General features: G+C 65.8%; 50 protein-coding genes, 1 tRNA gene and 2 pseudogenes (1 of these 53 only partly in view). 35 read left to right on the top strand and 18 right to left on the bottom strand.

Going from position 1 to position 56,349, the window contains the following annotated elements; translation table 11 throughout:
• From AC099J_RS20625 to AC099J_RS20585, 9 genes are all read left to right on the top strand, one after another.
• Positions 1 to 479: the 3' portion of a methyltransferase family protein gene (locus AC099J_RS20625; protein ID WP_479617157.1), read on the top strand. 178 nt of this gene lie to the left of the window's left edge; 479 of the gene's 657 nt are visible here — the last part of the coding sequence; its start codon lies beyond the left edge, outside the window; its stop codon occupies positions 477 to 479.
• Positions 480 to 499: 20 nt separating this feature from the next.
• Positions 500 to 2,893 carry a heavy metal translocating P-type ATPase gene (locus tag AC099J_RS20620; protein ID WP_479617156.1) on the top strand — a complete coding sequence of 798 codons (2,394 nt, stop codon included), beginning with the start codon at positions 500 to 502 and terminating at the stop codon, positions 2,891 to 2,893.
• A gap of 170 nt (positions 2,894 to 3,063) precedes the next feature.
• Positions 3,064 to 3,756: a DUF6629 family protein gene (locus AC099J_RS20615; protein WP_479617155.1), complete on the top strand. Its 693-nt coding sequence runs from the start codon at positions 3,064 to 3,066 to the stop codon at positions 3,754 to 3,756.
• Between the two features lie 21 nt (positions 3,757 to 3,777).
• The gene (locus tag AC099J_RS20610) at positions 3,778 to 4,410 is read left to right on the top strand and encodes a LemA family protein (RefSeq protein WP_479617154.1); all 633 of its coding nucleotides are present in this window, start codon (positions 3,778 to 3,780) and stop codon (positions 4,408 to 4,410) included.
• Positions 4,407 to 5,300 carry a TPM domain-containing protein gene (locus AC099J_RS20605; RefSeq protein WP_479617153.1) on the top strand — a complete coding sequence of 298 codons (894 nt, stop codon included), beginning with the start codon at positions 4,407 to 4,409 and terminating at the stop codon, positions 5,298 to 5,300. The genes AC099J_RS20610 and AC099J_RS20605 overlap by 4 nt, the downstream gene beginning before the upstream one ends.
• Positions 5,301 to 5,302: 2 nt before the next feature.
• Positions 5,303 to 5,800 carry a TPM domain-containing protein gene (locus tag AC099J_RS20600; protein ID WP_479617152.1) on the top strand — a complete coding sequence of 166 codons (498 nt, stop codon included), beginning with the start codon at positions 5,303 to 5,305 and terminating at the stop codon, positions 5,798 to 5,800.
• A gap of 86 nt (positions 5,801 to 5,886) precedes the next feature.
• Positions 5,887 to 6,933, top strand: a complete 1,047-nt coding sequence (locus AC099J_RS20595; RefSeq protein WP_479617151.1) for a YVTN family beta-propeller repeat protein — start codon at positions 5,887 to 5,889, stop codon at positions 6,931 to 6,933.
• Positions 6,930 to 8,228, top strand: coding sequence for an MFS transporter (locus AC099J_RS20590; protein ID WP_479617150.1), 1,299 nt, complete (start codon positions 6,930 to 6,932; stop codon positions 8,226 to 8,228). Before AC099J_RS20595 ends, AC099J_RS20590 begins: the two co-directional genes overlap by 4 nt.
• Before the next feature lie 61 nt (positions 8,229 to 8,289).
• On the top strand, positions 8,290 to 8,739 hold the full coding sequence (locus AC099J_RS20585; protein ID WP_479617149.1) for a hypothetical protein: 450 nt from the start codon (positions 8,290 to 8,292) through the stop codon (positions 8,737 to 8,739).
• Here AC099J_RS20585 and cueR (AC099J_RS20580) read toward each other — a convergent pair.
• Both cueR (AC099J_RS20580) and AC099J_RS20575 read right to left on the bottom strand, forming a co-directional pair.
• A complete protein-coding gene (gene cueR / locus AC099J_RS20580; RefSeq protein ID WP_479617148.1) occupies positions 8,718 to 9,140 on the bottom strand; it encodes a Cu(I)-responsive transcriptional regulator in 423 nt (140 codons plus the stop codon). The genes AC099J_RS20585 and cueR (AC099J_RS20580) overlap by 22 nt on opposite strands.
• A complete protein-coding gene (locus AC099J_RS20575; protein WP_479617147.1) occupies positions 9,137 to 11,626 on the bottom strand; it encodes a heavy metal translocating P-type ATPase in 2,490 nt (829 codons plus the stop codon). The genes cueR (AC099J_RS20580) and AC099J_RS20575 overlap by 4 nt, the downstream gene beginning before the upstream one ends.
• A gap of 174 nt (positions 11,627 to 11,800) precedes the next feature.
• Between AC099J_RS20575 and AC099J_RS20570 the strand changes: the two genes are divergently transcribed.
• The 11 genes from AC099J_RS20570 (at position 11,801) to AC099J_RS20520 (ending at position 24,091) form a co-directional block, all read left to right on the top strand.
• Complete coding sequence (locus AC099J_RS20570; protein WP_479617146.1) at positions 11,801 to 11,992, top strand: heavy-metal-associated domain-containing protein; 192 nt, start codon at positions 11,801 to 11,803, stop codon at positions 11,990 to 11,992.
• 196 nt (positions 11,993 to 12,188) lie between these two features.
• Complete coding sequence (locus AC099J_RS20565; RefSeq protein WP_479617145.1) at positions 12,189 to 12,587, top strand: DUF305 domain-containing protein; 399 nt, start codon at positions 12,189 to 12,191, stop codon at positions 12,585 to 12,587.
• 1,058 nt (positions 12,588 to 13,645) lie between these two features.
• The gene (locus AC099J_RS20560) at positions 13,646 to 15,043 is read left to right on the top strand and encodes a TolC family protein (RefSeq protein WP_479617144.1); all 1,398 of its coding nucleotides are present in this window, start codon (positions 13,646 to 13,648) and stop codon (positions 15,041 to 15,043) included.
• 11 nt (positions 15,044 to 15,054) lie between these two features.
• Positions 15,055 to 16,425, top strand: a complete 1,371-nt coding sequence (locus tag AC099J_RS20555) for a multicopper oxidase family protein (RefSeq protein WP_479617143.1) — start codon at positions 15,055 to 15,057, stop codon at positions 16,423 to 16,425.
• Between the two features lie 28 nt (positions 16,426 to 16,453).
• Complete coding sequence (locus AC099J_RS20550; protein ID WP_479617142.1) at positions 16,454 to 16,957, top strand: cupredoxin domain-containing protein; 504 nt, start codon at positions 16,454 to 16,456, stop codon at positions 16,955 to 16,957.
• Positions 16,954 to 17,412, top strand: a complete 459-nt coding sequence (locus AC099J_RS20545) for a DUF411 domain-containing protein (protein ID WP_479617141.1) — start codon at positions 16,954 to 16,956, stop codon at positions 17,410 to 17,412. The genes AC099J_RS20550 and AC099J_RS20545 overlap by 4 nt, the downstream gene beginning before the upstream one ends.
• 11 nt (positions 17,413 to 17,423) lie before the next feature.
• On the top strand, positions 17,424 to 17,738 hold the full coding sequence (locus AC099J_RS20540) for a copper-binding protein (RefSeq protein WP_479617140.1): 315 nt from the start codon (positions 17,424 to 17,426) through the stop codon (positions 17,736 to 17,738).
• 39 nt (positions 17,739 to 17,777) lie between these two features.
• Positions 17,778 to 18,161, top strand: coding sequence for a hypothetical protein (locus AC099J_RS20535; protein ID WP_479617139.1), 384 nt, complete (start codon positions 17,778 to 17,780; stop codon positions 18,159 to 18,161).
• 76 nt (positions 18,162 to 18,237) lie between these two features.
• Positions 18,238 to 19,470 (top strand): TolC family protein, encoded by a 1,233-nt coding sequence (locus AC099J_RS20530; RefSeq protein WP_479617138.1) that lies wholly within the window; start codon positions 18,238 to 18,240, stop codon positions 19,468 to 19,470.
• Positions 19,467 to 20,963, top strand: a complete 1,497-nt coding sequence (locus AC099J_RS20525) for an efflux RND transporter periplasmic adaptor subunit (protein WP_479617137.1) — start codon at positions 19,467 to 19,469, stop codon at positions 20,961 to 20,963. Before AC099J_RS20530 ends, AC099J_RS20525 begins: the two co-directional genes overlap by 4 nt.
• Positions 20,960 to 24,091 carry an efflux RND transporter permease subunit gene (locus AC099J_RS20520; RefSeq protein WP_479617136.1) on the top strand — a complete coding sequence of 1,044 codons (3,132 nt, stop codon included), beginning with the start codon at positions 20,960 to 20,962 and terminating at the stop codon, positions 24,089 to 24,091. Before AC099J_RS20525 ends, AC099J_RS20520 begins: the two co-directional genes overlap by 4 nt.
• Before the next feature lie 87 nt (positions 24,092 to 24,178).
• Here AC099J_RS20520 and AC099J_RS20515 read toward each other — a convergent pair whose 3' ends face one another.
• From AC099J_RS20515 to AC099J_RS20505, 3 genes and pseudogenes are all read right to left on the bottom strand, one after another.
• Positions 24,179 to 24,310, bottom strand: a complete 132-nt coding sequence (locus AC099J_RS20515; RefSeq protein ID WP_479617372.1) for a hypothetical protein — start codon at positions 24,308 to 24,310, stop codon at positions 24,179 to 24,181.
• Positions 24,311 to 24,483: 173 nt separating this feature from the next.
• Positions 24,484 to 24,705, bottom strand: a pseudogene (locus tag AC099J_RS20510) (DsbA family protein); the annotation flags it as partial.
• A 455-nt stretch (positions 24,706 to 25,160) separates the two neighbouring features.
• Positions 25,161 to 26,348, bottom strand: coding sequence for an integrase domain-containing protein (locus AC099J_RS20505; RefSeq protein WP_479617135.1), 1,188 nt, complete (start codon positions 26,346 to 26,348; stop codon positions 25,161 to 25,163).
• A gap of 1,159 nt (positions 26,349 to 27,507) precedes the next feature.
• On the opposite strand from AC099J_RS20505, the gene AC099J_RS20500 reads away from it, so the two are divergent.
• The 4 genes from AC099J_RS20500 to AC099J_RS20485 are packed head-to-tail and all read left to right on the top strand — an operon-like array spanning position 27,508 to position 29,792.
• Entirely contained in the window at positions 27,508 to 28,539 is a 1,032-nt protein-coding gene (locus AC099J_RS20500) for a PRTRC system protein D (protein ID WP_479617134.1), read from the top strand.
• Positions 28,536 to 28,814 carry a hypothetical protein gene (locus AC099J_RS20495; protein ID WP_479617133.1) on the top strand — a complete coding sequence of 93 codons (279 nt, stop codon included), beginning with the start codon at positions 28,536 to 28,538 and terminating at the stop codon, positions 28,812 to 28,814. The genes AC099J_RS20500 and AC099J_RS20495 overlap by 4 nt, the downstream gene beginning before the upstream one ends.
• 7 nt (positions 28,815 to 28,821) lie before the next feature.
• Entirely contained in the window at positions 28,822 to 29,268 is a 447-nt protein-coding gene (locus AC099J_RS20490; RefSeq protein WP_479617132.1) for a CFI-box-CTERM domain-containing protein, read from the top strand.
• Positions 29,265 to 29,792, top strand: coding sequence for a PD-(D/E)XK nuclease family protein (locus AC099J_RS20485; RefSeq protein ID WP_479617131.1), 528 nt, complete (start codon positions 29,265 to 29,267; stop codon positions 29,790 to 29,792). The genes AC099J_RS20490 and AC099J_RS20485 overlap by 4 nt, the downstream gene beginning before the upstream one ends.
• A gap of 44 nt (positions 29,793 to 29,836) precedes the next feature.
• Here AC099J_RS20485 and AC099J_RS20480 read toward each other — a convergent pair whose 3' ends face one another.
• Together AC099J_RS20480 and AC099J_RS20475 are read right to left on the bottom strand one after the other, a co-directional pair.
• The gene (locus tag AC099J_RS20480; protein ID WP_479617130.1) at positions 29,837 to 31,201 is read right to left on the bottom strand and encodes a tyrosine-type recombinase/integrase; all 1,365 of its coding nucleotides are present in this window, start codon (positions 31,199 to 31,201) and stop codon (positions 29,837 to 29,839) included.
• Positions 31,202 to 31,376: 175 nt separating this feature from the next.
• Positions 31,377 to 31,461: transfer RNA gene (locus AC099J_RS20475), tRNA-Leu, on the bottom strand.
• Positions 31,462 to 31,502: 41 nt separating this feature from the next.
• On the opposite strand from AC099J_RS20475, the gene cysM reads away from it, so the two are divergent.
• From cysM to AC099J_RS20460, 3 genes are read left to right on the top strand one after another with little or no spacing between them, the layout of a single operon-like run.
• Complete coding sequence (gene cysM / locus AC099J_RS20470; protein ID WP_479617129.1) at positions 31,503 to 32,405, top strand: cysteine synthase CysM; 903 nt, start codon at positions 31,503 to 31,505, stop codon at positions 32,403 to 32,405.
• Positions 32,402 to 32,917, top strand: coding sequence for an NUDIX domain-containing protein (locus AC099J_RS20465; protein ID WP_479617128.1), 516 nt, complete (start codon positions 32,402 to 32,404; stop codon positions 32,915 to 32,917). Before cysM ends, AC099J_RS20465 begins: the two co-directional genes overlap by 4 nt.
• A gap of 39 nt (positions 32,918 to 32,956) precedes the next feature.
• Positions 32,957 to 33,184 (top strand): sulfurtransferase TusA family protein, encoded by a 228-nt coding sequence (locus AC099J_RS20460; protein WP_479617127.1) that lies wholly within the window; start codon positions 32,957 to 32,959, stop codon positions 33,182 to 33,184.
• Positions 33,185 to 33,257: 73 nt separating this feature from the next.
• Here AC099J_RS20460 and galU read toward each other — a convergent pair whose 3' ends face one another.
• The 7 genes from galU to cueR (AC099J_RS20425) all read right to left on the bottom strand — a co-directional run bounded on the left by galU (position 33,258) and on the right by cueR (AC099J_RS20425) (position 41,715).
• Complete coding sequence (gene galU / locus AC099J_RS20455) at positions 33,258 to 34,160, bottom strand: UTP--glucose-1-phosphate uridylyltransferase GalU (RefSeq protein ID WP_479617126.1); 903 nt, start codon at positions 34,158 to 34,160, stop codon at positions 33,258 to 33,260.
• Between the two features lie 99 nt (positions 34,161 to 34,259).
• Complete coding sequence (locus AC099J_RS20450) at positions 34,260 to 37,163, bottom strand: valine--tRNA ligase (protein WP_479617125.1); 2,904 nt, start codon at positions 37,161 to 37,163, stop codon at positions 34,260 to 34,262.
• A gap of 284 nt (positions 37,164 to 37,447) precedes the next feature.
• Positions 37,448 to 39,748 (bottom strand): copper-transporting P-type ATPase, encoded by a 2,301-nt coding sequence (locus tag AC099J_RS20445; RefSeq protein ID WP_479617124.1) that lies wholly within the window; start codon positions 39,746 to 39,748, stop codon positions 37,448 to 37,450.
• A gap of 183 nt (positions 39,749 to 39,931) precedes the next feature.
• Positions 39,932 to 40,168, bottom strand: coding sequence for a DUF2933 domain-containing protein (locus AC099J_RS20440; protein WP_479617123.1), 237 nt, complete (start codon positions 40,166 to 40,168; stop codon positions 39,932 to 39,934).
• Positions 40,169 to 40,184: 16 nt separating this feature from the next.
• Positions 40,185 to 40,601: a hypothetical protein gene (locus AC099J_RS20435; protein WP_479617122.1), complete on the bottom strand. Its 417-nt coding sequence runs from the start codon at positions 40,599 to 40,601 to the stop codon at positions 40,185 to 40,187.
• Between the two features lie 137 nt (positions 40,602 to 40,738).
• The gene (locus AC099J_RS20430) at positions 40,739 to 40,999 is read right to left on the bottom strand and encodes a heavy-metal-associated domain-containing protein (protein WP_479617121.1); all 261 of its coding nucleotides are present in this window, start codon (positions 40,997 to 40,999) and stop codon (positions 40,739 to 40,741) included.
• A gap of 155 nt (positions 41,000 to 41,154) precedes the next feature.
• Positions 41,155 to 41,715 (bottom strand): Cu(I)-responsive transcriptional regulator, encoded by a 561-nt coding sequence (cueR, locus tag AC099J_RS20425; protein WP_479617120.1) that lies wholly within the window; start codon positions 41,713 to 41,715, stop codon positions 41,155 to 41,157.
• 221 nt (positions 41,716 to 41,936) lie between these two features.
• Here cueR (AC099J_RS20425) and AC099J_RS20420 point away from each other — a divergent pair, with 221 nt between their 5' ends.
• The 3 genes from AC099J_RS20420 to AC099J_RS20410 are packed head-to-tail and all read left to right on the top strand — an operon-like array spanning position 41,937 to position 47,780.
• Positions 41,937 to 43,166 (top strand): efflux RND transporter periplasmic adaptor subunit, encoded by a 1,230-nt coding sequence (locus AC099J_RS20420; RefSeq protein WP_479617119.1) that lies wholly within the window; start codon positions 41,937 to 41,939, stop codon positions 43,164 to 43,166.
• A 20-nt stretch (positions 43,167 to 43,186) separates the two neighbouring features.
• Positions 43,187 to 46,321 carry an efflux RND transporter permease subunit gene (locus AC099J_RS20415; RefSeq protein WP_479617118.1) on the top strand — a complete coding sequence of 1,045 codons (3,135 nt, stop codon included), beginning with the start codon at positions 43,187 to 43,189 and terminating at the stop codon, positions 46,319 to 46,321.
• Positions 46,322 to 46,331: 10 nt separating this feature from the next.
• Entirely contained in the window at positions 46,332 to 47,780 is a 1,449-nt protein-coding gene (locus tag AC099J_RS20410) for an efflux transporter outer membrane subunit (RefSeq protein ID WP_479617117.1), read from the top strand.
• 66 nt (positions 47,781 to 47,846) lie between these two features.
• Here the strand turns inward: AC099J_RS20410 and AC099J_RS20405 are convergent, their stop codons facing one another.
• Entirely contained in the window at positions 47,847 to 47,996 is a 150-nt protein-coding gene (locus tag AC099J_RS20405) for a hypothetical protein (RefSeq protein ID WP_479617116.1), read from the bottom strand.
• Positions 47,997 to 49,390: 1,394 nt separating this feature from the next.
• Here AC099J_RS20405 and AC099J_RS20400 point away from each other — a divergent pair.
• The 5 genes and pseudogenes from AC099J_RS20400 to AC099J_RS20380 form a co-directional block, all read left to right on the top strand.
• Positions 49,391 to 50,119, top strand: a complete 729-nt coding sequence (locus tag AC099J_RS20400; RefSeq protein ID WP_479617115.1) for a hypothetical protein — start codon at positions 49,391 to 49,393, stop codon at positions 50,117 to 50,119.
• A 144-nt stretch (positions 50,120 to 50,263) separates the two neighbouring features.
• A complete protein-coding gene (locus AC099J_RS20395) occupies positions 50,264 to 51,262 on the top strand; it encodes a zinc metalloprotease (protein WP_479617114.1) in 999 nt (332 codons plus the stop codon).
• Between the two features lie 40 nt (positions 51,263 to 51,302).
• Entirely contained in the window at positions 51,303 to 51,611 is a 309-nt protein-coding gene (locus AC099J_RS20390; RefSeq protein ID WP_479617113.1) for a hypothetical protein, read from the top strand.
• 171 nt (positions 51,612 to 51,782) lie between these two features.
• Complete coding sequence (locus AC099J_RS20385; protein ID WP_479617112.1) at positions 51,783 to 52,127, top strand: hypothetical protein; 345 nt, start codon at positions 51,783 to 51,785, stop codon at positions 52,125 to 52,127.
• A 450-nt stretch (positions 52,128 to 52,577) separates the two neighbouring features.
• Positions 52,578 to 52,793, top strand: a pseudogene (locus tag AC099J_RS20380) (transposase domain-containing protein); the annotation flags it as partial.
• Between the two features lie 273 nt (positions 52,794 to 53,066).
• Here AC099J_RS20380 and AC099J_RS20375 read toward each other — a convergent pair.
• From AC099J_RS20375 to AC099J_RS20365, 3 genes are all read right to left on the bottom strand, one after another.
• Positions 53,067 to 53,387 carry a hypothetical protein gene (locus AC099J_RS20375; protein ID WP_479617111.1) on the bottom strand — a complete coding sequence of 107 codons (321 nt, stop codon included), beginning with the start codon at positions 53,385 to 53,387 and terminating at the stop codon, positions 53,067 to 53,069.
• A gap of 241 nt (positions 53,388 to 53,628) precedes the next feature.
• Positions 53,629 to 54,447, bottom strand: coding sequence for a hypothetical protein (locus AC099J_RS20370; RefSeq protein ID WP_479617110.1), 819 nt, complete (start codon positions 54,445 to 54,447; stop codon positions 53,629 to 53,631).
• Between the two features lie 281 nt (positions 54,448 to 54,728).
• A complete protein-coding gene (locus tag AC099J_RS20365) occupies positions 54,729 to 56,021 on the bottom strand; it encodes a hypothetical protein (protein ID WP_479617109.1) in 1,293 nt (430 codons plus the stop codon).
• Between the last annotated feature and the right edge of the window lie 328 nt (positions 56,022 to 56,349).

The following is a 56,349-nucleotide window of genomic DNA, read 5'->3' as shown; positions in this document are numbered from 1 at the left end:
GCATCTACCTCATGTCAGGCTGGCTGCAGACGAGGTACCCCAACCTCGACCTGCTGTCCCACAACAGCGGTCATCTGTGGTCGACCATGCTCGGCGAAAAGGGTGACCCGCACTTCGGCGCCCTGCACATCGCGAGTTATGTGTTCCTCGGTTTCGGCTTCTACTTGCTGTCCAGCGCCTGGAACGTGCTGTACCACGCGCAGCGCCGAAACGAGCTGGCCAAGACTGGGCCGTATGCGCGGATTCGGCATCCGCAGTACGTGGCCTTTGTACTCATCTTGCTGGGCTTCCTGCTGCAGTGGCCAACGCTGCTCACGCTGGTGATGTTTCCGATCCTGCTGGTCATGTACGGCCGTCTTGCGATCACCGAAGAGGCAGACATGCGCCAACGATTCGGTGCCGAGTTCGAAGCCTATGCAGCCCGCACACCACGCTTCCTGCCGGCCTGGCGAACCCACGCGACGCGGCCTGCGGACTGATCGCTGACCAAGGAAGCAACATGAAAAGCCGCACCATCGAAGTCGGCGAACTGGTCTCGACCCTGAGCGCGGCGGGGGTCCTCCGGCAGCTTTCCACGCTGCCAGGTGTTCATCACGCCGAGGTCAACTACGTGGCTGGCAGCGCGACCGTTCACTACGACGAATCGCAGGTCACGGTGGATGCCATCCGGCAACGCGTTGTCGACTGTGGCTACCACTGTCGCGGTGAGCTGGTTCCGGCCCATCTCTGTGATGCGGCGGGCCACAAGCCGAGCGGCGATGCCCACGCAAGCCACGCAAGCCATGCCGATCATGCGGCGCCCGGTGTCCCCCCTTCCGGCCAGAAGGCCGACATGATGCATGACATGGGCCATGCGCCCGGCATGTCGATGCAGAGCATGGCCGACGACATGCGCAACCGTTTCCTGGTGGCCCTGGTGTTTGCCGTGCCGGTGTTCATCTACTCGCCAATGGGTGAGATGTTCGGCAACTTTTCCGTGCCGTTTGGGATGGACCGCAAGCTCTTTCTCTTCTTCGCGGCCACCGGGGCCATTGCCTACCCGGTCTGGCCGTTCCTGGTCGCAGCCGTGCGTGCGGCGCGCAGCAAGGTGGCCAACATGGCTACGCTGATCGTGCTGTCCGTCGGCACGGGCTACCTGTTCAGCGTGGGCGCCACGTTCTTCTACGAGAGCGAGGTGTTCTTCGAGGCATCGGCGGTGTTGCTGGTCTTCATCCTGCTGGGTCACTGGCTGGAGATGCGTGCCCGCGCGGGCGCGTCAGATGCGATCCGGGCGCTGATGGACCTGGCACCGCCCATGGCCACCGTCGTGCGCGGCGGCGTCGAGACGCAGGTGCCCACGGCGCAGGTCTTGGCCGGCGAGACCGTCGTCATCAAGCCGGGCGACAAGATCCCGGTCGATGGTGAAGTGACCGAAGGCAGCTCGCAGGTCGACGAGTCCATGCTGACGGGCGAATCGATGCCGGTGAAAAAGGTGGTCGGCAACCCCGTCATCGGCGCCACCATCAACAAGAGCGGCAGCTTTCGCTACAAGGCCACCAAGGTCGGTGCCGACACGGCACTGGCGCAGATCGTCAAGCTGGTGCAGGAGGCGCAGAACTCCAAGGCGCCGGGGCAACTGCTCGCCGACAGGGCGTCGCAGTGGCTGGTGCTGGCAGCCATCGCGGTCGGTTTGCTCACCTTCGCTGTTTGGTTCTGGGTGCTGGGCCAGCCGCTGCTGTTCGCGCTCACGCTGACGATCACGGTGTTCGTGATCGCCTGCCCCGATGCGCTGGGCTTGGCCACGCCGATGGCCATCATGGTGGGGACCGGCCTGGGGGCGATGAACGGCATCCTGTTCAAGAACGCTTCGGCGCTCGAGAACGCCACCAAGCTGACCGTCGTCGTCTTCGACAAGACCGGCACGCTCACCGTCGGTCAGCCCGACGTGGTGGAGATGGTCACTGCGCCCGGTGTCACCGAGGCACAGCTGCTCGCGGTCGCCGCCGGGGTGGAAAAGTTCTCTGAACACCCGCTGGCGCAAGCGGTGCTCAAGCGCGCTGGGGCCGCCCCGGTCGAGGTCGCGACGGGTTTCGCCAACATCGACGGGCAGGGCGCCCGCGCCACCATCGCCACGGACACCGTGCTTCTGGGCAACCGCAAGCTGATGCAGGCCGAGAACGTCAGCCCCGCGTCGATGACGGCGCTGGCGGCCGATGCCACGCGGCTTGAAGGTGCCGGTCGCACGGTGGTGCACGTGGCCCGCGCTGGCCAGCTCATCGGCCTCATCGCGATTGCCGACGCGGTGCGCCCCACATCGAAGGCGACGATCGCCAAGTTGCAGGAACGTGGCGTCAAGGTCGCGATGATGACCGGCGACAACCAGGCCACGGCCGAGCGCATCGGCAAGGAGCTGGGCATCGACATCGTGCTGGCTGAAGTGCTGCCCGGCCAGAAGGCCGCCAAGATCAAGGAACTGCAGGACCAGGGCCACAAGGTCGGCATGGTGGGCGACGGCATCAACGATGCGCCGGCCCTGACCCAGGCCGACGTGGGCTTCGCCATCGGGGCCGGCACCGACGTGGCGATGGAAAGCGCCCAGGTGGTGCTGATGAAGAGCGACCCCTACGACGTGGTCGGCGCAATCGAACTGTCGCGCGCCACGCTGCGCAAGATGCACCAGAACCTGTGGTGGGCGGTGGGCTACAACGTGATCGCCTTCCCTGTTGCTGCAGGCGTGTTCTACCCCTTCACGCTGTCGCCGGAGATCGCCGCGCTCTCGATGTCGGGCAGCTCGGCGGTGGTGGCCATCAACGCCCTGATGCTCAAGCGCACCAAGCTCCCTGGCATCAAGCGGGCGGGATCACCGGCTGCGACGACGACTGGCGCCAGCACCCCGGCCAAAGCGTCAACATGAGCGCATGGATGCGCACCCCCGACCCGGCTCCGCCAAGTGAGCAGCGGGGCGTGATGGTGCACCACCGTGGCGGCCGTATAACGGGCCGTTGCCTGTCGTCGGTCTGCAGTTTCGACGAGCGTCTCGCGTTGTGTCCCGGTTGCGCTGGGCGCCGGGAAGGGGAACGCTGAATGTGCTTTTCAGCCACGGCCAGTTTTGCTGCAGGCGCAGGTTTGCTCGGGATGGGCACGCTGACGCTGCGGTCGGCGCAGGCCACGCATGATCGGCGTGACTTGCCCCTCGGTGCGGTCCCGCTGTTGTTCGCCCTGCAGCAGTTGATCGAAGGCGTGGTCTGGCTGACGTTGAGCACGGATGCTCCGCTGCTGAACTCCGTCATGACCTACGCATATTCCTTTTTCTCCCATGTGCTGTGGCCGGTCTACGTGCCTCTGGTGGTATGGCTGGTCGAGCCACCAGGACGCCGGCGGCGCGTGCTGCTTGGGTTCGCATTGGGCGGCGCTGCAGTCGCCGCCTATCTGCTCTACATCCTGCTGGTCTACCCGGTGGTTTCGCGGGCAACCGGGCAGCACATCGAATACGTTTCACCGCACTTCTTCGCCGCCGCGACGATGACTTTGTACCTGCTGTCGACCACGGCGAGCCCGCTGCTTTCCTCGCACCGATGGGTCAAGGCCTTCGGGGCTCTGGCGCTGGTGGCCTTCGGTGCCGCGTACTACTTCTACGCGCAGTGGTTCATCTCGGTGTGGTGCCTGTTCGCGGCGCTCTTGAGCGCGGTGATCTATCTGCACTTCTCGCTTCGGCACGACCATGCCTTCGGTTCGCAGCGCGTTGCAAGCCGGCCCTCGACACGAACTTCCAATTGACCTCGATATCTGGAGAACTCCATGCGTAAACCAATTGCCATTCTGGTCGCCGTGACGGCCTTGAGCCTCAGCGGCTGCGGCTACAACACCTTTCAAACCACGGACCAGCAGGTCAAGGCGGGCTGGGCTGAGGTCGTCAACCAGTACCAGCGCCGTGCCGATCTGATCCCCAACCTCGTCAACACCGTGAAGGGGGAGGCGAAGTTCGAGCAGGACACGCTGACCAAGGTCATCGAAGCGCGCTCCAAGGCGACATCCATCCAGGCCACCCCGGAGCTGATCAACGATCCCGCAGCGTTTCAGAAATTTCAGCAGGCGCAGGGCGAGTTGACCGGCGCGTTGTCCAGGCTGATGGTGGTCTCGGAACAGTATCCGAACCTCAAGGCCAACCAGGGATTTCGCGACCTGTCAGCGCAACTGGAGGGCACCGAGAACCGGATCACCGTGGCGCGCAACCGGTACATCAAGTCCGTACAGGACTACAACGTGACGGTGCGGTCCTTCCCGTCCAACCTGACGGCTAAGGTGTTCGGCTACAAGGAAAGACCGACTTTTGCGGTTGAGAACGAGAAGGACATCGCGAAGCCGCCCAGCGTCGGGTTCGACACTGCGCCACCCAAGCCCGCTGGCCCAGGTCCGGGAGCGTCCAAATGATGGCAGTGGGCAGCTTGTACAGGGCTTTCGAGTTCGGCAGATCGCTGCTGTCTGCAGGCTTGCTGATGTGTGCATTGGGCTGGTCCACGCACAGCGCAGCGCTCGTCGCCGTGCCGCCCCTTTCAGGGCATGTGATCGACCAGACCGGCACGCTGACCGAAGAGCAGAAGGCCGCGTTGGAACAAACGCTCGCCGCGTTCGAAGCCCGCAAAGGCAGCCAGCTGGCCGTGCTGATGGTCGCCTCGTCAGCGCCGGAAGAAGTCGAACAGTATGCGCTGCGCGTGGCCGAGCAATGGAAGCTTGGCCGCAAGAAGGTAGACGATGGCGCGATCCTCGTGGTTGCCAAGAACGATCGCGCGATGCGCATTGAGGTGGGTTACGGCCTGGAGGGAGCGCTGAACGATCTCACCAGCCAACGCATCATCAGCGAAACCATCCTTCCGCGATTCAAGAGCCAGGATTTCTATGGCGGCATCACGGCCGGCGTTGAACAAGTCATCCGCGTGGTCGACGGCGAGGCGTTGCCGGCGCCGAGCGTCCGGTCTAGTCAGGGCGTTGGCGATGTTCAGCAATACGCGCCCACACTGTTCATTCTGGCGCTCGCGATCGGCGGCGTGCTGCGCTCTAAGCTGGGCAAAGTGCCCGGCGCGCTTGTCACGGGCGGTGTGGTGGCGGGGATCGCTTGGTTCGTGGTCGGCGCCCTTTCGATGGCATTGGTCGCGGGCGTGGTGGCGCTGCTCTTGACCCTGGTTGGGGGTGGCATGCTGGGGCGCGGCATGGGTGGCCACTACGGCGGCGGTGGTCGTGGCGGTTATCGCGGTGGCGGTGGCGGCGGCTTCAGCGGTGGCGGTGGCGGCTTCGGTGGCGGCGGTGGGTCGGGAAGGTGGTAGAGATGAACATCCAACGCATCGCGCGCCACCTGCTGACGACCGACGGCCAGGTGAGTCGAAGCTTCGGCCCCGGCATCTTGACCAAGATCGAAGCGGCCATCCAGGCCAGCGAGGCCGAGCACGCCGGAGAGATCCGTTTCGTGGTCGAAGGGGGACTGGACGGAGCACCGTTGTTCAAGGGCCAGTCGGCCCGAGAACGTGCGATCGATCTGTTCTCGCACCTGCGTCTCTGGGACACGCAGCAGAGGACGGGCGTGCTGATTTACCTGTTGCTCGCGGACCGGGCCGTGGAGATCGTTGCGGACCGGGGGATCAACGCCAAGGTGGATTCGCAGGTATGGGGCACGGTCTGCCGCCAGATGGAGGCGGCCTTCAGGCAGTCGAACTTCGAGAGTGGCGTGGTGGCTGGCGTGCAGGCGGTGACGTGGCAACTGAAGGCGCACTTCCCCTTGGACATCCACGACCGAAACGAGCTGCCGGACAAGCCGGTGGTGCTGTAGGGCACCCGCGCCGAACCCCACATGATGTCTTGCAGTCAACGCGGGCGCCGTAGCGCCTGCCCAATGTCTTTTCCAGGAGTTCGCACATGATCACCAGCCATATCAAAAGCTTGCTTGTTGCCACCCAGTTCGCCGTGCTCGCCATTGCCGGGTCTGCATCTGCAACGACGGGCAAGGTCTACGTTGCCGATGAAGGGGCGAACACGGTCAGCGTCATCGACGCGGCAGGCTTCAAGCAGACTGGCAGCATCCCGGTCGGGCTGGGTCCGCACAACGTGCAGGTCTCCCCCGACGGCAAATGGGTGTGGGTTACCAACAATGGTGAGCCCGCCAAGGCGGCAGAGATGCCGGCCAAATCAATGCCAAAGGCCGAGCACGGGGCGATGGCGGGTGCCGGCGCGGTGTGGGTCATCGATGCCAGCACCGATGCGGTCGTCGCCAAGGTGCCCGTGGGCAAGCATCCGGCCCATGTGGTGGTGGCAGACGATGGGCGAACCGCCTACATCACCAATGGCGGCGACAACACCGTCAGCGTCGTGGACACCGCGGCTCGGCGCGTCGTCGGGGTCGTCGCTGTCGGTGCTTCGCCCCACGGCCTTCGAATCACGCCTGATGGCAAACAGGTCTGGGTTGCCAATCTCAAGGACGGCACGGTGTCGGTCATCGATGCAGAGGGGCAAAAGCCTGTCGCTCACATCGCGGCAGGGAAAGGCCCGGCGCAGGTAGGTTTCACGCCGGACGGCCGATGGGGTTTTGTATCTTTGTCTGGCGAGAACAAGGTCGCGGTGATCGATCCGGTGAGCCGCAAGGTGATCCGCAAAATTGCAGTCGGACCGGTGCCGATCCAGTTGCACGCGACGCCTGACAGCAAGCTCGTCCTTGTCGCCAACCAAGGCACGCCGAAGAAGCCGGGCACGACCGTCAGCGTGATCGACGTGGGGAGCATGAAGGTGGCCGGGACGATCACGACCGGCGCCGGGGCGCATGGGGTGGTAGTGAATAGGGACGGGCGGCATGCCTTCGTGACCAACACGTACGCCAACACCGTGTCGGTGATCGACATTGTCAATCGCAAGGTGGTCGCGACGGTGCCGGTCGGTCGAGGCCCGAACGGCATCAGCGTGGGACCATGAAGGCGCCGCGACCCCGCACAAGCGAGCTGGGACCTGTACAGCTGGGGTGGTTGGCGGGCTCGGTCTTCATCGTGTCCGCCGGCTATGGGTCACTGTTGCCAGTGTTGCCGGGGTGGCTGATGTCAGTGGTACCGAATGCGAGCGCCGCTGAAGTCGCCCGCCACGTGGGATTTCTCAGCAGTGTTTACGCGGCGGGCGTTCTGCTCGGGGCACCACTGTGGGGGATCGTCTCGGACCATCTGGGGCGCGGCCGCATCCTGATCATCGGGCTCGTCGGGTACGTCACCAGTTCGCTGTTGCTGTTGGCCCTCTCGATCGCCGTTGAGTCGGGTCTCGCGGGCCTGTATGCCCAGCGGGGAGCCACCGGCTTCTTCGTCGCGGCCATCGTGCCTGTGGTGGCTGCGCTGGTGGCCGAACACACGCCCCCGGACAAGCGGGCGCGGCGCTTCGCATGGTTGGGAGCCATGTCGCTGCTGGGTTTCCTGTTCGGCCCCGCACTCAGCGCTGCGGCCAATGCAGTCGGGCCATGGGTCACCGGTGTAGCGGTCTCTGCTGCGCTGTCGGCCCAGGTTGTCTTGGCGCTATCGGCCTTGCTTGGCGGGGTGATGATGGTGGGGCTGTTGGCCAGCTTGCCAGCGGCATCTGACCATGACGCACCAGCGCAAGCCGAGTCGGCGAGTCCCTTACTGGGGAACCCGGTCGGGTTGCTCTGGTTGAACGCGACGGTGATGTTTGTGCTGGCTGGCTTTGAGTTAGGCATCGTGCTGCAAGGTCAGCAACAGGCCGGCCAGTCTTCGCGACAGGCCGCGATCATGCTCGCGGAGTGCAGCCTCGTCATGTTGGGCATCAACGCACTGCTCTTCGTCACGTCGCTGCTCGAGAAGATTGCTGCGCGCGTCTTGATCAGTGCGGGCCTTCTGTTGGCTGTCGCAGGGTTGGCCATCCTGGCTGTGGGTCATGCAGATGCCTGGATGTACCTGGGTGTCAGTCTGACCTCGGCAGGTACTGGGCTGGTGCTGCCCGTGATTGCGTATTCGGCCGCTAAGTCTTCACCGCGAAGGCTGGGCGTCGTGATGGGCGCCTTGACTGCAGCAGCCGGGCTCGGCCAAGCGCTGGGCTCGGCCGCAGGGGGCTGGCTTTTCGGCCTTGTTGAACATCTCAGCTACGGGTTGCTGGCGCTGCCGTTGCTCGTGGTGTTGGGACTTCTGCTGGCCCGGCCGAGCTGGTGGTCACTGCACGCCACCAATGCCGTCACCGATCTAGCACAGCGGCGCGACTCCCATGTGGCGAACTAAGTGTCTCGGGACCAGCGCCAGGCAAGCAATCGATGCCGCGACGGGCGCGCCCGAGTTCAACGTGGCGGTCTTCGCATTGCTGCTCAATTTCGCCTGGGAGATCTTGCAAGCTCCCTTGTATGCCGGCATGGCCGACATGCCGCACGCGCAGGCGACAAGGGCGTGCTTGCAGGCTACCGTCGGCGACGCGGTGATCATGCTGCTTGCATACGGCCTCGTCGCTGCTGCCGCGCACAGCCGCCTCTGGATCGTGGCAGCGACTGGCTGGCAACTGGCCTTGTTCACCGGGGTCGGCGTTTCGATCACCGCCGCCATCGAATGGCTGGCGACGCGCGGTCAATGGATCGGGACTTGGCGCTACCTGCCGACGATGCCGTTGGCGCCTGGCACCGGTATCGGCATGGCGCCGCTGCTGCAGTGGGTCCTGCTGCCGCTGGTGACCGCATGGTTCGTCCGGCGACAACTCTCGCACCGGCCGGAAACTGTCGCTCACGAGGCAACTGACGCGTGACCGGACAGTTCGTCGAGGATGGGACAATCCGGGCGGTGGTCACCTTGGCAACACTCGGCCAAGTGCGTTAGAGAGTCGCGCATTTGAGCCATCGCCGCCATGCGAAGCTCCAGATCAGCGACATGCTGCAGCGCAATGCGTTTCACTTCGGCGCTGGCGCGTCGACGGTTCTGCCAGAGTTTCAACAGTTCGGCGATCTCGGCCATGCTGAAACCGAGATCGCGCGCACGGCGTATGAAGCGCAGCGTGTGCACTTCTTTGTCGCTGTAGCGACGGTACCCGGCGTCGGTGCGCGCCACCGTCGGCAGCAGACCGAGTGACTCGTAGTGCCGCACCATCTTGGCGGACACCCCCGAACGCGCAGCGGCCTCGCCGATGTTGAACTGCTCGGCGTTGTTCATCGCGGTGCTCCCTTCCAGCGCCGCAGCAGCAGCGCGTTGCCGACCACACTGACACTGCTGAAAGCCATTGCCGCACCCGCGATCACCGGGCTCAGCAAGCCGAACGCGGCCAACGGAATGCCCACCACGTTGTAGATGAAGGCCCAGAAGAGGTTCTGCCGAATCTTGGCGTAGGTGCGGCGCGAGATGTCGATGGCGTCGGCCACCAGCGCCGGGTCGCCGCGCATCAGCGTGATGCCCGCCGTGTGCATCGCCACGTCGGTGCCCGTGGACATGGCGATGCCGACGTCGGCAATGGCCAGCGCGGGCGCGTCGTTGATGCCGTCCCCGACCATCGCGACGCGGTCGCCACCGGCTTTCAGCTTCGCCACGATGTCGGCCTTGTGCTCGGGCAACACGTCAGCATGTACATCGGTGATGCCCAGCGCCTGCGCTACGCCTTTGGCGCTGCCAGCGTTGTCGCCCGTGATGAGCGCCGAGCGGATGCCCATCTTCTGCAATGCCGTGACAGCCGCTGCTGCACTGGCCTTCGGGGCGTCGCCAAACGCCAGCAGGCCCAGCAGACGTGGTAGGGACGGGGGCAAGGCTGGTGCCTGTGCCGATGCGCTTGCTGGTGGACTGGATGGCAACCCGGAAGACGGCACCTCGGCCAGCCAAGACACCGTGCAGCCACGCGCCTGCCATTCGGCCGCCGCGTCGGCGAGCGTCGTCGTGTCCACCTCCAACTCCTGCATGTATCGGCTGCTGCCCAGCCGCAGCTCGCGCCCCTCCACGACGGCCGCGACACCACGGCCCGACACGGCGCGCACGGCCGTTGCGGGCGCCATGGCCAGCCCTTCGCTTCTTGCCGTGTTCAGCACGGCCGAAGCCAGCGGATGCTCGCTGCCGGCCTGCACCGCAGCGCTGGCAGACAGGAGCGCGGCCCGGTCGGTCCACGCGGCTGGCAGTGCTGCCATCAGTTCCGGCTTGCCGACGGTCAAGGTGCCGGTCTTGTCGAAGGCGACCACCGTCACACCGTGCGCCACTTCCAAAGCCTCTGCGTCCTTGATGAGGATGCCCACCTTGGCGGCGGCACCGGTTCCCACCATGATGGCCGTCGGCGTGGCCAGGCCCAGCGCGCAGGGACAGGCGATCACCAGCACCGCGACGGCGTTCAGGATGGCCGCTTCCCAGTCGCCCGTGGTCAAGCCCCAGCCCAGCACGGTGACCAGTGCGATGCCGATCACCACCGGCACGAAGACCGCGCTCACCCGGTCCACGAGCCGTTGGATGGGCGCCTTCTTGGCCTGTGCCGATTCGACCAGGCGCACGATGCGCGCCAGCGTCGACTCGGCGCCCACCGCCGTCGTTTTCACCACGAGCAGGCCTTCTCCATTGACCGCGCCACCGGTGACCTTGTCGCCGACGTGCTTGGCCACCGGCAGGCTTTCACCCGTGATCAGTGATTCATCGACGTCGCTGCTGCCTTCGATCACCTGGCCGTCCACCGGCAGGCGCTCGCCGGGACGCACGACCACGAAGTCGCCGACGCGCACCTGCGCGACGGGCACCTCGGTATCAGCGCCGTCCCTGCGCAGGCGGGCGGTCTCAGGGCGCAATGCATTCAGCGCCCGGATGGCTTCGGTGGTCTGGCGCTTGGCGCGGGTCTCCATCCATTTGCCCAGCAGTACCAGCGTGATCACCACGGCCGAGGCCTCGAAGTACAACTGCATGCTCTGGTTGCCGTAACGCAGCAGTTGCACCACGCTCAGACCATAGCCAGCGCTGGTGCCCAAGGCGACCAGCAAGTCCATGTTGCCGCTTCCCGCCTTGAGCGCCTTCCAACCCGCACGGTAAAAGCGGGCGCCCAACCAGAACTGCACTGGGGTGGCCAGTGCGAGCTGGATCCAGCCGGGCAGCATCCAGTGCTGGCCAAACAGCAGGCCGACCATCGGCAACACCAGCGGTGCCGAGAGGGCCGCAGCGACCGCCACGGGCCACCATTCCGACGTTCGCCCGGTGGCTGCGCCGGCCCCGGCGTCCCCCCCGGACTCGGCATGCCGTGGCCGCGCCACGTAGCCCGCGCGCTCCACTGCAGCGATGAGCGCTGCCTCGTCGATCTGGCGCGCGTCCAGCGTGACGGACGCCGACTCGGTGGCCAGGTTCACTTCGGCCCGCAACACGCCCGGAACGCGCAGCAGGGCCTTCTCGACACGCGACACACACGACGCGCAGGTCATCCCGTCGATGGCCAGCGTCACGCTGCTTTCGCCGACCGTGTAGCCCGCCTTCTCGACGGCAGCGCGAAGGTCCGCGAGGTCGAGGTCCGGGGCCGTCCGGACGCTGGCCGCCTCGGTCGCCAGATTCACACTGGCTTCGACCACGCCGGGCAGTTTCTGCAAGGCGCGCTCGACGCGTCCCACGCATGAAGCGCAGGTCATGCCTTCGATGGGCAGGCTCCAGTCGAGCAGAGCGCCGGGCTGAAGGGGTGCGATGGCAGAGTTCATGGTGGAGAGCCCGAGGTTGCGTATGGCGGCCAAGTCTCAGGCTTCCCATCATGGGAATGTCAAGGCACGCCGCGCTAGAAACCCTGCATGGAACAGGGACTGCCACAAGTTCGCTTGACCCTACCACCGTGGCAAGGTCGAACATGCCTGATTTCACCACCTGAAGGATCAACCATGCTCGAACTGACGCTTCCCTCCATGACATGCGGCCATTGCGTCGGTGTCGTCACCAAGGCCATCAAGCAGACCGACCCGCAGGCTGTGGTCGAAATCGATCTCGCCCGCCACCGCGTGCGCGTAGACACCTCGGAAGACCGCGAGACGTTAGAGGCGGCAATTGTCGAGGCAGGCTACACGCCAGCGTGACGACCTAAGGATATCGGCCAGCGTGCGTGCCTACGCTACGCTGTCTCGCCCTCCTACGCGGTCATGAGCGCCGAGTTGTAGATTGAAGCGCGATAGTGCGGCGACAAGATTCCGGCGAATGGGCTTGAGCATTTCTGCAGTGACAGCCCGGCCGCCATGGCGCACTTCGCACTCAACGCGTTATTTGGAGAACTTGATGGATCGCAAGATCAATACCCTGAGGGCCACGTGCCTTGTGCCGTTGATGGCCCTTTGGATTGCAGCAGCCCAGGCCCAAACTGCCCCTGCCCCTGCTACGGCGCCGGCCGCCAACATGCCCATGGGTCAGATGCACAAGGGCGCTGCTGGGCCGCATGACATGAAGGCGTCCATGATGATGGGCATGGATGCCATGCAGAAGATGTCGATGACGGGTGACACCGACAAAGACTTCGCCATGATGATGAAGATTCACCACCAGCAAGCGTTGAACATGGCGGAGATGGAGCTTGCCAACGGCAAGTCGCCCGAAATGAAGGCCATGGCCAAGCAGATCATCGTGGCGCAGAAGAAGGAGATTGCGCAGTTCGACAAGTGGCTCGCCAAGCAAAAGTAGATTGGCGGAGGAGCACCGTATCGTGTTGTACGGCCAGAAAAATGGTGCGGGTTTTGGCATACACCGGGTGACAAATTTGTCATCTGCCTTGCGCCTCTAGGTCAACCTTGGACTGATACAGTTGTGCCTGATGTTGAGCTGTAGTGACCGCTTCGCCAACCCTGCGCCATTTCCGTTTTGAAGTTCCGCTCGGTAAGTTGCCACCTGCTCTTCGCACTTGTCCACCTGTGAACCAACTCCGCTATTGGCTGCTGATTCTTCTGTGCGCGCTTCTCCCATTGAGGGGCGTGATGGCGGCGGCCATGCTGTGCCCGCCTGGAGTTGACGACGCGCCGAGTACTCAGATGCTGGTGATCAAAGATGCGCCAGCAGCCCATGGGCACGGCGGTGCATCGACGCACGCACACGACCAGGCGGCCCCAGATGCGCCCCATGCCGTTCACGATCACTCCGACTCCACATCGGCTCAAGACAAGTGCACCATGTGTGCAGCTTTCTGCTCGCTGACACCGGCGCCGCTCGGCCAAACCGTCTTGTTCACGCCTGCGGACGTGGCCTCGGCTCCATCCGTCCTGATCTCCTCACACCCCCCGAGCTTTGTGCCGGGTGGTCTTGAGCGTCCACCACGAAGCATCTGACCCAGCGAGGCCTCCGATAGAGGCCTGATGGGGCTCGCGCGTACACCGCGCGGGCACGTGCCGACCTGACTGTCGGCGTTCAAGATGTCTTCGAACCATGAAAAACTTTCTTCCGTGGCTGGCGCCTACCGTGGCGCTGAGCCTGCCGTTGGGCGTTTTTGCCCAACCAAGTTCTGACGCCCAAACGGCCACTCCTTCGCCACAGCTGTCCTACCAGTCCGCTTTCTCCGACTACAAGCCGTGGACGGACATCAAGGCGGGCGACTGGCGCCGGCTGAACGACGATGTGGGCAAGGCACCCGGCGGATCTGGCCACGGCAGTGGTGCCGCCCCCGCCTCGCATGCGCCAGGCCAGATGCCTGGGCACGCTATGCCGATGAACCCGGGCCATCAGGGCCATCCGATGCCAGGAGCCAAACCATGATGCGCATCACCGTGGCAGCAAGCGCTGTTCTGGTCCTGGCAGGCTGCGCTTCCTACTCGCCCGACGGCGGCATGGGCCGCGTGTCTGATCTCACCAAGGAGAGAATCGGGCAGTCGGTCGCCCTGCAGCGAACCGATCAGGATTCGAGTGCAGCCAAGCTGCGCGTCGCAGACCTCCTGCAGCAGCCCTTGAGCGCAGACACCGCCGTCGAACTGGCGCTGCTCAACAACCGTGGGTTGCAGGCCAACCTCCACCAGCTCGGCATCGCCGAGGCCAATTTGGTGCAAGCGGGCCGGCTCGCCAATCCATTGCTGAGCTTCGGACGGATGTCGGGTTCCGGTGTCGTCGAGATCGAGCGCGCAGTGATGTTCAACATCCTGAGCATCATCACCATGCCGAGAGCGACGCAGATGCAGCAGCGCAACTTCGAGCAGGCGCAGTTCCAGGCCGCCTACGAAGCCGTGGGCGTCGCCTCGGAGACGCGTCGCGCTTACTTCGGCGCCGTGGCGGCACAGGAGCTGGTGCGCTACTACAGCCAGGTGAAGGAAGCGGCGGATGCTTCGAACGAGCTGGCCAGGCGCATGGTGTTGGCCGGAAATTTCAACAAACTGGCGCAGATGCGCGAGCAGGCGTTTTATGCAGACGCGACCGCGAGCTTGGCCAGAGCGCAGCAGCAAGCCCAAGCCGAGCGCGAGCGGTTGACCAGGCTGCTTGGCTTGTCAGGCGAGCAGCTTGGCTTCAAGCTGCCAGACCGGCTGCCCGATCTGCCGAAAGCACCAACGCAGCCGGTGGATGCCGAGCGGACAGCGCTGGACAAACGGCTGGACGTGCTAATGGCCAAGCGCGCGGCGGCCTCTACTGCAAGCGCCTATGGACTCACCAAGGCCACCCGCTTCATCAACGTGCTGGAGGTGGGCTACACCAACAAGAGCGAAAGTGGAAGCCCGCGGGCGAACGGGTTCGAGATCGAACTGGAGCTTCCCTTGTTCGACGTCGGATCGGTGCGGACCAACCGGGCCGAAGCGGTGTACCTGCAGGCGGTGCATCGCACAGCGGAAGTGGCCGTCAATGCCCAGTCCGAGGTGCGCGAATCCTACGGAGCCTACCGCACGGCCTTCGACCTGGCCAGGCACTACCGCGACGAGGTCGTGCCGCTGCGCAAGCGCATCTCCGAGGAGAACCTGCTGCGCTACAACGGCATGCTGATCAGCGTTTTCGAGCTGCTGTCCGACTCGCGCGAACAGGTGCGTGGGGTTGCGGATTACGTGCAAGCCCTGCGCGACTTCTGGGTCGCCGAAACCAATCTGCAGAGCGCATTGACGGGCCGGTCACCGGGCGGCAGTGCGTTGGGTGCTGCGCCCGGCGCTGCCTCGGAAGCGGCCGCTGGCCATTGAAAGAAATCCACATGTCGAACCGCAGAAACTTTTTCAAGACGGCCGGTGCCGTCGCCCTGGGCGCCACGGCTGTCAGCCGCGTCGGTGCCGCATCCCTCCCGGAGGCGGTCTACCAGACGTCGCCTGCCATGCAACCGCTGCTGATGCCCAGCACGGGCCGGCCTTACAACCCGGTCGCCACGCTGAATGGCTGGAGCCTGCCCTGGCGCATGCACAACGGCGTCAAGGAATTTCACCTGGTCGCCGAGCCGGTCGTGCGTGAATTCGCGCCCGGCATGAAGGCCAACCTGTGGGGCTACAACGGCTCCAGCCCGGGGCCGACCATCGAGGCGGTGGAAGGCGACCGGGTGCGCATCTTCGTCACCAACAAGCTGCCCGAGCACACCACCGTGCACTGGCACGGCATCATGCTGCCCAGCGGCATGGACGGCGTCGGTGGCCTCACGCAGCCGCACATTCCCGTCGGCAAAACCTTTGTCTATGAGTTCACCTTGCTGCGTGCCGGCACGCACATGTACCACCCGCACGCGGACGAGATGACGCAGATGGCCATGGGCATGATGGGCATGTTCATCATCCACCCCAAGGACCAGCGCCAGATGCGCGTGGACCGTGATTTCGTCTTCCTGCTTGCGTCCTACGACATCGAGCCCGGCGCCGCCACGCCGAAGACGGCTGAGATGACGAACTTCAACATGTGGACCTGGAACAGCCGCGTGTTCCCGGGCATCGACAGCCTGGTGTGCCGCACCGGCGACCGGGTGCGCGTGCGCGTGGGCAACCTGACCATGACCAACCACCCGATCCACATGCACGGGCCGCACTTCTATGTGACCGGCACAGACGGGGGCTGGGTGCCTCCGTCGGCCCGGTGGCCGGAGGTGACCACCGACATCGCGGTCGGCCAGATGCGGGCCTTCGAGTTCGATGCTGCCGCAGGCGATTGGGCGATCCATTGCCACAAGTCGCACCACACGATGAACGCCATGGGCCATGACGTGCCCAACATGATCGGCGTCGACCACAAGGGCGTGGCAGAGCGCATCACCAAGCTGGTACCCGACTACATGGTGATGGGCGACAAGGGCATGGCCGACATGGGATCTATGGAAATGCCGCTGCCCGACAACACCCTACCCATGATGACCGGCACCGGGCCTTTCGGTCCGCTCGAGATGGGCGGCATGTTCAGCGTGGTGAAGGTGCGCGATGACGTGCGGCCCGGCGACTACAAGGAGCCCGCGCCCTACAAGCATCCGGCCGGCACCGTGTCCTATGAGTTCCAGGGCGAAGTCCAGCAGCCTGCCCGTGCACCCGCGCCCGCAGCGGACGCCAACACGCTCACGGTGCGCAAGCCTTCGGGCGCCCATTCCGGCCACTGATCGATCCCACCTCGAAAGACATCACACCATGTACATCGCCACCAAGAAGCTTCTCGTCGCCTTCGCAGCCGTCGGTGCCCTCACCGCTGCCAACCTGTCGTTTGCCCACGGCGACGAAACCCACAGCACGCGCAAGTTCGATGCTTCCAAGGTCGAGCCGACGGCCTTCGGCCAGGAAGGCGACCCCAGGAAGGCAACGCGGACGATCACGGTCGACATGGCCGACACCATGCGCTTCACCCCGGCGCAGATCACCGTCAAGCGCGGCGAAATCGTCAAGATCGTTCCCAGGAACAAGGGCCAGGTGCTGCACGAGATGGTGCTCGGCACGCCAGCGGAACTCAAAAAGCACGCCGTGGAGATGAAGAAGAACCCCGGCATGGAGCACGACGAGGCCTACATGGCCCACGTCAAGCCCGGCCAGAGCGGCGAGATCGTGTGGCAGTTCACCCAGGCGGGCGAGTTTCAGTTCGCCTGCTTGCTGCCCGGGCATTTCGAAGCCGGCATGGTCGGCAAGGTGACCGTCAAGTGAAGCGCCGCAACGTCGTCCTTGCGCTGGCTGTGGGTGCGGCGGCGCATGGCCTGCCGGCTCTTGCCGCCACGTCCCTGCCGCCGATGGAGGTGTTCAAGAGCCCGACTTGCGGTTGCTGTGGCGCGTGGGTGGATCACCTGAAGGCGGCCGGCTTGGTAGTGAAGGTCACAGAGGTGCAGGACCCTTCGAACGTGAGCCGCAAGTACGGCTTGCCGGACAAGTTCGGCAGTTGCCACACCGGCATCGTCAACGGCTATGTGGTCGAAGGCCACGTACCTGCGGCCGAGGTCAAGCGCTTGCTTGCCATGAATCCGACCGCCATCGGGCTCGCCGTGCCGGACATGCCGGTCGGGTCGCCCGGGATGGAGATGGGGGATACCCGAGACCCCTACGTCGTTCTGCTGATCGACAAGCGTGGGCGCGAGACCGTCTTTGCCCGCTATCCGCAATCTTGAAGGAAACCACCATGAAGCTCTCTCACATCCTCGCCGCCGCCGTTCTCGCCACCACCCTTGGCGCACAGGCGCAAACCCAAACCGCACCAGCATCGGCAGCCGCTCCCATGGTCGAGGGTGAGGTCCGGAAAATCGACAAGGAGCAGGGCAAGATCTCCCTGCGCCACGGGCCGATTCCGAACCTCGACATGGGCGCCATGAGCATGGTGTTTCGCGTCGCGGACCCCAAGATGCTCGACACGGTGAAGGACGGCGACAAGGTGAAGTTCACGGCTGACAAGATCAATGGTGCGTTCACGGTCATGTCCATCCAGACCGCCAACTGAGGCCGCGGCTGAGCCACCGGCGCTAGACTGCGCACCTCCATGGGCCGACGCTTGTTCCACCGCCTGACCACCACGTTCTGCGTGGTGCTCTCGCTGCTGTTCGCGCAGCTGGCGTTGGCGAACTACGTCTGCCCGGCCCAGCAGACCGCAGCCGCCATGGCCGAGAGGATGGCCGCAGGCGAGCCTTGCGAGGGCATGGACGCGGAGCAGCCGGCCCTGTGCGCGCAGTTTTCTGCTGGTGCGCCGCAATCGCTGGACACCGTGAAGGCCCCGGCGGTGGCGGCGCCGCTGCTGCTGCAACTGTTCGTGCTGCCGTTCACGTTGCTGCCCGCAGACGCGCAGGTCAACCGCTGGACGGCCGTACCGCGGGCGCGGCCACCCCCGGCCGCCGTCTTTCTCGCCACGCTGCGACTCAGGGTTTGAATCACTCCGTTGACTGACAGGCGCCGGTGCGGCACGACCGCATCCGGCATCGCTGCCATACGTCTACGGAGTTTTCATGCCCATCCCTTTTTTCCTGCGCACAGCCGCCATGGCTGTCGCGTTGTTGCCCGCTATTGCAGGGGCGGAATCTTTCACGCTCGACAAAGCCTTGCGCCAGGCCGTTCAACGGTCTGAAGCCGCCAGGGCCGCGCGCGCTGGCGTGCTCGGGGCCACCGAGGCCGCGCGCGCCGCAGGCCAGCTGCCCGACCCGGTGCTGCGCGCCGGCATCGATAACCTGCCCGTCTCCGGCGGCGACCGTTTCAGCACCCGCGATGTGATGACGATGAAGCGCATCGGCGTGGGGCAGGAATGGCTGTCTGCCGAGAAGCGCGCGGCGCGGCAAGCTGCCGCCGATGCGATGGTGGGCCTGGAGGCGGCCTCGCTGCAGACCACCGCGGCCGAGGTCCGCCTGCAGACCGGCCTGGCCTATCTGGACGCCTACTTTGCCGGACAGGCCATGCAGTGGACCGCGCTGAACGAGCGCCACGCCCGTGAGGACCTGGCGGCGGCGCGCGCACGCCAGTCGTCCGCAGCGGGCAGCGCCCACGAGGTGTTGGGATGGGCCGCGGCCTTGGGCATGGTCGAGGACGAATCAGCTGAGTTGCGCCAACAGCAGGCGGCTGCCCACGCGGCGCTGGAGCGGTGGGTCGGCGCGCGCGTGGACGTGCTGGCGGCGCCGGCGGCCTTCGACGACGTGACGGAGGCAGACTATGTCGAGCGCCATCCGGCCGTGGTGGCGGCGCGGCGCGGGGTCGTGCTGGCCCGCGATGAAGCGGGTCTCGCCCGCGTGAACCGCAGCCCGAACTGGACCTGGGAGCTGAGCTACGGGCAGCGCGCCGGCTACCCGGACATGGTGTCGGTCGGCGTCAGCATCCCGCTCGCCATCGCCCCCGCCCAGCGGCAGGACCGCGATGTCGCTTCGAAGCTCGCGCTGGCTGACAAGGCCGAAGCCAGCAGGGCGGAGGCCGAACGCTCGGCCCGTGGCGAGTACCTCGCGCTCGCCAGCGATGCCGTGCGCCTGGCGGGCCGCGTCGACAGTTACCGCGCTGCGGTGCTCGCGCCTGCCCAGCAGCGTACGCAGCTGGCGATGGCGGCGTATCGCTCCAACCAGACGGCGCTAACGGCGCTCTTCGAGGCCCGGCATGCCGAGGTGCAGGCACAGCGCAAGCTGCTGGCCCTGCAGCGCGACCTGGCCAGGGCGCAGGCCCAGCTGGCCATGAAGCCCATCGTCGACGGAGTCGCACCATGAAGCGCGCAGCACGCATCGCCGCCGTGGTGGCAGCCGCCATCTTGCTGGCGGCAGGTGGCTTCTTCGCAGGTCGATCCACCCAGCCTGCAGCGCCCAGCACCGGCATGGGGCCGGCCGCCGCTGCGTCGGCCGGTGAGCGCACGCCCTTGTACTGGCACGACCCCATGGTGCCAGGGCCGCGTTTCGACAAGCCGGGTAAGTCGCCGTTCATGGACATGCAGCTGGTGCCCGTCTACGCCGATGCGGCGGGCGATGCCGGCGTGAAGATCAGCCCTGGCGTGCAGCAGAACCTGGGCATTCGCACCGCCACGGTGAAACGCACCGAGGTGGCCTCGTCCTTCGAAGCGGTCGGTGCAGTGCAGTTCGATGAACGCTTGAGCGTTGCCGTGCAGACCCGCGTGGCCGGCTACGTGGAGCGGCTCGCTGTGCGCGCCCCGATGGAGCAGGTGCGCAAAGGCCAGGCGCTCGCCACCCTCTTCGCGCCCGAGTGGTTGGCGCCCCAGAACGAGCTGCTGGCGCTGCAGCGGGCGGGCGCCGCGCCGGATCTCGTCGCCGCGGCCCGCGACCGCATGCGCGCGATGTCGATTCCGGACGCACTGGTGCAGCAGAGCGAGGCGACAGGCACCGCCCAGGCACGGTTCACCCTGAGTGCCCCCAGCAGCGGCGTGGTGGCGGAGCTGGGCGTACGCGAGGGTGTGGCAGTGTCGCCCGGCATGACGCTGTTTCGCATCGCGGGCCTGGCGAAGGTCTGGGCCGTGGCAGAAGTGCCCGAGGCCCAGGCCGTGCGGCTCGTGCGCGGCCAGAAGGTGCGGGCCGCGCTGCAAGCCGACCCGTCGCTGGCCTTCGATGGGCAGCTCAAGGAAATCCTGCCCCAGATCAGCGCGAGCACCCGCACGCTGCAGGCGCGCTTCGAGGTAGACAACACGGCGGGCAGGCTGGTCCCGGGCATGCTGCTCAAACTCCAGGTGACCGGTGCCACGGCCTCGCGCCTGGTCGTGCCGGCCGAAGCTGTCATCCGCACGGGTGTACGCGCCGTGGTCATCGTGCGGCAGGAGGGGGGCGCCTTCGCGCCGCGTGAGGTCACGCTCGGCGCCGATCTGGGCGAGCAGCTCGAAGTGCTGCAAGGCCTGCGCGAGGGCGATGAGGTGGTGACCAGCGGCCAGTTTCTGATCGACTCGGAGGCGCGGCTCGAGTCGGTGCTGGGCGCCATGGGTGCTGCGTCGCCCATGCCCGCAGCGGCTGCTGCGTCGGCGCTGGTCGGTGTCTACCGCGCCAGCGGCAAGGTGGAGAGTGCTGATGCCGGTGGCATCACCATTTCGCATGGCCCGGTGCCCGCGCTGCAATGGCCGGCGATGACCATGGGGTTCGGCAAGGCGGATGCGGGTGCCTTCGCGGGCATCAAGCCAGGCGACACCGTCGACTTCACATTCAAGGGCGGCGGCCCCATGGATTGGGAGCTGTTGAGCGTGCAGAAAGCCGGGGCCGCGAAGTGATCGCCGGGCTCATCCGATGGTCCATCGGCAACCGCTTTCTGGTGCTGCTCGCCACCGTCGCGCTCGTTGCTGCGGGCCTGTGGTCCGTCGCGCGTACCCCGGTGGATGCACTGCCCGACCTGTCGGACACCCAGGTGATCGTGCGCACCACCTACCCCGGCAAGCCGCCGCAGGTCGTCGAAGACCTGGTCACCTACCCGCTGACCACGACGATGCTGAGCGTGCCAGGGGCGAAGACCGTACGCGGCTACAGTTTCTTCGGCGACTCGTTCGTCTACATCCTGTTCGACGACAAGACCGATCCGTACTGGGCGCGCTCGCGCGTCGTCGAGTATCTGAACCAGGTGCAGGGCAGGTTGCCGCCGGGGGCCACGGCGGCGCTTGGTCCCGACGCGACCGGCGTGGGCTGGGTCTACATGTTTGCGCTGGTCGACCGCACCGGCCAGAACGACCTGGGGCAGCTACGTGCGCTGAATGACTGGTTCCTGAAGTTCGAGTTGAAGACCGTGCCGGACGTGGCCGAGGTCGCCAGCGTGGGCGGCATGGTCCGCCAGTACCAGGTAGTGCTCGATGCGGACAGGATGCGCGCGCTCGGGGTGACGCAACGCATGGTCGTCGAGGCTCTGAAGAATGCGAACCAAGCTGCGGGCGGCTCCGTCGTCGAGATGGCCGAGACCGAGTACATGGTGCGCTCGCAGGGCTTCCTGAAGTCGCTGGACGACTTCCGCTCCATCCCGCTGTCTGCCAGCGGCGCCACGCCCGTGCTGCTGCGTGATGTGGCCTTCGTGCAGCTGGGGCCGGAGATGCGGCGCGGCGTTGCCGAGCTGGACGGGGAGGGCGAGGTCGCCGGTGGTGTGGTGGTCATGCGCTCGGGAAAGAACGCGCGTTCGACTATCGAGGCCGTCAAGGCCAAACTGGCCGGGTTGAAGGCCAGCCTGCCGCCCGGCGTGGAGGTGGTGGAGACCTATGACCGGTCCAGGCTGATCGACCGGGCCGTGACCACGCTGCGCGAGAAGCTGGTGGAAGAGTTCATCGTGGTGGCGCTGGTGTGCGCGGTGTTTCTGTTCCACCTGCGCTCCGCGCTGGTCGCGGTGGTGACGCTGCCGGTGGGCGTGCTGACCGCGTTCACCGTGATGCACTGGCAGGGCATTAGCGCCAACATCCTCAGCCTGGGCGGCATCGCCATCGCCCTCGGCGCCATGGTCGATGCCAGCGTCGTGCTGGTCGAGGCGGCGCACAAGCACCTGGAGCATTTCGAGGCCCTGCACGGCAGGCCGCCCACCGTCACCGAACGGTGGGCGCTCATCACGCAGGCCTCGGTCGAAGTTGGGCCGGCGCTGTTCTTCTCGCTGCTGGTCATCACATTGTCGTTCCTGCCCGTGTTCACGCTGGAGGCGCAGGAGGGCCGGCTGTTCGCTCCCCTGGCGTTCACCAAGACTTACGCCATGGCCGCCGCGGCCGGCCTGTCGGTCACGCTGGTGCCGGTGCTGATGGGCTACCTCATCCGAGGGCGCATCCCGCAAGAGAGCGCCAATCCGGTGAACCGTGGCCTCATGGCTCTGTACAGGCCGGCGCTCGAAGCGGTGCTGCGCTGGCCCAAGGCGACGCTGGTGGTGGCGACGCTGGTCCTGGCCGTGACGGTTATTCCGTTGTCGCGCCTGGGCGGCGAGTTCATGCCACCGCTGGACGAAGGCGACCTGCTGTACATGCCGTCGGCGCTGCCGGGCCTCTCGATCTCCAAGGCATCGGCATTGCTGCAACAAACCGACCGGTTGATCAAGACCGTGCCGGAGGTGGCGCGCGTCTTCGGCAAGGCCGGCCGCGCCGACACGGCGACCGACCCGGCGCCGCTGGAAATGTTTGAGACGACTGTGCAGTTCAAGCCGCGCGACCAATGGCGACCGGGCATGACGCCGGACAGGCTGGTCGAGGAGCTGGACCGTGTTGTCCAGGTGCCAGGCCTGTCCAACGTGTGGGTGCCGCCGATCCGCAACCGCATCGACATGCTGGCGACCGGCATCAAGAGCCCTGTCGGCATCAAGGTGGCGGGTGCGGACCTGGTCACCATCGACCGGCTCGCGGCGCAGATCGAATCAGCGGTCAAGGGCGTGCCCGGGGTCTCGTCCGCGCTGGCCGAGCGCCTCACCGGTGGGCGCTACATCGACGTGGATGTCGACCGCGCTGCGGCGGCCCGTTTGGGCCTGTCCGTGGCCGACGTGCAGGCCGTGGTGTCGACCGCCATCGGCGGGGACAACGTCGGCGAAGTCGTGGCCGGTCGCGAGCGCTTCACTATCAGCGTGCGCTATCCGAGGGAGATGCGCGACTCGCTCGAACGCCTGCGCCAGCTGCCGTTCGTCACCGAGAAGGGGGCCACGGTGCTGCTGCAGGATGTCGCGCGCATCTCCATCCAGGACGGGCCGCCGATGCTGCGCAGCGAGAACGCCAGGCTGTCGGGCTGGGTCTATGTCGACGTGCGCGGGCGCGACCTGCGCTCGGTGGTGCACGAGATGCAGGCCGTGGTCGCCAGCCAGGTGGCGATGCCGGCGGGCTACGCGGTGTCGTGGTCCGGCCAGTTCGAGTATCTGGAGCGCGCCACCGAGCGGATGCGCGTCGTCGTGCCAGCCACGCTGGTGCTCATCTTTGCGCTGCTGTACGTGCTGTTCCGCTCGGCCGGCGATGCGCTGCTGGTGATGGCGGCCGTGCCGTTCTCACTTGTGGGTGGCTTCTGGCTGGTCTGGGCACTGGGGCATGCCGTCTCCGTCGCGACGGCGGTGGGGTTCATCGCGCTGGCCGGGCTGGCGGCCGAGTTCGGCGTGGTGATGTTGGTCTATCTGAAGAACGCCCACGCGCACCGGTTGGCGGCCGGCGAGCGCGACGACGAGCAGACCTTGCTGGCTGCCATTCGCGAAGGTGCGGTGCTTCGCGTCCGGCCCAAGGCCATGACGGTGGCCGTCGTCATGGCCGGCCTGCTGCCCATTCTGCTGGGGCAGGGCACGGGGTCGGAGGTGATGACGCGGATCGCCGCGCCGATGGTGGGCGGCATGGTGAGCGCGCCCTTGCTGAGTATGCTGGTGGTGCCGGCGGCGTGGTACCTGGTGCACCGACGCCGTCTGCGGGCCTCGCCGTGAGGGGGTCGACAGGCTGCGTGGCGGGATCGGGCGCTGTGGCCAGCTGCCGTACCGGTGTAGCGCAGCGTGGCGCTGCCTGTGCGGGTGCTACCGGCGCACGCCGGCCACGGCCTGCTCGACCTGCTCGGCCTGCACGCGGGGATGCACCTCGCGCAGCGGCGCGCCATCGATGAAGAAGGTAGGCGTGGCGCGCACGCCGACCGCCTGCACATCCGCCATGTCCTGCTGCAACAGCGCGTCGGCCGCGCCGGTGGCGACATGGGCGCGGGCGCGTTCGATGCCAGGCCGGCTGCGCGCGCGAACTCCCAGGCGCGGTCGGGGTCGGGGGTGCCGTGGTTCGCCCAGACCGGCTGGCCGTCCATCAGCGCATGCAGCACTGGCTCGAAGCGGCCTTGCGCGCGCGCCGCCTCCAGGATGCGCAAGCCGACGACCGAGGCTTCTTGGTGGAACGGGGTGTAGCGCACGACCAGCCGCACGTCGCGCGGGTGTGCGGCCAGGATCTGCTTGACGTAGGTGTGGAAAGCGCGGCAGGCCTCGCAAGCCGGGTCGAAGAACTCCACGATGGTGACCTGCGCGTTCGCCGGCCCCGGCACCGGCGAATGGGCACGCACCATCACGCTTTGCTGGGCACCGGCCTGCTCGGCCGCCTGCTGACGCGTGTGGCGTTGGTACAGCAGCACGACGGCGGCGAAGGCGAGCAGCGCGACGAGGGTGGTGATGTGGACGGTGTTGGTGCGTCGGGTCTTGGGGTGGTCTTGGGGCGTGAGAAAAGCAGCAGGATGGCGATGGCGGCGAAGGTGGCCAGCGCCAGCACGGGCAGCGGCAGGGCGCCCAGGATGGTCAGCTGGTCCGTTCAGCTCGGAGGCCAGTTCGCGGCCTGGCCGGTCGATCCGAGACTGCCCGCGTCGGAGGATGGCCCGATACGCCGAAAGCAGCTGGCGGTCTGCACCAGCCCTGGCGCAGCGGCACGTCGGGGTAGCGGTCCACGTCGAGCGCCAGGTTCTTCAAGTGCGCGCGCTCCCGCTGAGCGGGCGCAACCCCCGCATCTGGTTCGCCGCTGGCGCTGGCCTCAACCCAAGTCGTCGGCACCGGTCGACCCTGTGGAGTTGGGACCGTGGGATGTACTTGGCGGTCGCGTGCTGTGAACCACCGCAGTCTGGCCGCAGTACGCTTGTGACGCTCTCAGCCTGGCGTGACCCGCCCGTATCGAGACAACCTGTCGTGCGGCCCGGTCCACCTTTGGCGACACCGTTCCACCGCCGCGAACTGGCGACGGTACGCCGGCCACGTCTTCGTAGAGATCGTTGCAGTGTTCATGCCGCAGGCCATGGCCCGTCGCGCCCGACGCGCGGCGCGTGATGCCGAACTTCTCCAGCACGTAGAGCAGGCGGCGCAGGTTCTGGTCCAGCGTCTTGGCAGGATCGCCCAGATGGGCATCCTGGCTGGACACCACGGATTGCGCCTGTGCCACCGCCGCCCGCTGCGTGTCGGTGGCCAGCTCGATCCAGCGCACGCGGCCACCTTTGCCCTTGATCCACACGTAGTGGTCGGCCTTGCGCTGCTCCCGAGGCAGGCCGGTTTCCTCGAACGGATGCACGTCGGCGAACGGCTTGAACGTGACGGACTCCTTGCGCCGCAAACCCAGCGCTTGCATCAGCCGCATCGACGCGGCCACGCGCGGATCGTAGGCGGCCACCTGGGCGATCACGGCATCGGCATCGAGTCCCTGCGCGCGCCAACTCTTGTCGCGTTGCGCGATTTCGTGTCGCTCGTACTCGGCCAGGCTCAACCCGTAGTACGCGGGCGGGCGCACGAAGCCAGGCTTGCCGAGCCAGGACGCCAGGCCCCGCAGGAAGCTCAGGTAGGTCTGGACGGTGGCCGGCGCCAGTTGCTCCCGCTGCCAGACCTGCACCATCGCGTGCACGTGCTTCTGGCCCAGATTGCGCGGGTCTGGTGCTGTGCGGAAGCCGGCCTTGGCCGTGAGGTCGCGGAAGAAGCGGCGCAGGAAGTTCGCGCGCTCCTGCCGGGTCTTGTGCGAGACGGTCTTCTGCAAGGCGGTGTGCCGGCTGTTGAACAGGGTCAGCAGGACCTCCAGCACCTGCAGCGGTGCAGCATGGCCTGGCCGGTACTGCGCCAGGATCTGCGCGGGCGAGCGTTCCGCCCAGGGCTGGCGGCGCTGCTCGTCGGCGCCAGTGAGACGGCCAGTGAGATGGCCAGTGGTGGCCTTGGCGGGTTGGACGGAGCGTTGTCGTGCCATGTCGATCTCCTGAGGCGATGTGTTGGGAATCCAATGCGCTGGCCGCAGCGGACGGATCCCGTCATCCGCTGCGGCCGGTGGTCTGTCGATATCCGCGACGCACGACCACCCTGTCGCGTCGCGTCCCCAAAAGTTCGCCGGCCAGGCTTGCCTGGCGCGGCTCGGTCGGTCTTAAAAATGAAACGGTGATCCGGCTCCGGCTGCGCATTTCTGCGACCACGGAGGGTTGCGACGCGCAGTCGCTCAGGGCAACTTGCGCGTCGGCGCGGAGATCGGGTCTCGCGCCTACGGGGGATCAGTCCAACGTGCGTAGCGTCATCCACTCGCATGGGGCCACCCCTTGACCGAAAGTCCAGGGCGGTGTCGAGCGTTTGAGCAAAGACAAGCAGGGAGCCCCATCGGGGGCAATCACGACTGCTTGCGGCGTGCAACACGCGTGCTCGGGGTGATGACGGGATCGGGAACGGGCATCGGGTGCCGGTTCAGAAGATCGACGGCCTGAACGCGCTTCGGGAGCGCTTCGCCTTAGGGCGGTCTGGGTTCAGGCATGTGCTCTACGACAGGTCCTCGGGGCGCACGCCTCAGGGGGCGAGCGCCACACCAGGCTCAACGGCCGGTGCTTGAAGGGCAGGTAACGACTGCGACGCCTTTGCTCCGCGATGGAGCGGGCCAGGAAGGCCCTCGGGAAGCTGTAGTGGATGACGAGGGAGGGCAGGACGTCAAGGGGGGTCGGCGAATGCGACCACATGGACGCGTGTTCTCGCGTGGCACTTGACGGGTCGGGATGGCGTGGTGAGTGCGATTTAACTTCCCGAAGCTCCCGAAAGCCAGGCTGCATGCGGGCTTGACACGAGAACTTGCTGCCTCTGGTTCCAAGCGGGGACTTAAGTCAACTGCCTGCGTGGGAACCGCCACTCGCTGCGCCGCTGACCGTGCGGGGTTGACGCGGCGCAGTGCAGTGAGACCGTGGACACAGCAACGCGGCCAGGGCGTTCGTTCTGCGGGGGGTGATCGCACTGTGGTGATGGTCTGTTGCGCCACGGCATCCACCACAGGCGCGCTGGTCGCGAAATCGCTCCAAATCAGCGCCCATTTCTCGTGGCGCGGAGGCGGCCGGTTGCCGATGCTGATGACTGTGTTTTGACCAAGGAGCACTTTGATGGAACTGATCGTTCGAGCGGTGGATGTCGGGTCCGGCAACACCAAGTACGTGGCGGGCATGGCGGGATCGGAGATCCGCTGCGCCAGCTTTCCTTCCGTCGCCTATCCGTCCAGCGGCGATGCGGCAGACGTCCCTGCCAGCGAGCGGCGCCGAACCGTGAGCATTCCGATCGGGCCGCTGTTCTACGAGGTGGGACCGGACGTCGGACTGGCGGCCGACACCTTCCGCGCCAAGCAACTGCACGACGACTACACCGAGTCGCCGGAATACATGGCGCTGCTGCGCGGCGCACTCAGCCTGATGAAGCTGCCGCAGATCGATCTGCTGGTGGTGGGGCTCCCAGTGGCGCTGCTGGGGTTGAAGAAGGCGGCGCTGGAAAAGGCGATGGTCGGCCGGCATCCCGTCGGAGGCGGCAAGTTCGTGGTGGTGGTCAAGGCGATGGCTGTCGCGCAGCCACAGGGCGCGCTGGTGCACTACGCGGCGGCGCACGAGAAGATGGCGACCATCGGGGCGGAGCAGAGCCTGGTCATCGATCCGGGCGCCCGGACCTTCGACTGGCTGGTCACGCGTGGCATGCGGTTGGTGCAGAAGCAGTCCAGCTCGATCAACCGGGGCATGTCCGACGTGCTGCGGTTGATGGCCCACGAAATCTCCAAGGACATCGGCACGCCGTACCGGGACTACGACGCGATCGACCTCGCGCTGCGCACCGGCAAGTCGCCGCAGATCTTCCAGCGGCCCTACGACATCAAGAAGCACCTGCCGCTGGCCGAGAGCGTGGCGCAGCAGGCCGTCTCGACGATGCGCCAGTGGATCGAAACGCCGGAGAGCCTGCAGAACATCATCCTGGTGGGCGGCGGCGCGTTCCTGTTCAAGAAGGCCGTCAAGGCGGCATTTCCGAAACACCGCATCCACGAGGTGAAGGAGCCGATGTTCGCCAACGTGCGCGGCTTTCAGCTCGCAGGTCAGAACTTGGCTGCCAGTGCGGTGGCCGCCTATCGGGAACGCAACACGGGAGAAGCAGCATGAACGACATCGGCCTCATCGATCCGCCCGAGCCGATCCGCCTTGTGTTCGAACTGGCGCGCGCGGACAACCCGCGGCTGTACGACGAACTGATCCGGTTTCCGAAGGGGAGCAAACGGGTCAACCGCGTGCGGGTGCTGGCGTACGACGGGCTGCTGGCACAACAGGGCGTGCTGGTGATGCAGAGGACGGCACCACCGGCGCACTCGGTGCACGAACCGGAGCTGGCGGCAGCTGCGCTGACCAATGCCGTGTTCGCGTCGGCCCTTGCGGAGTGAGGCCGCGATGCGCAGTCGACGAAGCCGGAAGGACAAGGTGGTCAGTGCAACGCAGTTGGCCGAGATGGGGTACTGCGAGCAGCGCATGCTGCTGGCGCATCGCCTGGGCGAGCGCACGACGCCGGCGCAGAGGCAGGGGAGGGCGCGCGGAAACAAGACACACCGTCGGTACTTCGCGCAGGGTATGGCGGCGAAGGATCGCCGGTGCTTCATCGCCTCCTGCGTCTTCGGCTCCGATGCGCTGGAAACACAGCAACTTCGCGACTATCGAGATGCGGTGCTGCTACCGCGTTGGTGGGGGCGACGCCTGGTGGCTCTCTACTACCGCGTTGCACCCTCTATGTGTCGCTTGCTCGAACGCTGGCCGGCTGGCCCGCCCTTGGCGCGCGTGGTGCTCCGCAGGTTTCTCGCCGTGTGCAGCGATGGACGCGCTTCGACGGGAGCGGTGCCATGAACATTTGGCCGTGGATCGCCGTCGCTTTCGCGTGGATCCTCGTCCTGTCTTGGCACAGGCACCGTGCGGCCCGCGTGGAGAGGCTGTCTCGGCCCCGCGAGCTGAAGGACGCCGCACTCGTTTACATCGAGCAGAGGTTTCGCATTCGCAGCCCCATCCACCTGGTCGCCAGACTTGACCGTGCCTACCGCACGCCCGACGGGCTGCTCGTGCTGGTCGAGTTGAAGACGCGCTGGGGTAGCCCGCAGTTGAGCGACATCATCCAGTTGTCGGCGCAACGCTTGGCTATCGAGGCACAGACGGGCCAGACCGTCGCGAGCCATGGTTTCGTGACGATCGAACGGCCTGACGCCATTCGATCGCTGCGCTCGTACCGCGTCCAGCTGCTGGACGCTGCGCAGGTGCTTGCGTTGGCACACCGGCGGGCTGGAATTCTTGAGGGCCGTGTCGCCGCTCGCTACGCGGCACGTGTCGAGGCTTGCCGTCGGTGTCCATACCGCAGCGAGTGCGATCGGTTTTCATAAGCGTCGTTGCCAGCAATGGCAACAGCGCAGTGACCGTACTTCTGCTACGCAGTCGGCGCACCATCCGTGGTCGTGGAAGTCCGAGGTGTGCGTCGTTCAACGGGTGCTGTCCGGCCTGACCATGCCCGGCCTCTTGGTGGATCGGGCTTGGCAGATGCACCGTCGATGCCATTTCCCGCTGCCAGCTCATCCAGGAAATCTGCCCATGCCTGGACCATTTCGCGCCGCTGGGCGAGGAAGGTTGCACGGTCGTAGCTCCCGCCAAGCTCTTCATCGGAAACGTGCGCAAGATGCCGCTCGATCACGTCCTTGTCCCACCCAAGGCATTCGCGGATCAGCGTGCGGGCCGTGGCGCGAAAACCATGGCCAGTGATCTGCTCCTTCGTGTCGTAACCCAGCGTGCGCAGCGCGCTGTTCATCGTGTTGTCGCTCATGAACCGGCTATCGTCGCTTCGGCGAGCCATGTTGCGAAAGACCGGGCCGGTGGGCCCGGTCAATGGATACAGGTCTCGCAAAATGGCCACTGCCTGCGTTGGCAATGGAACCAGATGCGCGGGCGTGCGGATGTCACGCTTTTGCCACTCTCTCATCTTCATGTTCTCCGGAGGGCAGCGCCAGATTTTCTGTTCGAGGGAGATGTCCTTCCATTCCGCCAAACGGAGTTGGCCAGGACGCTGGAACACCAGCGGCATCATCCGCAGCGCGGCACGCGTCACAAACTGTCCGCTGTACGCATCAATGTCGCGTAGAAGCTGGCCGAGTTGATGCGGATCGGTGACGGCGGCGTAGTGGCGACTGCGCGGTGGTGGAAGGCCAGCGGTCTTCTTGTTGACGAAGTTCTTCGCTGGCTCGACGACGCCCTGGTCAACGGCATACTGAAAGACATGCTCAGCAAATGCGCGCACGCGTTGCGCAGTTTCGAGGAAGCCCCTGTCTCGAATTCGGTGGAGGCAGCGGACCAGCAGAGTGGGCGGGATCTTGTCCATAGGCAAGGTTTTGAGCCATGGGAAGAGATGCGTGGACATCTGCCCCATCACTTTGTCGGCGTAGCCTGCCGACCATTGGCAGTCCTTCCAAGCTTGGGCATGCCATGCGCGTGCCATGGCTTCGAAGTTGTTCAGCCTGGCTACCCTTTCGCGCTCACGGTCGACGCGGCGGGCTTCCTTGGGGTCGTCTCCGCCGGCCAGCCGCTCCGCCTCTTCCTCGGCTTTGCGGCGCGCCGCCGCCAGCGTGACAGTCGGGTAGGCGCCCAAGCCGAGCTTGACCTGCTTTCCGTACTGCTTGTAGCGGTAGAGCCAGGTTCTGCTTGACGGTCGAACTCTCAAGTACAGGCCGTTGCCATCTGAAAGCACAAACTCCTTGTCGCGAGCCGATGCAGATTTGACTTGTAGATCAGTGAGTTGGCCCATGGCGTGTCCCCCTGGAACGAAGATGTCGTGGACACCATTCTGGGGGACACCTTAGGGGACACGCAAACGCGAGATTTGGTGAAACCTGACGAGACCAGATGAACCTGGAATCTTCTGTAAGTCCCTGATTTTTAAGGACTTATGAGACTTGGTGAGCCGGCATGAGACTGTCGGCTGGTGCCCGGGGCCGGAATCGAACCGGCACACCTTTCGGTGGGGGATTTTGAGTCCCCTGCGTCTACCAATTTCACCACCCGGGCGGGTCGCAAAGCGAAGCCGGAAATTATGGCACAGTGAGGCCATGCACTACCAAACGATCGCCGACACCATCGGCCGCACGCCGCTTGTCGCCCTGCAGCGCATCGCCGCGACTGACAACGCCACGCGTGGCAACGTGGTTCTGGGCAAGCTGGAAGGCAACAACCCGGCCGGGTCGGTCAAGGACCGGCCGGCGTTGTCGATGATCCTGCGCGCCGAAGAGCGGGGCGACATCCGGCCCGGTGACACGTTGATCGAGGCCACGTCCGGCAACACCGGCATTGCGCTGGCGATGGCCGCTGCCATCAAGGGCTACCGCATGCTGCTGATCATGCCGGAGGACCTGTCGATCGAGCGCGCGCAGACCATGAAGGCTTTCGGCGCCGAGCTGCTGCTGACACCCAAGAGTGGCGGCATGGAATACGCGCGCGATCTGGCCGAGCAGATGCAGCGCGATGGCAAGGGCCGGGTGCTCGACCAGTTCGCAAACGGCGACAACCCGCGCATCCACTTCGAAACCACTGGCCCCGAGATCTGGAACGACACGGACGGCCGCGTCACGCACTTCGTCAGCGCCATGGGCACCACGGGCACCATCACCGGCGTGGCCCGCTATCTGAAAGAGAAAAACCCGGCGATCCGCATCATCGGCGCGCAGCCATCCGAGGGCTCGCGCATCCCGGGCATCCGCAAATGGCCGCAGGAGTATCTGCCCGCCATCTACGACGCGTCGATGGTCGATGAATTGGTCTATGTGTCGCAGGACGACGCCGAGGAGATGTGCCGGCGGCTGGCGCGCGAGGAGGGCATCTTCGCCGGCATTTCCGCCGCTGGGGCCTGCTGGGTGGCGCAGCAGATCGCCCAGCGCGAACAGAACGCGACCATCGTGTTCATCGTCTGCGACCGCGGCGACCGTTACCTGTCCACCGGGGTGTTTCCAGCATGAGCGCGTTCAAGTTCTGCCCGCATTGCGCCACGCCGCTGGCCTGGATTTCGCGCATGGAAGACAGCGGCGACACCGAGCGGCTGCGTTGCCCGGCTTGCGACTACACGCACTGGAACAACCCGACACCGGTGCTGGCCGCAGTCATCGAATACCAGGGCCAGATCCTGCTGGCGCGCAACGCCGCCTGGCCGGGCAAGATGTACGCGCTGATCACCGGCTTCATGGAGGCCGGCGAGACGCCACAGGGCGGCATCGCGCGCGAGATCAAGGAAGAGACGGCGCTGGACGCGACCGAGCTGAACCTGATCGGCGTCTACGATTTTCAGCGCATGAACCAGGTCATCATCGCCTACCACGCGGTGGCCGAGGGCGAGGTGCGCTTGTCGCCCGAGCTCGTGGACTACCGTCTGTACGCGCCGCAAGACGTGAAGTGCTGGCCCGCCGGCACCGGCCATGCGCTGGCCGACTGGCTGCGTTCGCGCGGGCACACGCCGCAGTACATGGCGCGGTGAAGGCGCTCCTAGAATCGCGCGAACCAGCAAGGAACAAAGATGGACATCCACAAGGAAATCGACACCCGCGGCCTGAACTGCCCCTTGCCCATCCTGAAGGCCAAAAAGGCCTTGGGTGAGTTGCAGAGCGGCCAGCTGTTGAAGGTGGTCTCCACCGACGCCGGGTCCATGCGCGACTTCCAGGCCTTTGCCAAGCAAACCGGCAACGAACTGGTGGAGCAGCAGACGCTGGGCAGCGAGTTCATCCACGTGCTGCGCCGACGCTGAACTGGCCCGGCACGCCGACGCCAGAAAGCACAAAGCCGGGTCACCCCGGCTTTGTTGTTTGGAAAGAGCGCGTTCAGATCTTCAAGGCCGACAGGTATTCGCGAAAGCCCTTGCTGACTTCGGGGTGCTGCAGAGCCAGCTCGACAGTGGCTTCCAGAAAGCCGTGCTTGCTGCCGCAGTCGAAGCGTTTGCCTTCGTACTGGAAGGCGTGGACGATTTCCGTGTTCAGCAGGGCCGCAATGCCATCGGTCAGCTGGATCTCGCCACCAGCGCCACGCGACTGGTTGCGGATGTGGCCGAACACGGCGGGCGTCAGGATGTAGCGACCCGCCACACCCATGCGCGACGGCGCGGCTTCAGGCGCGGGCTTTTCGACCATGTGGCTCACGCGCGTCAGCCGGCCGCCCTCAATGTCCTTGATCTGCTCGCCAGCCACGATGCCGTAGCGGCGCACCTGGTCCAGCGGCACTTCCTGCACGGCCAGCATGGACGTGCCCAGACGGCTGAAGGCATCGGTCATCTGGGCCAGCACATGTTGACCACCTGCCGGACCGATCATCAGATCGTCTGCCAGCAGCACGGCAAAGGGCTCGTTGCCCACCAAATGCTCGGCGCACAGCACGGCGTGGCCCAGGCCCAGCGAGCGCGGCTGGCGCACGAAGGAGCAGTACATGTCGTCCGGCGAGATGGAGCGCACCAGATCCAGCAGTTCCCTTTTGCCAGCGGTTTCCAATTCGCTCTCCAGCTCGTAGGCTGTGTCGAAATGGTCTTCGATGGCGCGCTTGTTGCGCCCGGTGACAAAAATCATCTGGCGGATGCCGGCGGCGTAGGCCTCTTCAACCGCGTATTGGATCAGCGGTTTGTCGACCACCGGCAGCATTTCCTTGGGTTGCGCCTTGGTCGCGGGAAGAAAACGCGTGCCGAGTCCCGCAACGGGGAAAACGGCTTTGTTGACGGTCTTTTGGAAGCTGGACATGGGTGCCGGACTCACTTTCGATCAAATGGCGATGGCCAAATTGGCTTAGCTTAGCTGCGGCGCGCACCGGTTTCTGCCGTCCGGTTCGCGCATCGGATGTCAGCCCAATCGTACAAGCTGCTCGTGAAGCCTCTGTAACGTGGCCGTGAACCCATCGACCCGCTTGCGCTCCTGTTCGATCACGGCTGGGGGCGCTTTCGCGACGAACGCTTCGTTGGACAGCTTGCCCTGGGCCCTGGCAATTTCGCCCTCCAGGCGCGCCACTTCCTTGCCCAGGCGCAGCTTTTCCGCCGCCACATCCACCTCCACATACAGCGCCAGGCGCGCGTCGCCCACCATTGCCACGGGCGCAGCCTGCGCCGCAGCCTGCCAGGCCGCCTCGTCGTCGAACACCTTGACCTCGCTGAGCTTGGCCAGGGCCTGCAGCACAGGCGCCGCGGCGCGCATGAATTCGGTATCGCCCAGCACATACAGGGGCAGGCGCGTGGCCGGCGAGACATTCATCTCACCGCGCAGGTTGCGACAGCTGTCCACCAGCGTCTTGAGCTTGGCGACGTGGGCAATGGCCACCTCGTCGATCTTGTTCGGCTGCGCTTGCGGATACTTCGCCACGCTGACGGAGGGACCGGGCAACCCCGCCACGGGCGCGACCTTTTGCCACAGCGCTTCCGTGATGAACGGAATGATGGGATGGGCCAGCCGCAAGATCGCCTCCAGCGTGCGGATCAACGTGCGGCGCGTTGCGCGCTGGACGGCCAGCCCGGCCTGCCGGTCTTCCATGTTCACGCCGGTCTGAATTTGCACCTTGGCGATTTCCAGGTACCAGTCGCAGAACTCGTTCCAGACGAAGTCGTACAGCGCGTTGGCCACGTTGTCGAGCCGGTACTCGGCAAAGCCCTTGGCGACAGCTGCCTCGGTCTGCTGCAGCACCGAGCTGATCCAGCGGTCGGCCTGGCTGAAGTGCATGTAGCCGTGGAACTCACCGCCGGGCTGGCATTGCGCCTTGGTGTGCTCGGCCAGGCCGCAATCCTGGCCCTCGCAATGCATCAGCACAAAGCGCGTCGCATTCCACAGCTTGTTGCAGAAGTTGCGGTAGCCCTCGCAGCGCTTGCTGTCGAAGTTGATGCTGCGGCCCAGGGACGCCAGCGCCGCGAACGTGAAGCGCAGCGCGTCCGCGCCGTAGGCCGGAATGCCCTCGGGAAACTCCTTCTCGGTGTTCTTGCGCACCTGGGGCGCGGTCTCGGGCTTGCGCAGGCCGGTGGTGCGCTTGTCCAAGAGCGGGGGCAGGGCGATGCCGTCGATCAGGTCCACCGGGTCCAGCACGTTGCCCTCGGACTTGCTCATCTTCTTGCCCTGCGCGTCGCGCACCAGGCCATGGATGTAGACGTGCTTGAACGGCACGCGTCCCGTGAAGTGGGTCGTCATCATGATCATCCGGGCGACCCAGAAGAAGATGATGTCGTAACCCGTCACGAGCACGGTGGAGGGCAGGTACAGGTTGTAGTCGTCGGTCGGCGCGTCGGTCTGCTCCGGCCAGCCCATGGTGCTGAAGGGCACGAGGGCGGACGAATACCAGGTGTCCAGCACGTCCTCATCGCGGCGCAGGGTCTTGCCGGGCGCTTTGGCCTGGGCCTCGGCCTCGTTGCGGGCCACGATCACATTGCCGTCTTCGTCGTACCAGGCCGGGATCTGGTGGCCCCACCACAGCTGGCGGCTGATGCACCAGTCCTGGATGTTGTTCATCCACTGGTCGTACGTGTTCACCCAATTTTCGGGCACGAAGCGCACCTCGCCGGACTTCACGGCGTCGATGGCCTTCTGCGCAATGCTCTTGCCGGTCGGGTCCTGGTCAGACACTTTGGTCATCGCGACGAACCACTGGTCCGTCAGCATGGGCTCGACGATCTCGCCGGTGCGCGTGCAGACCGGCACCGTCAGCTTGTGCTTCTTGGTCTCGACCAGTGCGCCGATGGCGTCCAGGTCGGCGACGATGGCCTTGCGCGCCACGAAACGGTTCAGGCCGCGGTATTTTTCGGGCGCTTCGTCGTTGACCGTGGCCTGCAGCGTCAGCACGCAGATCATCGGCAGCTGGTGGCGCTGGCCGACGGCGTAGTCGTTCACGTCATGCGCGGGTGTGACCTTCACGACACCGGTGCCGAAGGCGCGGTCCACGTAGTCGTCGGCAATGACCGGGATCTCGCGGCCCATCAAGGGCAGCGTGACGGTCTTGCCGATCAGGTGCTGGTAGCGCTCGTCCTCGGGGTGCACCATCACGGCCACGTCGCCCAGCATGGTCTCGGGCCGCGTGGTGGCCACCGTCAGGCTGCCCGAGCCATCGGTGAGCGGGTAGGCGATGTGCCAGAGCGAGCCGTCTTTTTCCTCACTCTCCACTTCCAGGTCGGACACGGCGGACTGCAGCTTCGGGTCCCAGTTCACCAGGCGCTTGCCACGGTAGATCAGGCCTTGTTCGTAGAGCTTCACGAAGGTGTCGGTCACCACCCTGGACAGCTTGTCGTCCATCGTGAAGTACTCGCGGCTCCAGTCCACGCTGTCGCCCATGCGGCGCATCTGCGTGGTGATGGTGTTGCCCGATTGCTGCTTCCACTCCCACACCTTGGCAACGAAGTTCTTGCGGCCCAGGTCGTGGCGGCTGAGCTTCTGGTCCTGCAACTGCCGCTCCACCACGATTTGCGTGGCGATGCCGGCGTGATCGGTGCCGGGAATCCACGCCGTGTTGAACCCGGCCATGCGGTGGTAGCGGGTCAACGCATCCATGATGGTCTGGTTGAACGCGTGGCCCATGTGCAGCGTGCCGGTGACGTTGGGCGGCGGCAGCTGGATGGCGAACGAAGGTGCGCCCGCATCGGGCTGACCCGTGCCGCGCACGCCGGCGGCGCCAAGGCCTCGGCGCTCCCACTCCGGCCCCCAGTGGGCCTCGATGGCGGCAGGTTCGAACGATTTGGACAGATCGGCCAGGCCGGGTTGCAGGGGGGTGTCGCTCATGGGGGAATCCAGACGGGAAAGCTGCGCCAGGGCGGCGCTGCGGGCATGCATGAAGGCGCGGATTTTAGGGCGTGTGCCCTGGGCGCCCGCGTGTCCTCGGGGTCACCGGTCGCCGCGCAGGCGGGCCACCGGGCTTGCGCGGCATTTTGCACCTGAGCTTCGGGTGCGAAGCGAAGTGTCTGTCGTGCCTGGAAACTCGCTCGCCTGGTGCCGCAACCCGGCTTTTTGGGGCGGCCTGGCAGGCCACCGCGGGCGGGTGTGGCGCACGTGCGTGCCTGCGCGCGTCAGTCCACCCTCGTCGTGCGCAGCCGCAACGCGTTGGCGATGACGCTCACCGACGACAGCGCCATGGCCGCCGCAGCCACCACTGGTGACAGCAGCAGCCCGAAGAACGGGTACAGCACGCCGGCCGCCAGTGGGATGCCCGCCACGTTGTAGGCAAAGCTCAGGAACAGGTTCTGCCGGATGTTCTTCATCGTCGCGTGCGAGAGCGTCCGCGCCCGCACGATGCCCATCAGGTCGCCTTTAAGCAGCGTGATGCCGGCGCTCTCCATCGCCACGTCGGTGCCCGTGCCCATGGCGATTCCGACATCGGCCGCAGCCAGCGCGGGGGCGTCGTTGACGCCGTCGCCGGCCATCGCGACCACACGGCCTTCGGACTTCAGGCGTTGCACGACCTTGGCCTTGTCCTGGGGGAACACCTCGGCTACCACCTCGTCGATGCCGAGCTCGCGACCGACGGCTTCGGCCGTCGTCTTGCCGTCACCAGTCAGCATCACGATGCGCACGCCAGCGGCCTTCAGCGCCTGCAGGGCTTGGGACGTCGTCGCCTTGATTGGGTCGGCGATGGCCACGTAGCCCGCCAGAGCGCCGCCCACGCCCACGAAGATGACCGTGGCCGCCTTCGCACGCTGGGCCTCGGCCGTCTCCGTCAGGCTCGCCGTGTCGATGCCGTGCTCGGCCAGATACCTGGCGCTGCCTGAGACGATGACCTGACCCTGGACCGTGCCGATGACGCCCTTGCCGACGGGCGAGTCGAAGTCGGTGACCGGCGACAGTGTCAGCTTGCGTTCCTGTGCATCCATCACGATGGCCATTGCCAACGGGTGCTCGCTCGCGCGCTCGACGCTGGCGAGTTGCTGCAGCACGGCTTGTGCGGTGAAGCCCGGCGCGGGTTCGATGTGCACGACCTTGGGGCGGCCTTCGGTCAGCGTGCCGGTCTTGTCGACGACCAGCGTGTCGACCTTCTCCATGCGCTCCAGCGCCTCGGCATCGCGGATGAGCACGCCGTGCTGGGCGCCTCGGCCAACGCCCACCATGATGGACATCGGCGTGGCCAGCCCCAGCGCACAAGGACAGGCGATGATGAGCACGGCCACCGCGGTGATGAGCGCATAGCTGAATGCCGGCGACGGCCCCCACACCAGCCAGGCGATGAAGGTCAGCGCTGCCACGCCGATCACCACGGGCACGAACCAGCCCGCGACCTGGTCGGCCATGCGCTGGATGGGCGCGCGGCTGCGCTGAGCGGCTGCCACCATGTGCACGATCTGCGAGAGCAGGGTGTCGGCGCCGACCTTCTCCGCACGCATCACGAAGCCGCCGGTCTGGTTCAGCGTGCCGGCCGTGACCTTGGAGCCGACGGCCTTGGCCACGGGAATCGGCTCGCCGGTCACCATCGACTCGTCGACATTGCCCTTGCCGTCGGTGAGTTCACCGTCGACCGGCACCTTCTCTCCCGGGCGCACGCGCAGCAGGTCGCCGACCTGGATCGCGTCGACCTGCACGGGCTCGTCGCTGCCGTCGGTGTTTACCTTCACGGCGGTTTTGGGCGCCAGCCCGAGCAGGGCCTTGATGGCCCCGGAGGTCTTCTCCCGTGCGCGCAGCTCGAGCACCTGGCCGAGCAAGACGAGCACCGTGATGACCGCAGCCGCTTCGAAGTAGATGGCGACGGCGCCGCCCGCGATGCGCAGGTTCGCGGGAAACAGCTGCGGCGCCACCGTGCCGACGATGCTGTAGAGCCATGCCGCACCCGTGCCCAGCGCGATGACCGAGAACATGTTCAGGCTGCGGTGTTTCACCGACGCCGCCGCACGCACGAAGAACGGCCAGCCGGCCCACAGCACCACCGGGGTGCCGAGAACGAGCTGAATCCAGTTCGACAGCTGCTGGCCGACCAGGTGGTTCAGGTTCGTCAGGTGGCCGCCCATCTCGAGGAAAAACACCGGCACCGTCAACGCCGCGCCGATCCAGAAGCGCTTCGTCATGTCCCGCAGTTCGGGGCTCTCGCCTTGCTCGGCCGTTGCCAGCACCGGCTCCAGCGCCATGCCGCAGATGGGGCAGCTGCCCGGTCCCATCTGCAGCACCTGCGGGTGCATCGGGCAGGTGTACTCGACCTGGCTTTGGTCGCCTGCCGGAGCTGACTTTGCAGGCCCGTGGGCGTGATGGCTGTGGTCGTGATGGGCGTGTGCCGAGTGGTGGTCGTGTGCGTTCTTCATCACCGTGCCGTCGGGCATCACGTGGGTGCCTGCGGCTGGGGCGTGGTGATGTGTGTGATCGTGGGTCGTGTTGCTGCGGTCGGTCATGGCGTTCTCCTGTTGGCCCTGGCAGTGTCGACCTTGCCCCGGTGGGAAGGTCAAGCGGCGCGTTGGCGCAGGCGCGAAGCCATTGCCGCTGGGTGAACGCCAGGCCGGCGCCCGGCACGCAGGCGGCAAGCCCACGGGGCCAGCGTGGCGGCCTTCACGTGACCGCCAGGCCCGGCCTTCGTGTCACGGTGTTGATGAGTGGTCCTCGGGCTGCCCGGGGTCGCGATGGCCACGGCGCCCGTGCCCGTGGAAGAAATGCATCAGCGGGCACGCCAGCAGGAACAGGTAGGGGATGGCCTGCCGCACATGCGTCAGGTGCTCGGTGAGCAGGTAGTAGATGCCGACAGCGCCGGCAATGAGCATGAAGATGCCCGTTGGCGAGCGCCAGCGCGATGGTGCAGCGGGCTCCTGGAAACGCATGGCAAGCCTCGCCTGTCTACCTGGCCGCTGGCGGCTTCATCGCCTCGCGGTCCATCATCATCTTCATCATCATTTCCATCATGTCCATGCGCTTGCCCATCATCTCCGGGCTCATGGGCATGCCGCCACCCATCGCCATGCCGCCCCTGCCGCCGCCGCGCATCCGGCCCATCATGGCCATGTTGTCTTGCATGAGCTTCATGTGCTCCTGCATCAGCCTGGTCCGCTCCTCTGGGGTCTTGGCGGCCATCATTTTGTCGTGCATCTCCTGCATCGACTTCATCATCGAGTCCATGTGGCCGGGTGTGGCCGCCGCCGGTGCGGCCGCCCCGGCACCTGGCGGGTGATGAGCGGCGTGGTCCTCTTCCTTGGGGCCGATGGCGCAACCCGCGAGAACGAGCGATGCGCCGAATAGTGCCAGTGCGAGCTTCATGGTGGTCTCCCAAGTTGGTGTGAAGCAGCATGAGGCAGTGCCGGCTGCGCGGGCTTGATGTGGCTCAAGGTTGCGCAGTCCCACGCAGAGGGCTTGCCGGACTCCTGCGTGAGCTCCAGCGATGGCCTCGCAACCTTTCAGCTGCGGCACCCGCAGCAGCCACCCGTCCTGGGGGGCGCCGCCACCACTGTTGAGGCCTGCACCGGCACCGGCGTGTAGCCGGCCTCGGCGATGGCGTCGCCGAGTTCCTTCGCGTCCGCCTCCGTCGGCTCCACCATGACGAGGTGCTGGGCCAGGTCGATGGTGATCCTGGCTTCCTTGTCAGTGGCCCTGAGGGCCTTGGTGATGGTGCTGACGCAGTGGCCGCAGGTCATGTCATCTACGCGGAAGACTTGCATTGCTTTTTTCCTTGGGTTGTCGATGCCTCCATGATCGAGCTTGCCACTGTGGAAAGGTCAAGCGTTCTGGGCATGCCGCCGTCTGGGCGATGTCGATAGTTGGCGGCCGGCGAGCCCCTCCGGTCGGGCGTGGCGGCCTGCTGGCCTGCCGATGCTCAGTGCGAGCCGTGAACGGGGTGGGCCTGGCGCGTCCAGGCCATCAGATCGGCATGGGGCGACGATGCGGCGGATGTCCTGGCGACAGGCTTGATCGCGCGCGCCGATGACTTGCGCAGCGGTTGCCGGCCCACACTCCCGGGGTCTGGCGTGGCGGGACTGTCGGCAGCCAGCTCGGCCAGGATCGCGCAATGCGGATCGTCGCTGCCGTGGCAGGACGCCACCAGCCGCTCCAGCGCAAGTCTCATCTCGGCCATCTCACGCATCTTCTCGGCCAGGTCGTCCAGGTGCCGTTGTGCCACCTGCCTGACCTCGCGGCTTGCGCGGCCCCGATTGCTCCACAGGCCAAGCAGATCGGCGATCTGCTGGATCGAGAAATTCAGGCTTCGGGACTGCCGGATGAAGCGCAGCACCGAGACGTCGGCCGCGCTGTACTGGCGGTAGCCGGCGTCGGTCCGCTGCGCCGTGGAGACAAGACCGACCTGCTCATAGTGGCGGATCATCTTTGCCGAGACGCCGGCCGCCTTGGCCGCCTGGCCAATGTTCATGCTGCTGTTCATGGGTTCTCCGTTGGAGTGAGTGGACCGTGGAGCGAAGTCTCCACCTTTCCACTGTAGGAAGGTCAAGCGCGGCTTTTGGGGACTCCGCCGCACCCAGCGCCGCGCCAAGTCAGGGCCGTGCCACCCGCGTTCGCGCTCCCGTGGCGACCTGCGGCCGGCGCTTGACCTTGCCACCGCGGCAATCCCCACCATTGCGGCATCCCAACTCCCAGGAGCCGAACATGACAACCTCCCACGTGCCCCGACTGCGGCGCCGGCGCAGCCTGCCGGCCACACTGGCCATCGGCGCGACCTCCGTTCTCGCAGCCGCGCTGCTTGCGGCTTGCCAGCCTGCCGTGCCCGATGCGCAGGCGACTTCCGCTGCCGCCCCGCAGGCGCCCACGGTGCCGGTCACCCGTGTCCGATCCGTTGCGATCGAGGCGGGCCCGACGCAGGTGGCCCGTGTCGAGGCAGCGCAGCAGGTCGAACTGCAGGCTCGCGTGGCGGGTCCTATCGAGGCGGTGCTGTTCCGCGAAGGCGACGCCGTGCGTGCCGGCCAGTCGCTGTTCCAGATCGATCCGAGTCCCTATGACGCAGCCCTTGCCCGCGCCCGCGCCGAGTTGCAGCTGACGAAGGCACGCGAGACGCTGACCGCCACCGAGGCCGAGCGGGCGCGCCAGCTGCATGCCGACCGCGCGATCGCCCGCGAGGAGCTGGAACGCCGTGTGGCCGCGCATGCCGAAGCCCAGGCGCGCCGTGCCGCTGCCGAAGCGGCGCTGCAGACAGCGCAACTGGAGCGCGACTTCACGCTGGTGCGTTCGCCGATCAACGGCCGCATCGGCCGTGCGCTCGTGACGGTTGGCAACTTCGTTGCTGCTGGTGGCAACACGACCCCGCTGGCGACGTTGGTGAGCCTTGCGCCGCTGCATGTGCACATCGACGTGGCCGATCGCGGCCTGTTGCAGCGCCTGGCGGAAAACCCTGGCGCCAAGGGCTGGAAGGCGCGCATCCTCGATGCCGACGGCCGGCGCGAGTTGGCGCTGGCGCCGATCGACTTCACGAACCATTCCATCGATGCGGCCACCGGAACGGTGCGCCTGCGCGCCCGTGTCGACGCCGCGATGCCTGGCCTGATGCCCGGCCAGTACGTGCGTGCACAGCTCGCGACGGGCATGGCCCAGCCGGTGCAGCTGGTGCCCGACAAAGCCATCGGCACCGACCAGGGTCGCCGCTTCGTGCTCGTGGTCACTGAGGCCGGCCTGGTCGAGTACCGCCCGGTCGGGGTCGGTGCTGCGCAGGGCGCCGACCGCATCGTCACCGAGGGGTTGAAAGTCGGCGAGCAGGTGATCGTCTCCGGCCTGATGCGGGTGCGTCCCGGCATGGCGGTCGTTCCGGTGCTGTCCGAAGGCCCAGCGGCGCAGTTGCAAGGCCAGGGGCAGGCGCACAAGGGCGCCGAGCCCGACCGTTCCTGATGCAGGGGGAGTGATTCACCATGAACCGTCTCGCCAGACTCTTCGTCGACCGACCGATCATCGCGATCGTGTTGTCGCTGGTGCTGCTGCTCGCCGGCCTGCTCTCGTTGGGCAAGCTGCCGCTGACCGAGTACCCCAACGTCATGCCGACCACCGTGCAGGTGCGCGCTGCCTACCCGGGTGCGAACCCGCAGGTGATCGCCGACACGGTGGCCACGCCGCTGGAGACCGAGCTGACCGGCCTGCCCGGGCTGCAGTACATGAGCTCAAACGCCAGCAGCGACGGGCGTTACCTGTTGACGCTGACCTTTGGCGCCGGCACCGACCCGGCACGCGCCGAGACCGACACGCAGAACCGCGTGGCCCGCGCGCTGCCGAGGCTGCCGGCCGAGGTGCACAAGCTCGGCGTCGTCAGCGAGAGCGTCGCGCCCGACATGCTGATGGTCGTGCACCTCACCTCGCCACAGGGCCGCTACGACCTGCTGCACCTGTCCAACTTTGCGCAGCTGCAAGTGCGCGACGCACTGTTGCGCGTGCCGGGCGTCAGCAAGGTGGTCGTGTGGGGCGCGGGCGATTACAGCCTGCGTGTCTGGCTCGACCCCGACCGCATGGCCGCGCGCGGCCTGGTCGCGGGTGACGTGGTCGAGGCGATCCGCGCGCAGAACCTGCAGGTTGCCGCCGGCTCGGTGGGCCAGCAGCCCGATGCGCGCAGCGCGCACCAGCTGCCGTTGACGGTGGCCGGGCGCCTGAGCTCACCCGAGGCCTTTGGCGACATCGTGCTCAGCAGCGGCCCAATGGGCGCGCAGCTGCGCCTGAAGGACGTGGCGCGTGTGGAGCTTGGCGCGAGTTCGTATTCGCTGCGCAGCCTGCTCGATGGCAAGCCGGCGGTCGGCATTCAGATCGTGCAGGATCCGGCCGCCAGCGCCGTCGAGGTGGCCGCCGCAGTGCGCGCCGAGATGGTGACGCTGCAGCAGGATTTCCCGCAGGACATCGACCACCGTATCGCCTACGACCCCACGCTGTTCGTGAAGGCCTCGATCCGCAACGTCATCCAGACGCTGGCCGAGGCGATGGTCCTCGTCGTGCTCGTCGTGCTGCTGTTCCTGCAGAACTGGCGCGCGTCGCTGATCCCGATCGCGGCGGTGCCGGTGTCGCTGGTGGGCACGCTTGCGGTGATGCACGCGGCCGGCTTCACGCTGAATACGCTGAGCCTGTTCGGCCTGGTGCTGTCCATCGGCATCGTGGTCGACGATGCCATCGTGGTGGTCGAGAACGTCGAGCGGCACCTGGCACGCGGCCTCAAGCCGCGCGAGGCCGCGTTGGCCGCGATGAAGGAGGTGACCGGGCCGATCCTGGTCATCACCGCCGTGCTCGCGGCGGTGTTCATCCCCACCGCGTTCATGGGCGGGCTGTCGGGCCAGTTCTACCAACAGTTCGCGCTGACGATCGCGATCTCGACCGTGCTGTCGGCGATCAACTCGCTGACGCTGTCGCCTGCGCTGTCGGCGATGTGGCTGAGGCCGCATGCACAAGAGCGCCATGGCCCGCTGGCGCGCTTCTTCGGCGGCTTCAACCGCGCCTTCGAGCGGGCGTCGGAGCGCTACGCGGTGCTGACCCGTGCCGGCGTGCAGCGCGGCCTGCGCCTGCTCGTGGTGTACGCGGTGCTGGCCGCCGCAGCGGTCTGGAGCTTCAAGAGTGTTCCTTCCGGCTTCGTGCCGGCCCAGGACAAGTACTACCTGGTCGGCATCGTGCAACTGCCACCTGGCGCGTCGCTCGACCGGACCGAGGCCGTGACGCAGCGGGTCACCGAGATGGCGCTGGCGCAACCGGGCGTCGAGAGCGTGGTGGCCTTCCCCGGCATCTCGATCAACGGCTTCGTCAACAGCCCGAACAGCGCCGTCATCTTCACGATGCTCGACCCGTTCGAGCAGCGCAAGGGCGCGAGCCTGGCCGCCGGCGCCATTGCCGGTGCGCTCAACGGCCGCCTGCAGGCCATCGACGAAGGCTTCATCGCGATGTTCCCGCCGCCGCCGGTACCCGGCCTCGGCCAGGCCGGTGGCTTCAAGCTGCAGATCCAGGACCGGCGGCAACAGGGCCACGAGGCGTTGAACGCCGCTCTCGGTGCGGTGATCGCCGAAGCGGGCAAGGATGTGCGGCTGGTGGGCCTGTTCTCGGGCTACCAGGTGGGGGTGCCGCAGCTTGCCTTGAACGTCGACCGCGAGAAGGCGCTGGCCATGGGTGTGCCGCTGCAGGCCATCTACCAGTCGTTGCAGGTCTACCTCGGCTCGCTCTACGTCAACGACTTCAACTTCCTCGGTCGCGCCTGGCAGGTCAATGTGCAGGCCGACGCGCCGTTCCGCAGCGACGCCACCGCGCTGGACCGGCTGTGGAGCCGCAATACGCAGGGCCAGATGGTGCCGCTGGCCGCGCTGGTGTCGAGCCAGCCGACGACCGGTCCCGATCCGGTGGGTCGCTACAACGGATTTGCTTCGGCCGATCTGTCGGGCATGCCGGCGCCGGGCGTGAGCTCGGGCGAGGCGGTCGCGGCGATGGAACAGATCCTCGCCCGCACGCTGCCGGACGGGTTCACCTCCGAGTGGACCGACCTGACCTACCAGCAGATCCAGGAAGGGTCCAGCGGGCTGTGGGTGTTCCCGCTGGCAGTGGTTCTGGCCTTCCTGATCCTGGCTGCCGCGTACGGCAGCTGGAGCCTGCCGCTGGCCGTGCTGACCATCGTGCCGATGGTGATCCTGGGTGCGCTGGGTGGCGTGTGGTGGAGCGGGGGCGACAACAACCTGTTCACGCAGATCGGGCTCGTCGTGCTGGTCGGGCTGGCGACGAAGAACGCCATCCTGATCGTCGAGTTCGCTCGCAGGCGTCAGCAGGAGGGCGCCTCGGCCGTCGATGCCGTGGTCGAGGCCGCGCGGCTGCGGCTGCGTCCGATCCTGATGACCTCGCTGGCTTTCGTGATGGGCGTGCTGCCGCTGGTCTTCGCCAGCGGGGCCGGTGCCGAGATGCGCCAGGCCGTCGGCATGGCGGTGTTTGCCGGGATGTTGACGGTCACCGTCGCGGGCCTGGTCTTCACGCCCGTGTTCTACGTGCTGTTGCAGCGGCCTCGCGTGAGAAGCGCGGTCACGCTGGCAGCGGCCCAATGAGGAGAACGACATGATCAAAATGAGCTTGACCGCGGTGGCGCTGGCTTCGTTGGTGGCCGCATGCGGCACGGCGCCGCCGCAGGCAGCGCCGACGGCAGAGCTGCCCACGGCGTTCGCACAAGGGCAGGGCATGCCAGCCGGTCGCATGGCGCAGTCGGACTGGTGGACCGTGCTTTCAGATCCGGTGCTCGACACGCTGGTTCTGCGCGGGCTGGGGGCCAACCTCGACCTGCAGCAGGCCGCCGAGCGGGTTCAGCAATCGCGCGCGCTGGCGGCAGGCGCACATGCCGAGCGGCGCCCTGGTGCAGGCGTCGCCGCTGGCGCACGGGCACAGCAGCTCAGCCGCTTCGAGGCGCCCGGGGCGCCTAGCGAGGACCGACGCGGCGACAGCGTGTCGGCCGCAGTCAGCCTGTCGTGGGAGATCGACCTCTTCGGCCGGCTGCGCAACGCGGCGCAGGCCGCCGATGCACGGTCCCGGGCGGTTGAGGCAGACGCCTCGGCGATGCGCCTGGCCATCGGTGCCGAGATCGCCCAGGCGTGGTTCAGCGTGAACGGCACGCGGGCGCAGATGCAGCTGGCGCAGCGCGTGGTGGAGAACCGGCGCACCACGCTGGACCTCGTGCTGCGGCGTGTCGCGGCCGGCTACACATCGCCGCTCGACGAGGCGCGTGCGCGCACCGAACTGGCCGCGGCCGAGGCGCACTTGCCCGCCTTGGACGCAGCGCTGGCTATCGCCGGCCATCGGCTGGCGGTGCTATTGGGCGAATCACCATCCGGCTACGAAGCACCCGCAGAGGCCGGCCGATCGCCGCTGCCAGTGGCGCTGCGACTGCCCGATCCCGCGCAGTGGGCGGCGCAGCGGCCGGATCTGCAGGCCGCCGAGGCGCGCCTGCGGGCGCTGGCTCTGGATGTCGAGGCGGTGCGCGCAGAGTTTCTGCCACGGCTGTCCATCGTCGGCGTGCTCGGCGTCGTCGCGGGTTCCATCTCGGGCTTGGGGGCAGCCGGCAGCGCCTCGTGGCTCGCAGCGCCGAGCCTGTCGCTGCCCGTGTTCGACCACGGGCGCATCGACGCCCGGCTGCAGGCTGCGAAGGCGGGTGAGCGTGAGGCGCTGCTGGCCTATCGGCAGTGCGTGCTGCTGGCGTTGCAAGAGGTGGAGAGTGCGCTTGCCCAGGTGCGGCACGGGCAGCGCCGCCTCGCCTCCCTGCAGGCGCAGGCCCGGCAGGCGTTGATCGCAGAGCAGCTGGCCCGCAGGCGCTTCGAGGCCGGTGGCACCGACATGCTGGAGTTGCTGGACGCGCAGCGCACGGCGCAGCTGGCGGAGATCGGCCTGTCGGTGGCCTTGACCGTTCAGCAACAGCAGGTGGTGGCGCTGCAGCGCGCACTCGGCGCTCGCTTCGCGCCGGTGGACGAGGCGGCGGCAGTGACGACGCTGGCGTTGGCGAAGGCACCCCGGCCGTGATGCGTACTTGCGCTCCGTCTGATCACTCAGGGGCGTGGCTCGTTCAGACGTTTTGACGCGGCCCTGCTACGGCGTGCCCAGCCTGCAGATCAGGCGCAGCACGCTGCTCTTGCCGGCACCGTCGGCGCCGATCAGGCCGAGCCGCGATTCCTTGAGCGACAGATCCAGGTCTTCCAACACGGTGAACGTGCCGCGGACCAGGGCGAGTCGTTCCAAGTGGACTTCAATGGAGCTCCGGTCTGGGGAACTCACTCAATGTTTTGCACCTGAAGCGCGACATGCGCTGCAAGTGCTTGATCTCCATGAACTATCGGCTTGAGGGACTGCATTTCCCCCACGATTTACCCCACAGGATGCTTGGTCTGCGGTGAAACTACTGGCACATCAATCGACGTTCAGCGCGCGCGCACGGAGGAAGTCTAGCAGTCGGAACTCGCGCTCGGACAGCATATGGCGGCGTGGCGCATAGGGCAAAGGTGCAGGGATCAATTGCCACCGAAGAACGTCCACACAAGCGGGCATTCTCGCGGGCATCTGCGGGCATCTGCGGGCGTCTACTGGATGCGTCGGCCCTCCTGTGCTTCACTGGAAGCTCCCATGGGATCCCTGATCCCTGCGTCCATCGAGGGCGCGCTCACGGCGTCGCAGTCGTTACCTGCTTGGTGGTCTTTGACCCCGAGGTGGTCGGCTCTTTGGCCGACATGAGGTCCGAGACCTTCGCGGGACGGACTTGTAAAGCGCGCAGATTGGCCTGCGCCGAGGTGCGGCAGCTCATGCTGCTGTGCGCCGCCATCGTGGCTGGCGCGCCTGGCTTCAGGCACGCCGCCTCGATGGCGCCGATGCGCTGCAACGCCCTTCGCACGCAGCGCCTTGCGTCGTCACTGGAAGCTTGCTGACAGTGACGACGCTGTAAGTCCGCGCCACGCCTGACGTCCAGGCGCTTTGCGCGAAGTGACGGCCCGAAGTGACGGGCTCGGCCGCTCCTGAAGTGGCCTTTCCTCCAGGGCTCCCCGCCCTCGTTCTCGATGCCCCTGCGGCATCCGATGCGCATGGGTTGCCAGACGACGCTGCGCCGACTGATCCCCGTCACGGATCACCCCTCATGTGCTTCGCACATCCCATGGACCTCGGGTGGATGGTCCCCGCGCAACGACGTGCCAGCAGGCACACCGCGCGGCGCCACAGCGCGTGCAACGCCGGCGACCAGCTGGAAGTTCTTGCACACACGGGAGTGGTGTCCGCGTCCCTCGTAGTTCCCTTGCGCCATGGCGCCGGGGACGGACAGAAACACTGACCTGACTGTCAGACACCCGGGCGGCCTCGGCCGTCGGCTTTCATTTCCGCACTTCGTGCGGGCAAAAGTGGATGAGGAAGAAGACGAACGGAAAGAAGCGAAAGATGCGCGACCTGAACCACAACTTCAAACGGCTATGCCAGCGCAACCGAGACGGTGCCATGGCCAGACGCTCACACTTCACCTCCTCAGTTCAGATGATGACGGCCTTGTCCGTCTGCGCTTTACTGCTTAGATGATTATTTTCATCTCGCGCTGCGCATTCTAGGTTCGCCAGAGATGGAGCGTGCACCTAACCCTTCGATGGAGGTTTTTTATGCTCAATTGGATCTCAGCGCGATTCATGGCTGTTTGGCTGGTCGCGGCCTGCACAGGATGCTCGAACCTATACCCGATTCCGGTCAAGGAACCGCCCCCAATGACCGGGGCGGGTCGTACCACGCCTGACTACAGCCGCGGAGGGCTACTCCCCCCAACCAACACGCAGGAAGCGCTTGATAACCTGAAGATCTACGCGGACAGCTATCAAGACACCGCTGACTCGATAAGAAGAAGGGGATACGTCGGCAGCGACATTGCTGTCGTCGGCGGCGTTATAGGAGTGGTGGGCGGGCTTGCCAAGTCGGTCGAAGCCGCTATCTCAGGCGCCGTCCTCGCGTCCGGCGCGTCGTTGGTGACCGATAGGTACGCGCTGACAGTTCAGGCTGGCAACTACGAGAAGGCGGCTGACGCGATGCTGTGCATGATCAGCGCGCTTCGACCCAAAGCCTACCTCCCGTTCACAGGTTCCGACCTCGACGAGTCGATCCGCGAAGTTCGGCGCAAGTTACGAAAAGCGCAGGTAACTGTGCAGCTTGCAACACCCGACTTGGGTCAATTGGAAAGCACCATCAAGGAGGCAATGACCAAGACGACGCTGGCAGTTGGAGCACAGGCCGCGCGTGCAATGGGAAGCCCGTTGGATCCTATGCTTGCAGCTGCAGCGCAAGCCGCGGAGATGGAAAAGGTGCTGGCCGATATGAACAAGTGTGCTGCCAATTTTTGAGACGCAGCGCCCTTGCCGTATGGCGCATCATCATCAATCTTGTGCATGCGTCAGCGTCTGCATTGGGGTAAAAAAAGCGTGCGCTATCGCCTGTTGTCGTGGCGCACAAACCATTGTTCGCTAACAATTTCATCGGAGGCCACCATGTACACAGACGATCGGCTGCGTGACGCCCTTTCTCGTATCGCCGAAGTTGCGGCATCCGCCATCAGCCAGTCCGGCACCGGCGATTCGCACCAAGGCCACGCACATGACATCCATGATTCTGGTGAGCACCATGCACCGGGCTGCATGGTCAAATCGTTACCTCAACGTCTGCTTATAAAGGCCGCCCTCACTGCCCGCATGGTCAACCCGGTCAACGCTCCTGCTCTTGAGCCTGTGGCCGCGATGACCGGCCGACCGTTGGTTGATGAGCCGATGCGAATTGCAGTCCTAACTACCAAATATTGGGGGCCGCAACTTCGCAGACTGAGCGTCAGCTTCATGGAAACCACACCCGCTGATCTGAAAACTCGAATTGTTGATCATCTTAACGCATGGAGTAAGTGTTGCGGAATTTCGTTTGTACTGACCTCAGGAGTTGGCGACGTGCGCATTTCAAGGGAGCCCGGTGGATACTGGTCCTATCTTGGGACCGATATTCAGCATATCCCGAAGAATCGCCAGACCATGAATTTGGAAGGGTTCACGATCAACACTTCCGAAGCGGAATTTCGTCGGGTTGTGCGCCACGAGGCTGGCCACACGCTGGGATTTCCACACGAGCACATGCGAAAAGCGCTCGTTGCTCGAATTGATCCAACAAAGGCCTACGCGTGGTTCCTTAAGACCTATGGATGGGATAAGGCGACCGTTGATTCACAGGTGTTGACTTCTCTCAGCGAGGCGTCGCTGATGGGCACCGCACCGGATCAAACATCAATCATGTGCTATCAATTGCCAGCAGAGATCACTAAAGACAATGTCCCAATCACGGGCGGCGATGACATCAATGCAACCGATTGCACGTACGCAAGCAAGATATATCCCAAAGCCGGACGCACCCTTGTCGCGGCGGATGGAGACAACGAGTCCGCAACCGCGCAGCCGCACTCCGTGGACGGCTGGCCGGCAACGGAGGATGTTGAAGTTCCTGTCTGATCGTGGCGCCTTGCATCTCGTCCGCCATATGGATTGCTGAATGCCGAGATTAATTGAAGTCCAGAATGTCGCAGCGCTGACATCGAATCTGAGCATACAAAAAGACGACGTTCTGCTCATTAGGGCGACAGGGGCGCGGATCAGTTCCGGCGCAGATGTGCTGAATATGCTTGGCGCTTTTGTTTCCGCCATGTCGGCTAGCAACGGCGAGGTGTTGACCGCTGCAGGACTGCCCAGCATCCTTCTCATCCGCGCAACCCACCCTGGAACGGCCTGCGTCACTGTACTGAGCGGTCACCTATTGAGTGAGAGTAAAACTAGAGAGGTGTGGGTGACGGTGGAGAACTGACGGAAATAGTGCCAAAGCATCCACGGACTCACTAGTGGCCCGGCACCAAATAACCTGCGGCCAGGATCTGGATGGACGGCTTTTGACAGTCAGCCCGATTCGGCAGGACTTCGAAGCTGAGTACCTGCAGCCGCTGCCTCTGTCACTCGTAGCGAGGGAATTTTGTCCAGGGTGTTCGTTGCCGAGCCCAAATGGAAGAAGCAGCGGCTTTCGAAAATCGCCTCTCACTGGAATTGCGCAGGTCACGAAAACATTGGCTCGTGTATCGGTATCAGGTCGGCGTTGAGCGAAGAGGCGAGGCCAGTTTCGTTATCAGGGTTACATCATGGTCCAAGACCTCCGCGTCGTCTCGGCCAGACCTCTGGCCTGTTGCATGTGGGCGTCGAAGCGCACAAGCTGGTCCTCGATCGCGTCGGACCGACGGGTGCTGATGAGCACACCGGCATCAACCAGGGTGATCAAGAACTGGCGAAGCGCGGCTCGCACCTGATGCTTGCAACGCTGCACGGGCGATGAGCATGTACAGCGCGGCAGGTGTCCGTCAACGAAGCACTGGACGTGCTCTTCGGAAAGATCTCGTACGCCGACGCGTCGGCGTGCCCAGTGCGGAAAGTGCGCCACGCCATACACGTACATGCGGACCGTGTTCGCGGCGTGGCGCTCGACCAACCGCTGCAAGTAGGTCGAACAAACGGCGCAAGGTCACTGTTGCGCAGCCAGGCGGCTGGCACCGGATGAAGGGAATCGAGCGCGTCCATGGAAATCTCCTGATGTGGTGTTGCCACCGCAGGAGATACCCACTTTTATGCGAAGTCCAGCGCTCGCCCGGATCGCCGCAGACCTTGCTGCGCCTGGTGGTGCGCAGGGGTGCTGACGGCGATTTCGCATAAGAGCGCAGTTCGCATAATTCCTGTTGGACTAACCCGCTGACGCGGGAGTATGGGCAGCTACCCATAACAGGAAGAACGGAAGAACTGGTTGTTCGTGGGCAGCGAACTGGCCGGCGAGCGCGCGGCCGTCGTGATGAGCCTGGTGCAATCGGCCAAGCTGAACAAGGTCGAGCCCTGGGCCTACCTGCGCGATGTGCTGGCACGCATCCACAGCCATCCGGCCTCGCGCATCGATGCGCTGCTACCGCATCGCTGGCAACCGAGCGCAACGGGAGCGTCAGCCGGCAAGTAGGTGCTGCGCGGCAGCGACCGGCCGACAGCGTTCCGGGTTCCGGGAGCGGCGTCAATGTGGGGCCGCCGGACGCTCACCCTGATTCTTCAAGACCGCCCGTCCATGGCTGCACCAACGAGCCAGACGTCTCATCCCCTTGCGTCTGCTCGACCAGCCCCTTCATCGCTCAATGACCGACGAGCCGGTATCAGTTTGAATCGCCCCGGGGCGATCCAGTCGGCCTGCCCTGACAGCGGCCACCTAAGTTGCAGGTGACCTGCTGTACCAGTCGCCTCATCGGACGTGTGCTGGCGCTGCTGGTAACGGTGCTTGCGCCAATGGTGCGCGCCGCTTGGGTGCGGCACCATTGGCACCACGCTCGGTTCTCAAAAACTCGAACTTGAGCACAAGAGCCGCGAGATGGCCTGGCGCGACGCGCGGCTGGACTGGCTCACTTGGCCAGTGGACCTGACATGGCGGTGCTCTCGAGATCGGAGAAGTCGCATGCTGCTTCGCGACCTTGCCGACCACGTGGCTTAGTCCTTCCAGGCCTCCGTGCTTGCCAGCAATCATCCGCGTGTAACGGGCCAACCGGTCCGGGTCGATCATCTTCATGACAGGGTCTCCTTGCTAGGCTGCTTTCTCGCTGGCCGCGCCAGAGATCGATTGCGACCTCGACGATTGCGTCGGGCGCGAACGCGATCGGCTCCACACGCCAAAGGCCGCGGACAAAGTATGTTGCGAGGTGCACGGCCTGACATCATCCATTCGCAGGAAACGCAGGAAACGCAGGAAGCGCAGGAAGCGCAGGAAGCGCAGGAAGCGCAGGAAGCGCGGAAGCGCTGGGGCGTTCGCGTCACGGGCAACTGCTCAGTTCGGTCTTGCTCTCCCGGGTCGCCCGCACGCCTTGCGCCACCAGGCGACCGACGACATCTGACTGGAATTGCAGCCGTGCCTGGGCGGTGTCCTTCCCGACCTTGCGCGATACCTCCAGCAAGGTTTCTCCACCAGGCATCCGCCATTGCTCCAGCTTGAGGTTCCTCTGACCATCCTTGTAGCGCGTCATCTCCGCGGCGCACCGATCGTTGAGTGGCCTGGGCAGCTTGAGCGAGGGGCCCAACGCCGCCTCCAGGGTTGCCGCAGTACTGCACGTCCGCGAGTGGACCTCCGTGGTGACAGGCGGCCGGGCGGGCAGGGCAGTCTGCGGCCCGGCGTCGCCAGGCCCGGAACTCCAGCCGACATCGAGCTCGGACTCCCATCTGGCGGACTTCAGCATGCAGGGAAACGTCGATTCGGGCGCCAATGCGCCCAACGCGGTGGAGGCACGGAATTTATACGAGGACTCGACTTTTGCTGCCTCTTTCCCCGTCAGCTCGGTCCGCTGGCGGGCAATGACCCCGACGCCTTCGGGCAGTCCAGTTGGTCGTGGCAACACGGCGTACTCGACCCGATACATCGACGGCTTCTTGTCGTTCACCGCGAGCAATTTCGCGGCGGCCTCGATGGTCCTCGGGCCCTGGGCCTGCGCCGCACTCCAGCGGAACGCATACTCCGCCGGACCACCTGTGGGCTCGGCTTGCACATGCAAGGTCTGTGCACCGAAGAGCAGACCGATGGTCTGGGCGAGCGCCGCCGCCTTGGTGGCGGCAGCCGGTCGAGAGTGTGCCTGGCGCATAAATTCTTCTAAATAGCAACGATCACAGATCCACAAGCTCGGCCTCGCGCAGCGCTCTCAGCATCTCGGCGGCGCCGCACTGTTTCGACACCGCGTTCGCGTCGTACGAACTTTTCCCTTGGTGTAGTGGTTCGAGAGGCTCCACAGGTAGGGCGAATGAATGTTCTTACCGCAGTAGACATAGCCCCGACGCTCGGGCGCCAGGCAGAGCATTTCAAGGTGCCATGGCCATACGCTTACCATGCAACTGCGCCACTACCGTTGGCAATTGCCGATGTGCTTTACGGGTGAGCGCCGCGCTGCGACGCAAGTCTATCGATCATGAATACCCAGTCTCTGAACGACTTCGAGAGCGCCATAAAATCCTGTGATTCCGGCGAGCTCTTATGCTCGCTCAGAACGCGTTCGTAAGCATCAAAAGCTTCACTGAGACTCGATGCTTCGTCTGCAAGCGACAGGATGGCGCGACCGTCCGCGTTCTGTCGTGCCCTGCATACCCGCTCGCCGCTGCCGACGTATTTCTCGATGCTCGAAAACCAGCCGATACGCGTGGGGACGTCGCCACCGAAGGCACGGCCGAGGGCGCCGCCCAGGGGTTCGAGCCAGTCGGGATGTTTTCCAGCCAGCACGCGCAGCGCCCACTCGGCGGCTTGGGGCGATTCCGACGCTATGCACGATCGCACGACCGCGGCAAACTCGCGCGTGATGCCGACATCCGCGATGACGAAGTTGCCCTTGAATGCCCGAAGCCGCTCTACCAGCGCGCGGCCTCGCTCCTGGATGTCACCGTCATCCACTGGGGCCACCACCTGGGATCCGGCTGGGTGCGCCGACCGCATGCCCGACCGGTCGACAAAAATATAGCAGAAGACGGCAGCCTCACGGCTGCTGACGGTGGCGAAGTGGTTGTCGAGATCGACGCGTTTCAGCAAGGGCCGGTCGGGGGCGGTCTCGAAGAACGAGAGGATACGCAGCGCATCGCTGCCCGCCCCGGCATCGGGCAAGCGCGTGGTTCCGCGCGCGAGTTCGCTCGCACGCTCAAGCACCGGTTGGAAATTCGCGAGAAGCTGGCGCTGTTCACCACATGCCACGAATGTCGCGAAATCCCACGCAATCTCCGGCATGTCCATAACCGCCGCCGGCGACTCTGCCAGGCGGGAGAATCGCTCGGCGGGCCCGAACAAAACCCTGTCGGCCAGCGAATCGCGCGTTGCCCAACGCAACACGAAGCGCAGGGAGCGCAGCGCCGGTGCATCCAGACGCGCGAGCTCGTCGAGCCTCGCTTCCGCCAGTGAGGCCACGGCGGCCGCGATGGCGCGGTTCGGCACCGAGCGGCCCGCGCCCGCATCGCGCAGGCGGCTCCATCGGCCGGTGCGATAGACCGCTTCCGTGTACAGCCCCCGCACATCCGCGGCATCGACTACTGTGGGATGGGCATCCAGCAACGTCAAGAACGCCTCGGGACCGAGGCGCCGCAAGAGGCGTGGGCCTGAGGTGGCCAGCAACGCAGTGAGGACCGTGGGAGAGAAGGAGCTGAGCGTGTCCAGGGGGACGCTGCGGCCGAGCTTGGCCATGAGGTAGCTCTGCGCAGGTTCCGACAGGTCGTCGACCGCGCTAGCCAGGGGCCGCGCCATCGACGGTGCCACAAGGCATCCACTTCTTCCAGCGGCACGCGTGCGCCGAGCAGCATGTGGTAGATGGTTTCCGCGCGCGCGGCATCGTCCTGCTCCGCGTGTGCGCGGAACCTTTGCAGCGCGCGCTCGTTCGCGGCATCGAAGCTCTGCCTGTTGATTTCCACGTATTCCTGACCCACCATTTCCATCGAACCTTGACCCACCCTGGATCGAGCCCAGCGGGGCTCATGGTGTGGATAACTTCTTCGGTTTGGACTCCTTCTTGATG

This window comes from Rhodoferax sp. RT4P68 (assembly GCF_056521305.1).
This window is presented reverse-complemented; position numbering and strand designations above follow the sequence as displayed.

What these genes read in the sequence shown, in the direction of transcription:
- AC099J_RS20570 (WP_479617146.1), top strand. Translation starts at nt 11,801, where the DNA reads ATGCTCGAACTGACGCTTCCCTCCATGACATGCGGCCATTGCGTCGGT.
- AC099J_RS20375 (WP_479617111.1), bottom strand. Translation starts at nt 53,387, where the DNA reads ATGAAGATGATCGACCCGGACCGGTTGGCCCGTTACACGCGGATGATT.
- AC099J_RS20390 (WP_479617113.1), top strand. Translation starts at nt 51,303, where the DNA reads ATGCCGAGATTAATTGAAGTCCAGAATGTCGCAGCGCTGACATCGAAT.
- AC099J_RS20400 (WP_479617115.1), top strand. Translation starts at nt 49,391, where the DNA reads ATGCTCAATTGGATCTCAGCGCGATTCATGGCTGTTTGGCTGGTCGCG.
- AC099J_RS20605 (WP_479617153.1), top strand. Translation starts at nt 4,407, where the DNA reads ATGATGGCAGTGGGCAGCTTGTACAGGGCTTTCGAGTTCGGCAGATCG.
- AC099J_RS20560 (WP_479617144.1), top strand. Translation starts at nt 13,646, where the DNA reads ATGATGCGCATCACCGTGGCAGCAAGCGCTGTTCTGGTCCTGGCAGGC.
- AC099J_RS20590 (WP_479617150.1), top strand. Translation starts at nt 6,930, where the DNA reads ATGAAGGCGCCGCGACCCCGCACAAGCGAGCTGGGACCTGTACAGCTG.
- AC099J_RS20395 (WP_479617114.1), top strand. Translation starts at nt 50,264, where the DNA reads ATGTACACAGACGATCGGCTGCGTGACGCCCTTTCTCGTATCGCCGAA.
- AC099J_RS20465 (WP_479617128.1), top strand. Translation starts at nt 32,402, where the DNA reads ATGAGCGCGTTCAAGTTCTGCCCGCATTGCGCCACGCCGCTGGCCTGG.
- AC099J_RS20410 (WP_479617117.1), top strand. Translation starts at nt 46,332, where the DNA reads ATGATCAAAATGAGCTTGACCGCGGTGGCGCTGGCTTCGTTGGTGGCC.
- cysM (WP_479617129.1), top strand. Translation starts at nt 31,503, where the DNA reads ATGCACTACCAAACGATCGCCGACACCATCGGCCGCACGCCGCTTGTC.
- AC099J_RS20525 (WP_479617137.1), top strand. Translation starts at nt 19,467, where the DNA reads ATGAAGCGCGCAGCACGCATCGCCGCCGTGGTGGCAGCCGCCATCTTG.
- AC099J_RS20595 (WP_479617151.1), top strand. Translation starts at nt 5,887, where the DNA reads ATGATCACCAGCCATATCAAAAGCTTGCTTGTTGCCACCCAGTTCGCC.
- AC099J_RS20555 (WP_479617143.1), top strand. Translation starts at nt 15,055, where the DNA reads ATGTCGAACCGCAGAAACTTTTTCAAGACGGCCGGTGCCGTCGCCCTG.
- AC099J_RS20550 (WP_479617142.1), top strand. Translation starts at nt 16,454, where the DNA reads ATGTACATCGCCACCAAGAAGCTTCTCGTCGCCTTCGCAGCCGTCGGT.
- AC099J_RS20460 (WP_479617127.1), top strand. Translation starts at nt 32,957, where the DNA reads ATGGACATCCACAAGGAAATCGACACCCGCGGCCTGAACTGCCCCTTG.
- AC099J_RS20615 (WP_479617155.1), top strand. Translation starts at nt 3,064, where the DNA reads ATGTGCTTTTCAGCCACGGCCAGTTTTGCTGCAGGCGCAGGTTTGCTC.
- AC099J_RS20565 (WP_479617145.1), top strand. Translation starts at nt 12,189, where the DNA reads ATGGATCGCAAGATCAATACCCTGAGGGCCACGTGCCTTGTGCCGTTG.
- AC099J_RS20435 (WP_479617122.1), bottom strand. Translation starts at nt 40,601, where the DNA reads ATGAAGCTCGCACTGGCACTATTCGGCGCATCGCTCGTTCTCGCGGGT.
- AC099J_RS20495 (WP_479617133.1), top strand. Translation starts at nt 28,536, where the DNA reads ATGAACGACATCGGCCTCATCGATCCGCCCGAGCCGATCCGCCTTGTG.
- AC099J_RS20415 (WP_479617118.1), top strand. Translation starts at nt 43,187, where the DNA reads ATGAACCGTCTCGCCAGACTCTTCGTCGACCGACCGATCATCGCGATC.
- cueR (WP_479617120.1), bottom strand. Translation starts at nt 41,715, where the DNA reads ATGAACAGCAGCATGAACATTGGCCAGGCGGCCAAGGCGGCCGGCGTC.
- AC099J_RS20440 (WP_479617123.1), bottom strand. Translation starts at nt 40,168, where the DNA reads ATGCGTTTCCAGGAGCCCGCTGCACCATCGCGCTGGCGCTCGCCAACG.
- AC099J_RS20515 (WP_479617372.1), bottom strand. Translation starts at nt 24,310, where the DNA reads ATGGCGGATGTGCAGGCGGTCGGCGTGCGCGCCACGCCTACCTTCTTC.
- AC099J_RS20370 (WP_479617110.1), bottom strand. Translation starts at nt 54,447, where the DNA reads ATGCGCCAGGCACACTCTCGACCGGCTGCCGCCACCAAGGCGGCGGCG.
- cueR (WP_479617148.1), bottom strand. Translation starts at nt 9,140, where the DNA reads ATGAACAACGCCGAGCAGTTCAACATCGGCGAGGCCGCTGCGCGTTCG.
- AC099J_RS20500 (WP_479617134.1), top strand. Translation starts at nt 27,508, where the DNA reads ATGGAACTGATCGTTCGAGCGGTGGATGTCGGGTCCGGCAACACCAAG.
- AC099J_RS20600 (WP_479617152.1), top strand. Translation starts at nt 5,303, where the DNA reads ATGAACATCCAACGCATCGCGCGCCACCTGCTGACGACCGACGGCCAG.
- AC099J_RS20610 (WP_479617154.1), top strand. Translation starts at nt 3,778, where the DNA reads ATGCGTAAACCAATTGCCATTCTGGTCGCCGTGACGGCCTTGAGCCTC.
- AC099J_RS20450 (WP_479617125.1), bottom strand. Translation starts at nt 37,163, where the DNA reads ATGAGCGACACCCCCCTGCAACCCGGCCTGGCCGATCTGTCCAAATCG.
- AC099J_RS20430 (WP_479617121.1), bottom strand. Translation starts at nt 40,999, where the DNA reads ATGCAAGTCTTCCGCGTAGATGACATGACCTGCGGCCACTGCGTCAGC.
- AC099J_RS20490 (WP_479617132.1), top strand. Translation starts at nt 28,822, where the DNA reads ATGCGCAGTCGACGAAGCCGGAAGGACAAGGTGGTCAGTGCAACGCAG.
- AC099J_RS20530 (WP_479617138.1), top strand. Translation starts at nt 18,238, where the DNA reads ATGCCCATCCCTTTTTTCCTGCGCACAGCCGCCATGGCTGTCGCGTTG.
- AC099J_RS20445 (WP_479617124.1), bottom strand. Translation starts at nt 39,748, where the DNA reads ATGACCGACCGCAGCAACACGACCCACGATCACACACATCACCACGCC.
- AC099J_RS20575 (WP_479617147.1), bottom strand. Translation starts at nt 11,626, where the DNA reads ATGAACTCTGCCATCGCACCCCTTCAGCCCGGCGCTCTGCTCGACTGG.
- AC099J_RS20540 (WP_479617140.1), top strand. Translation starts at nt 17,424, where the DNA reads ATGAAGCTCTCTCACATCCTCGCCGCCGCCGTTCTCGCCACCACCCTT.
- AC099J_RS20485 (WP_479617131.1), top strand. Translation starts at nt 29,265, where the DNA reads ATGAACATTTGGCCGTGGATCGCCGTCGCTTTCGCGTGGATCCTCGTC.
- AC099J_RS20480 (WP_479617130.1), bottom strand. Translation starts at nt 31,201, where the DNA reads ATGGGCCAACTCACTGATCTACAAGTCAAATCTGCATCGGCTCGCGAC.
- AC099J_RS20365 (WP_479617109.1), bottom strand. Translation starts at nt 56,021, where the DNA reads ATGGCCAAGCTCGGCCGCAGCGTCCCCCTGGACACGCTCAGCTCCTTC.
- AC099J_RS20505 (WP_479617135.1), bottom strand. Translation starts at nt 26,348, where the DNA reads ATGGCACGACAACGCTCCGTCCAACCCGCCAAGGCCACCACTGGCCAT.
- AC099J_RS20420 (WP_479617119.1), top strand. Translation starts at nt 41,937, where the DNA reads ATGACAACCTCCCACGTGCCCCGACTGCGGCGCCGGCGCAGCCTGCCG.
- galU (WP_479617126.1), bottom strand. Translation starts at nt 34,160, where the DNA reads ATGTCCAGCTTCCAAAAGACCGTCAACAAAGCCGTTTTCCCCGTTGCG.
- AC099J_RS20535 (WP_479617139.1), top strand. Translation starts at nt 17,778, where the DNA reads ATGGGCCGACGCTTGTTCCACCGCCTGACCACCACGTTCTGCGTGGTG.
- AC099J_RS20620 (WP_479617156.1), top strand. Translation starts at nt 500, where the DNA reads ATGAAAAGCCGCACCATCGAAGTCGGCGAACTGGTCTCGACCCTGAGC.